The sequence below is a fragment of the Pseudomonas sp. GW821-FHT02H06 genome (assembly GCF_059421525.1).
Genome location: NZ_JBWKVD010000009.1, coordinates 1 through 57,671, shown reverse-complemented (window position 1 = coordinate 57,671; position 57,671 = coordinate 1). Strand labels below are relative to the sequence as shown.

The window sequence follows — 57,671 nt, the reverse complement described above, 5'->3', positions numbered from 1 at the left end:
GTTCATCAGATGCGGCTTTTCGAGACGGGACCGACCGAATGAGCGATCCTCGTTCAGTTCAGCTTGCCGCAGTTGTGGTTGATCTTCTTCTCAGGTATGCCCTGATGCTGGGCTATCGAGACAGGTCGATAACGTTTGTCTGATGCAGCCGGTAAGTATCAGGCATTGACTGACCCTCTACAGTATTGCGACCTTTGCTTTTAGCGAGATAGAGAAGTCGATCTGCTTCTGCCAGGGCGGCTGTATAGGAATCCTTTGCAGGTGAATTGATCGCCACCACGCCGCAACTGATCGTCAGGATGCCCAGCGAGCTGCCGGCGTGATCAATGAGTGCACTGGCGATGGACAACCTGACATTTTCGGCGACGCTCAAAGCGCCGGCCAGATTCGTCTCAGGCAGCAGGACCACAAATTCCTCCCCACCATACCGTGCGGCAAGATCACCCGGCCGATTGACGCAGGTCCCGATGATTCCTGCCACCTGCCTCAGGCAGTCGTCACCCTGCAGATGGCCATAGTGATCGTTGTATTGTTTGAACCAGTCAATGTCCAACAGGATAAGCGCTATGGTTGAGTTATTTCGCCTGGCCCGCCCCCACTCCTGCTGCAAGGTAGCATCGAAACGCCGTCTGTTGGCCAGATGCGTCAAGCTATCAGTTTGAGCGATGATCTCCAGTTCATTTCTGGCGACGTTCAGATCACCCTCCGCGGTGATTAGCTGCTGGATCTGCCGGTATAGCAGAATGCCCAGCAAGCACAGAGCCAACGTGATCATGCCGATCAAAGCCATGGATCTGTATGCATAAGCCCACCAGGGCGCGAAAACATATTGGTACGACACACCTGCAGCTGCAACGATGGGCAGGCCGGACACCCGTCGATAGGCATATATCCTTTCCACGCCATCCACCACAGACTTGATCACTGCAGTGCCATTGTCGCTGTATGGCAGATAGAGGGTGAATAAATCACCTCTAGCCACATTTGTGGTCATCAGTGCAGTCAATGTTGGCCGGCGAGCCAGCAGATCACCATTGTTCAGGGCAAGAAAGATAACGCCTTTGTCGTCTACATCCATTCGCTCGAAGAACGCTTGAAAATATGCGACCGGGACCGTCGCCAAGGCGACACCTGCAAACTCTCCATCAGGAGTATTGATACGCCGACTGATCGGGATAACCATATCTCCCGTACTGCGGCTTTTTACAATTGAGCCAACGTGAATGGATTCATCGGTATGGTCGCGGTGGTAGGCAAAATAGGCGCGGTCGCCGTTGTTTTTTTCCTGCACACTGTGCGCAAAGGAATTGGCGACCCACTGACCCTGGGCATCGTAGATAAACAGCCCTTGAAGTCCTTCCACGTTTATCACGTCCTGAGCCATCAGCTTCGTCAGTCGTGACAACTGTTCTCCCGCTACACCATCGTGTTCCACACGCTCAACAAGATCGCGCAGCGTATTGTCAGCCTGGCGTATTGTGTCCTGAGCTTGCTGTTCGGCAGCTAGAACAATGTTTGAAACTGCAATTTTGGCATTAGCGATGCGCTCAAGCCTGGATTGATTCATCTGCCACGCTGTAGCAAGCATCAACGATAAACATACAAGCGCGATGAAGCCAATCAGCGCCTTGGTGAGCGCCGAGGGTGAAAGCCTCGGTAAGGTAAAATATGGAGGCTTCATAGGTTGTCATCAAATTGGCGGTCAAATGACCTATGCAGTTTTTGTACCCGAGCTGAGTGGACTGGCGCCGAGCTAGCATCTTTAGGCCATCGCGGTGGACCGAGGTACTAGAACCAATTTCGCTTTGGCGTCGACTAAATCGAAGGACGGAGACATGCCGCGACCGGCCAAACATCGCCATCCGCCAGCGGCGAGCCGCCAAGGCTCAGCTGCTAAGGGCCTTGGCTAGGGTGAGAGGATCCAAACCTAAACCTGCCCGCCGAGCGCGCTGCTCTGAGGGAGATACTCAAGGTTTCCCTCGTCCCGTCGATAGCATTTCATGACAATGCGAGTGTCCGGGATGTCCATCTGCCGGTCACAAACGAGAATCCAGCAAGGACAAAACCCGATGAGGGCTCTTGAGCAAGTCAAGAGTGAATCGGGATCTTGGACCCATGGCGGTTACTTGGACGCAGCAGTGCCGATCAACCATTGTGTGGAAGCTGCGACGGGCGCTGTCTGATGCTTAATGAAGAGCGGGTCGGCTGGGTGGCCTGCCCACAAGGCGCAGTATCTCAGGGCAAACTACTGGGCCGTACGCTATTTTGGCGATAGCTCTACCTCCGTTGGCATGCCCATAAAGATGAAGCTCCCTAGAAAAAGCAATCTTTTCTATCGAATGAATAAACAGGTTCTATAACCGACGCCATGGCCTTATGGGAAGATGGCCATATGATATTACGTGCTGCTAGCTTGGCCTGTGAGGCTGCCCATGACCTATTTACGCTTACCCAGTCCATACCGTCTGATACAGCTACTTTTTCTCACCCTGCTTACTGTCATGGCCCTTTCCATTCTGTGGGAGTTCAAGCTGGAGGCATGGGTGATGCGGGGGCTTGGCCTTCACTATGACGGCATTTTTGAGGAAGGAGAAAGGTTACGTTTCGTACTGACATCTACGGGTTTTTCACTAATCGCCTTGATCGGGCCGGGCGTGATGCTCATGAAAATGATCAGTAATGCCAGACGCAATTACCTTCAACTCGAAGGGTTGCAGTCCCATACAGAGAAGCTGGCAAGGTACGACTCACTCAGCGGCCTGCTCAATCGGCGTGCCTTCATGGAGCTTGTAAACGAGCAACTCGCTCAGCTGGAACCTGTGATTGTGATGCTGATCGACCTTGACTATTTCAAGGCGGTTAACGATCAGCGCGGGCATGCAACGGGTGACGCGGTGCTCATTGAGGTAGCAAAACGGCTGGAGGAGATTGCAATCAAATACGGCGGCATCGCTTCGCGTCTAGGAGGCGATGAATTCTGCGTCGTATTTACCAGCCGTAGAGAGGAACGCGAGCTGGGCGTCATTGCCGCAGATGTGATTTCGCGAATAGGGGCCCCTATGCTCGAGAAGCTTCGACCCTTCCGACAGGGAGCTACAGTTGGCATCTCTCGTTCGTGGGTCGACGCTACCGAAACCTCAGCGCTATTGCACTGCGCAGATGTAGCAATGTACAGGGGTAAGGTTACGGGTCGTTCAACCTACCATTTTTACGAAACAGAGCATGGGCTCCAATATCAGGCTCAAATCGATGAAGACGCTGCGCTTAAACAGGCAGTGGAACTGAATGAGATCGTTCCATTCTATCAGCCTATTGTTGCACTGCCTTCTCAGGAAGTCGTCGGATTTGAGATCTTGGCCAGATGGCTCAAGCCAGATGGGAGCACTGGGATGCCTGCTGATTTTATTCCAGCGCTTGAACGCCTAGGGTTGATCCCCATGATGACTCAATCTCTCGTTAAGCAAGCTTGTAACGCTGCCAGGGATTGGGACGATCACCTTCATCTTTCGCTGAACGTCAGTGCAGCAATGATCACCGATGAGCTTTTTCCTGATCGGTTCCTGGAGCAGTTGCGCCATGAGCAGTTTCCATTTGACCGCTTTGAGGTCGAAATCACCGAAGAGGCCTTGGTCGGCAATATCGAAGCGGCCGAGCGCAACCTGAACAGACTTCACGCACATGGCATCACAGTGGCACTTGATGACTTCGGCACTGGCTACTCAGGTCTTTATCATTTGACACGTTTGTCCATTGATAAAATCAAGATAGACCGATCTTTTTTTGAGATCGGTAAGACTGATCATCGTCCAATGGTAGAAGCCATTTTAGGGATGGCACGTAGCCTGAATATGAAAGTGACCGCGGAAGGCATCGAGGATTTTCACTCACCCTCCCTTCCATCTTGGCTGGCCAGCAATGGGTGTAATTATGCTCAGGGGTATCACTACGGTCGGCCCCAGGCTCACGTTTCACGCTCCGTCGCTGGAGTTCCTGATTCAACAGTTCTATCGCGGGTGTAGTTGGTCAAGCAGCAAAACTGCTGACATTTCACCTTGACTCAGCTGCAAGCCATCTGCCACAAGCTGACCGCGCACTGATCAACTGGATTTGCCCGGAACTTGGGAGTTTCCTCCAGATACCGCGGCAGGTGAATGCAGACTGTCGTGGTCTCAACCACGTCCGAAAAGATGCGCACCTGACCGCCTGATTGCTAGACAAAGCCATCAAGCTCAAGATATCTCTCCGGTCAAAGACTACCAAAGGGCCCCGCTATCTACCCTTGCGGATGCTTGTGCAAGACAATTTCATTTGCATCTTTGCAACTCCAATCGTCGCTTCAGTAACCCTCTTTGACGTCTTTCCAGCTCCTCGGCAAGCGCTGCAAGCTTGGCCTCACCGAACGCAATGGCCCTGGCTTTCGTAAGAAAAAGTTCGTCAACTTGTTAATTGCGGCCCTTGTCAGTACGGTCATATGCGCTGTTACCAAATCCTTGGTCCACGAGTTCGACCTCCAGCAACTGAAAATTCCGTGTCAGCAGCCATGCGGTGTAGGGGTAGGTTCTGTCGCTCATCAAAGACTTGGTCACCACAATTGATCGCTATATAGATAAAAGCATAGCGAGATGTGTTGCTACAACAACCTCATGCACGTAGGGCAGGGCAGGCAGGCGACATGTCTGGATCTGTAGGCAAGAAACATCTAGGAAGGAGCCCGCCAGGGGAGGCAGGAAGGCCTGGCGGGCTAGGTCTCGTACTGCTAAGGCCCGATAACGCTATAGATCACTCTAGGGTAGTGAGGCGTTATGGCGGAGAGCTGCCCTCCCTTAGGTAGTTTCGGGTCGTGGTGAGCTCGCATCTCCAGGGCACACTACCAACACTGAAGCATTCCGTTTAGCTTACTCCGTTGGGAGCCTGCATGACTTGCGGGACTTTCCTGGCCAGATCTGTCGGAATGTTAGGCTTGGAGATGACGTCATAATCAATACCCCCAGCGTCAGTTGCAGACTCTTGCCTTCAATGAATGAATGCATTTTGAAATCGCATCCCGACAGGAACGACAGCATCATTGGTAGCGTCGTGTCAGTCTGCCTGCAGGCGATTGCAGCCGCTGTCCAGCACTGTCCCAAGGTTCCTATAGTTGACGCCAGGTCGCACTCTGGAATAGAGCCCCAAAAGGTCAATCTTTCTGAAGCCAGCGCCGCACTCGGTATGGGTCGGTCAGTGAAACGTTAGACTTGCCCGAAAAATGACCCATCAAAGGAGTCAAACGTGTTTGTGATCCCGCTGGACCTCGGCGCAAGTGAAGCGATGCAAGCCATGATGGTCTATTCCAATGTGCTGTACCCACAGCGTGTTCGGTACTTTTTCTACATCTGCAAAGAACAGCTTCAAGGTCGCTGCAGAAAGGATCTGGTCATGCGCCTCGACAAGGTCATGGACGTGGCCCTAGTGCAGAGCGGGGAATGGCACAGCCGATTGACGATGGTGTTGCGCGAAGCGCTCGAGCTGGGCGCCCTGCACAGGGCCGACCACGATTTCTTCTTGGCGCAATTGGGCCACTGCACCCCTAGGAGGCACGAAAAACCCCCGATTCGGGGGTTGCAGCGAACCGGCAATTGATCACCAGGCGTCTCATGACATCTGTCATGTGGGACGTACCTACTCTCGACTAAACATGAATCGCTCACGACGGTTACAGTAATAGCCAAACCGCGATGTTTGAGCTGGGCGCGCCCAGCGAGTACGTGCGTTCGGGTCACCGCACGAAACTCATCGGTCAAAGCCAGATCGACAAACTCTCAAAAGCCTTCCAGGTCATTTTGATAGGCACGGCTTGTCCGGGGATTGTCCAGCTCGAATTAGTCACGATCATTGGCGGTGTCTTCAGTCAGTTTCGCGAAATGTGCATCTGGACGGTCAGTTGATCGACGAGATCTCAACTAGGCTCGTTTTCACAGGAGATGAATCGGGAGATCACCGCCGGGCAGATTCCAGTGGCTCGACACCCGCAGCAAGGTAGAATGGTGGCTTATAGCCATGACAAGGCCTCATTAGTGCATGCTGTGGAATTTTCTATGTTAGACGCTAGCCAGATTGAACGAGAACTCGAGAAAACAACCAGCGCTGCACGCTTCTCTGAGCAATTGGAGCTACGTTATCAGAGCGATATCCATACTACCCGCCGGCACCACCTGATTCTGTGCTTGATCTTGGGAGGTTTCACATTCGGTAGTTTTTCACTATGGATGGTCATCATAAATCCGAAGGATTTGGTATCAGCAATTTTGCAGATGGTCGGAACATGTGTACCAAGCACTCTACTGGGTGTGTTGCTTCTAAAGAAGTTATCGGAGCACTGGAGAGAATACGTCTCCATGTTGCCCTCATACACCGGATTTATAGCCGCTTACAACGTAGTAATTAACGGTGAACAACCTGTTTCGGGTGAGCAGTCACTGTTCATGTTTTGTTGGCCGCTGATGCTTATTTATGTCAATACGTGCATGAAAAGCCCTTTTAATATTGCTTTGATATACAACATATTTTGCTTAACCATCACAGCTTGGGGTGTGCATACAGCCCCGATTTCCCTGAGTGCTGGCGGCTTGATAATGACCGCTATAGGATCCTCATCTTTTTTCTCATTGCTCGGCAACTACTGGTCCAACGCCGAAGCCAGACGAAGTTACCTGTATTGGCTACGTGAGGAAACCAGAGCCTCTAGTCTCACAGATGCCAATAGTGATTTGCAACGCCTTTCAGAGACCGACTCGCTGACCGGTCTGGCTAACCGTAGGCACATACAACCGCAACTGGATGCGCTTACGGCAAACCATTTGGATGGACAGTCCGAGGGCGCATTATTTTTGATCGATATAGACCATTTCAAACGCTTTAACGACCATTATGGACATCTTATAGGCGATGAGTGCTTGAGAGCTGTTGCCACGGCTCTGGGCAGTTGCTTCATTTCGCCTTGCGCCGTAGCACGATTCGGCGGTGAAGAGTTCATTGCCGTTTTGCCAGATACCTCTCATGATGAGGCCCGCAGGATCGCTCACCACGTATTGCAAACCATACGTGAACTAAACATCGCCCATCTGGGACGTACAGACGGCATCTCGGTCATCACTGTCAGCATCGGATTAGCGCACAGTGCGAGTAGTGCGCTAACCGATAGCACCTCACTTCTGGATCAGGCTGACAAAGCTCTGTATCGAGCTAAAAGAGGTGGCCGCAATCGTCTAGAGGATACGGGATTTATTTTTTCTCAAAACGATGAGTCGCTTCTAACCCCGGAGGATATCCGAGAGGCGTTAGCAACAGACCAATTCGACCTGCACTTCCAACCGCTGTATCAACTCGAACCTTATCAGCTCACTGGATACGAAAGCCTTATTCGCTGGCAGCATCCCAAGCTCGGAAATGTGCCACCTGATTTATTCATCGCAATGGCAGAACGCAGCGGGCTGATTAATGCTGTAGGTGACTGGGTTTTGGATAAATCCTGTGAGGCGGCCAGCCGCTGGCATGACGCTGTCAACATATCAGTGAACCTTTCACCTATACAGCTTGCCAACACAGATTTTCCGATGAAAGTGGCGGGTGCATTACTTAAACATGGTCTCGCGAGCCATCGGCTCATATTGGAAGTAACCGAAGGCGTGCCTCTGCGTATAAATGATCAACTATTGAGTACAGTTTCCGGTCTCTGCAACCTGGGCGTACGACTGGCTCTGGACGATTTCGGTCAAGGTCATGCCAACTTGGCTTATTTACTGAAGCTTCCATTCCATTGTTTGAAGGTTGACCGTCAGGTACTCAGAATTGAAAACAAAGCCCAACGCGAGGAGGTGTTGACGGCCCTTTTGAAACTGGGGCATGCATTTGATCTCAAAGTGTTAGCGGAAGGCGTTGAGACTGCTCAGGATCTCGAGTTGTTGCGTACTCTAGGCTATGACCATGCGCAAGGGTATTATCTTGGACGTCCTCAACCGAATACATTTTCTTGTGACTCGTTACCCCCCACGCAGTCGCTGGCGCCCCATTGTCATCTTCATATAGTGTTAGGTAACTGACTGAACTTACTGCTGAGATTATTAGTCGACGTTATCGATAATCTAAAGTCCGCTCCTTTTGCTACCCCACATACTGTTGTATCGGATGCCAAATAGAGAGTGCAACCGCCGGATCACTTAGGAAGTGGTTCTTGTGTTCAGCCGCCTCAGCCTGATCGCTAGGCACTTTGCCGTGGATTTGCGGTGTGCGAATGGACCACGTGGTAGCGTATCGGGCCTGATCTGAACGTTTGGCACTACGAGTACTCCGTTCATCAGGTAAAGCGTATGTTGAACTAAGATTGTGCCATGCAGATCAATAGGTTATTGATAACCTAGAGGGCATTTCCATGATCAAGGCACTTCCCTTACCTTTACTCTTCGCATTAGCGCTTGGCTTGCCTGGCTGTGAAAAATCGTCCGAAGACCACACGCAAGATGCCAACAAGCATCAACAAGCGTCTGAGCAGAAACAGGTTGAGGGTAATCCCGGGCAGGCCGCTGATGAGAAGGCTCAGGCTGATAAGGACTATGCTGAGGCTCATGAAGCCCGAGCTTCTGAAGATCGCCATCAGGCCCCATCCTTAGCTGTGCCTGGGTATATCAAAGCTCCAGAAAAAAACTGATCGCGAGGATAATGCTCACCTCCCACGCGCGGGCGTGAGATTAATTTTCCTTGCCGCCGACGCGCCCGATAATTTCTGGAACAGGTGCATCTCAGCGCTGCATCCCTGCGCAGGATGGCGGAGCTGAATGCAGCAAAGTCGCCGAGATGGCGGTGTGTTCGAGACGGTGTGCAGATAAAGCGCATCCCCTCGGGCAGACGCGATTGCCTTTAATGCTAGAGTTCGGTAGGTGTGTTCGCCATCCGCTTACGCCATGGCTGCACCTTGGCGATATCCGCCTCGTGTTCCAAGGCATTGGTGGCTGCCGTTGCGCGCAGCCCGTGTACGAGTCCCGCAACCTCTACCCCTGCAGCTCTGGCGTAGTGCCCTACCACCGCATAGAGGCCGTCGGCGCTGATCCCTGCACCCGTTGCGCGGCCGCGCAGCGGGTGGAAGAGGGGAGCCGTGCTGTCCTGCTGATCATGGCCGCAAACGCATACTGGATCTTGTTGCCATCTGAGCCACCTCGATTGCCTGCTTTCTGTACTGATTCATACGGCAGGAAGTGTCACAGCGGGCTTTAACAGACTGGCGAGCGTTATATGAATGCGGGCCTGCTGGAACCTACCGCAGCGTTCCAGCTCGGCGGCCATCTCCAGATGCCAGTCCCTCATTTATAGTGACCACAGGCTACGAAGCCGAAGTGAGTCATGATCTGCCTGCCGGAGTCGCGTTCCTGCAAAAGCCTTGGAGTTTGGACCAGCTGGTTCAGACAGCTAGGCACATGCTCAAAACGGCCACTGATCTCGGTTAGATATGTCGGGTACTATGTTTAGTTGGTCCCACATCAGGACCCGCCTAGGCGGTTTTTTTGCTGCTTGCTGGACGTAACAAACCTTGGGATTGACGTACCATAAGCCCGCCCTGTTGCTGCGCCCTGGTCCCTTTCCTCCTAGGAGCTGGTTATGCCACCTGCCGATCTCGATTTTCTGGACACCTCGGATCTGCCGCGTGGTTTGAGTGAGCAGGCCTATGCCACCTGGCGCGTGGCCCTGCGCGACCTGTATAGCAGCCAGACCGAGGTTCAGGTCGAATATGGCTATCAGTTCTGTCGCGGTTTTATCCAGGCCCTGCAGGACATGCAGGCAGTCGAACCCGATGTGTACCTATTTCTCGAGGCTCAGGTGCATGGCGTCTGGATCGAGCGCATTTCTGCCCTTAAGGCACGAGGTCACTGACGCGCTTTGGAGTTGGCATTGTAGATACTATGTTTATACAAAAACTTGCGGTTAGTGTTTTTGGTGTCTACAATGTGTATACATTTTAGGGGGCTGTTATGGAAGTCAAAGTGCAGCAGTGGGGCAATAGCGCGGCGATACGCTTGCCTGCAACCGTGCTTAAGCTGATGAATCTGGTTAGTGGCGATGTGTTGAAACTCGATGTATCCGCCGAGGTTATGACGCTCAAGCCTGCGAAGGCCAAGCCGCATTACGCGCTGGCCGAGCTCATGGCGCAGTGTGACTTGAGCGCGCCGGATCCTGCCGAAATGGCAGCGTGGAATGCGATGTCAGCCGTTGGGCGTGAAGCGTGAAGCGAGCCAAATTAAACCGTGGCGATATTGTGCGCTTGAACATGAATCCCACCGCTGGCCGTGAGCAGCAAGGCGATTTTCGTCCGGCGCTGATCATTTCGCCTGCGGCGTTCAACGTGTCGGGCTTGGTCCTGATCGCGCCCATCACCCAAGGCGGGGATTTTGCCCGATATGCCGGCTTTGCCGTGCCACTGAGCGGTTCCGGCACCGAGACGCAAGGTGTGGTGTTGTGTAATCAAATCCGCACCGTTGACCTTGAGGCCCGTGGGGGTAAGCGCGTAGAGGCGGTCCCCGAGGTGGTGATGGACGATGTACTGGCCCGCATTCAAGTGCTGATTGAGTAAAGAAAAAATGATCAAACGCCTGACCAGGCTGCCGGGAACATCGCCCGCCTGGGACTTCAGGCGCTTGCAGAAGGAATCCCCGCTCTTTAGGGCGGGGAGGAAGTCAACAAGACAAGCGAAATCTACGTGCACCATCTGGCACAAGGTCAGAACGCGGTCGAGCACATCAATCAGCTTCACCAAAGCATTCTCAGAGGCGAGCTAAGCTCGGTGGCTGAGCTTGAAGTCAGACAAATGTGTCCTTGGGTTTGCGGGCTGATGCCTTTTAGGGCGAAAAGGCACCTTGCCCACCACCAGCTCCGCGAACAATGGAAACATCTTGAATGCAATCAGACAGAGCTTGAGAGAGTGGCCGTCGCGTGCGGACCATTTCACATGCTGAGCTCAGGTCGCCGATACGTGGTATCGGCGGTTGGGTGAAAGCAGGTTAGAAGTTTGTTCGCAAACCAACTTCGACACTTCTTCCCTGAGCAGGCGCAATATCGCGAAGAATTGAGCTGGCGTACCTCACAGTCTGATTCGTCAAGTTTTCACCATTAACGAATGCCAGCCATTGGCTACCGCCCAGGTCAAATTTGTACCCTGCACTCGCGCCTAAAGTCGTGTAGCCGTCAGTGCCGGATTCATTATCCGGCACGTTGTGCTGCGAGCTCGCATGCTCGACGTCGACCCTGGCCTGCCATTTGTCCAGCTCCCACAGCAGCCCACTGTTCAGTCGCAGGGGGGCGATACGCGGCAAAGCCTCGCCAGTGTCCAGATTCTTAGCACGGGTATAGTCACCGGAAAGCTCCAGCGCAATGTTACCGTAGCGAGTCTCAGCCAGCTTCCAATGATCCTGTGCTTCGAAACCGGCAAATCGAGCACGTACGCCTGAGTAGGTGAATTCCGGGATGCCGTCGGCGTCCTCTTCACCCTCGTCGTTGAGCGATCGGCCGCTACTCAATAGTCCAATGTAATTCGAAAAATGGCTATAAAATACGCCGACGCTGCCCTTGTGGGCGCCATTGTCAAACCGTAGCGCCAAGTCGCTGGACACTGCTTTTTCCTTGGATAAGTCAACGTCACCTACCTCGTAAGTGCCTGTGGCAACGTGTGCACCGTTGGCGTACAGCTCGTAAAACGTTGGCGCACGTTCGGTATAGCCCAGAGTTGCTGCCAATGACCAGACCGGCGTAAGCGTATACACCACGCCTGACGACAAGCTACCAGTAGTAAAACTGCTAGAGCGATCAGCGCTATTAAACCGCATGTTGCCCTTAGCATCCGGATCGACTGTCGTGTGCTCCAGGCGACCGCCCAAGCTCAGCATGAGTCGGTCACTGGATTGCAGTTCTTCGAGAATGAACAGAGCTCCAGCATTGGTATCGGTCTGCGGCACAAATGCTTCGTCACCAAGCGCGGAAAACTCACCGCGCGTCACCTGCGCACCCACCACACCATTAAGCGGTCCTATCGGCTGATGGCGGGCCTCCACCCGAGTCTCATAACCCTTGTTTTTGAAGGTGGTGCCTATCTCGCCGTCTTCAATCTCCATGTGTTTGTAGTCTGTGTACCCTGCGTCTAATTTCACAGATGTGAAGGGACCGGACAGATTGCGGATCTCAGAAGCAAACGCGTAGTGATCTTGCTCCATGCGGATGCGTACGTCCTGCTCGGCAGGCGATCCGTAGTTAGAGTCGTAATTGCTGTAGGACACTCCGGCATAACCGTCATCCCATGTGTAGGAACCACCTACGGCACCACCGTCTTGGCGCCCGTCGCTGTTGCCGAGGCGATGTTTTTCATCGTCTCCCTCTTCGCGGGTCCGTTGATCAGAGGTGCGAGCGTAGCCCGGGATACGCAGGTCATTAAAATTACGAGCATTGGCATCGATGTGCAGCGCAAATTGACCGTTGCCGGCTTCCAGCTTTCCGGCGCTACTACGCGTAGTGTCGGCACCGCCATATCGCAATTCACCGGAACCGTGTATGCCTTCGATGGATTCAACAGGAATGCGGTTGTCCAATGTATTTACCACGCCGCCAATGGCACTGCCGCCATATAACAATGCGGCGGGGCCACGCACGATTTCGATACGATCAACATTGACAGGATCCAGCGGCACCGCATGGTCGTAAGAAAGCGACGACGCATCCAGTGCGCCAACGCCGTTACGCAAGATCCTGATCCGATCGCCGTCCAACCCGCGGATGATTGGCCGACTGGCGCCTGGTCCGAAATAAGACGACGACACGCCTGGTTGATTGTTCAAGGTTTCGCCCAAACTGCCCCTTTGCGCAAGGGTCAGTTTATCTCCGGTGAGGACAGTGCTCGGCGAAGCCAGCTGCTCGTTACCTAGGGGATTCGCGGTAATCACTTGTGGATCTATTTCAATGGCGTAGGCCGGCGATGCAATCAGTAAAGCTGTTGCAAGGGGCGGGAGGCGCCAAAATTGCAATTTGGAGCAGCGAGACATGCAGGTTTCCTTGAGGACAATGAAAAATAGTGGCGATGTTATAACATAACCTTTGAGGTGCAGTTGTTTGGATTGCCGACTAATTGAGGAAGTCATGACCGAGCGCGAGGCTGGCTTATCTCAGCCCACCTGAATCGGTCCGCAATCGGTGATCATTACTGGGCGTGCGGTATGCCCTGGTATGGAAAGCCTGGCATTGGAAGATTAGAAAACGGCAACTAGTGGCCGACCGCGTATTGGGAAAAGTCGGCCAGCAGCGTTGGATTTAGCTCCCTACCGCTGATCCGTATTAACGCTGTCTGCCTTGAACACTAGTTGTTTTCCTCGGACAAAGCGTAGGCGCGGCTTCTGCAGCGCCCGCCGCCACTTCGTGGCCATAGCTGCACCCATCGAGGATTCACCATGCGTTCTTCCCATCCAATACGTTGTGCCCTGGTTGCTGCAGTAACCGCCGTTAGCTTGGCAACCTTGGCCGGTTGCGCTCGCGATCCGGAAAAACCTACTTTGTCGGAATTAGCTGTCAGCTCGACCAAGAGCTTGTTCCGCACTGACAGCGACATGCAGAAAGTGCTCAACGCCCAAGCGGCCTTCGATCCTAAAGCCATTGAAAAAACCACGCCGGACGAAGCCCGTAAGCAGCCTACTGTGGCAGATGGTGTAAAGCAGGTACTGGCCGACCAGAAGCGTGACAGCAGCCCCACAGCACTGGTCCCGGGCGTGACAACCCGTGAGATCACCGTAGGCGGTGCTGCAGGGAACTTGCCAGCAACCGTCTATACCCCTGCTGGTAACGGACCATTCCCGGTAGTACTGTATTTCCACGGCGGCGGTTGGGTGATCGCGGACCGCACCGTGTATGACGGTGGCGCCCGCGGCCTGGCCAAGCAGGCCAATGCTATCGTGGTGTCAGTGGACTACCGTCGCGCGCCTGAATATAAATTCCCGGCAGCCCATCTAGACGCTGTTTCTGCCTACCGCTGGCTCACTACCAATGCGGCTAGCATTGGCGGAGACTCTAAGCGCCTAGCGTTGGCCGGCGAAAGCGCCGGGGGCAATCTGGCGCTCGCCACTGCTGTGGCTGCACGCGATCAGGGCTTGACCTCGCCCAAGAGTGTGATTGCTGTGTACCCAGTGGGACAGACCACGACCAACACTGAGTCGTACTTGAAGTACGCTGACGCCAAGCCACTCAATCGCCCCATGATGCTTTGGTTCGTGGCCAATGTGACCAAGAGCTCTGCCGATCTGAAGGATCCACGTTTGGATCTTGTGCACGCCAACCTTCACGGTCTGCCGCCAGTGACTCTGATCAACGCCGAGATCGACCCGCTGCGTGATGACGGTGCGCAACTGGAGCAGGCGTTGCGAAACCAGGGCGTAAGCGTGGAGCGCAAGCTGTATGACGGCGTGACCCACGAGTTTTTCGGTACCGCTGCGGTGGTGGAAAAGGCTCAGGAAGCACAGGCCTACGCCGGCGCTCGCCTGAAGGCAGCGTTCTAACAAGCCTCTGGCTGCTGCGATGTCAAACCGTAGCAGCCAGTACCTTGGCTTACAGCTGGGTCAAATCGTAGCTCACCCAAGAGCAGCGTCAGCAAGACGATGACCAGCAAGCCTAGATGACCAGTTGAATGAAGAGCGAGACATCTAAAAAAGCCGCCGCCTACTATGCCAAGGCGTGCGGCCGAAGTACGCGTTCATCAAGAAGCACTCAACTGATTACCCGGTACGGCGCCTTTGCCAAACTCTCAGGGTACACCCCAGCGGCTCCTACGCTTGGCTGGGCGAGCCTCAATCTGCCCGACAAAAACGTATCTCTTATGATCGTAAGCTTTTATGTCGCGTTCCATAACGGGGTTTACGTTAAATGCCTGCTTTTATCCGGCGGGTAACTTCGCTGGATCGCAGCAGGCTGTGGCTTCTTAGTGGCCGGTAACCCGAGCGCCTTTGAGCATCTATAGTCCACCGGTTGAATCCACAACCCATAGCGGCTTTTCAGCGCAGGCGAACTATCATTCCAAGGTCGGTCGACACCAAGATTTCTATAAGACCCGACACATGCATTCTTACGAATACGGTAAGCTGTTTCCCGCTATCCCACACAGTTAACGCTTCCTCTGAGGCTCATAAATTCCGTGAAACGAATAGCTTGATCTCTCTGACCCAAACTCCGATGCCTTCTACATCTAGATGAAAACGGAAAGCGAACCATCCATCATCGCCTTCTGGGCTGATCTGGTCGACGCTTATCACTTTACGCACGGCTTTAAGCGGCGTGGAGGGAGCGTTTATCCCCAGCTGTTCTGAGTACGGAATAGATGCCATACGTATAGTTTCGAGCTTTATCAGCTTTGGTAACCAAGGTGAACCGAGAAATTCCGTTGAGTATTCTCGGATCCGGGTTCCGTAAGTCGGAGCATAAAAAACCTCACCTCGGATTGTGGATAAGCAAGTTTTTATCTTTTGCGGAAGAGAGTCTATACCGCTCACTCGCGCCAGTTGGCCATTCAAAATGAAAAGATCATGCTCATCGCTTAAAGCCAAGTCCATCGGAAGGCGGTGCGCATCGATTCGAGGAAAGCTTCCCATGACGCCTACCTTGATCAATGTTCCCTTGTCAGATTTAGACCACGCAGGCGGACAAGATAGCTCACGCCCATCGCCGAGATCGTTGACCAGTACGAATTTGTCATATGCGTCTAGATCACCAAATCGGTCGATGTACTCAATTAGCTGCCATAAATCGCCGATTACGAAGTGATCCAACAAAAACGTCCAAGTTTTTTCCTCTACGGCAACGAGTTCCCCAACAAAGACAATGTAAGGACCTACTGCGATGAAATCAGTGGACTGCGGCGCGGACTTCATCCTTTCCATCTCTAACTTTATAGCATCCTCATGCTCCGTTTTCATTTGATGAAGCAGCGAAGTCGGATATGAAGCAGGATTAACATCGATCAAACGACTATGGGTTTGGCAAAGCCAAATTCCGTTTTCTATACTCGCGCGCTGTTCCTGCGTCATTTCACTATCGTATCGTTCTCCACCTGGCGCAGCTGCTGTTATGTGAGCGGCCACCCCTATACTCACATGCTTATCTGAGGCTTCGTCGCTTGGCCCGGCGGTTGCTATGCCACACTTAGAAAATGAGCATCGATAACCTGCCCTTAAAGCGAGGGCTGTCCTAGTTTTGGAAGCAAAGTCGTCTCGGTTAGGCCTGGTTTTTTTTGAGTCAGCGCCGGGGGAAGCTGCGGTCATTCTGTCCTTGTCCTGTTTGATCGTTCTGAGACATTCCGAAATTAGTCCGGATCGTTCCCAGAGAGCAAGAGGAAAGCGTTGACGGCGCAGAAAGCACGGCAGAAATTGGAATGGCGGCTGTCCGATAGTGAAGCGAACCGAAGTTTGGTGAGCCGCTCAGGAGGACACTTGCTTACCGCAAGCCAGTTGCCTTGCCGTCTGATGGGCGATGAACGAAGTGAGGGACCGCTTCTGGCCGTTAGCAGCCCTTTACGAAGACCACCTCACAATCAGGGCACCAAAGCAATTCAGTGTCCATACATGTTTATCGATCAATACTTGGATGTCGATGTGGGGACCAAGCGCCACTAGCCGCTATCCATTCATTTCCTTTCTTCGTTAGCGTTACTTCCCCGTTTGAACTAGCTAGGTAACCCCAGTCTAGAAGATCCAGTTCCATATCGTTCTTGTGTAGGGCCACCGTTAACCCACCAACTCGACGCAGCTGCTCCGCATGATCAAAATCCAAGCTTGGCGGCTCTGGATTTGGTTTTCTAGGAGTGACGATAGGGGCTGGTGGAACCGCCGCAGCCTGAGTTGGGACTGAATTTTTCCGTGGAAAAAATCTTTTAAAATATCGCAAAAAATCCATTGCTGGCACTCGCTGTTGTTGTCTGTAACTGTATATCGACCTTTCATAAGAAATATTTAATGCCTGATCTTGATGTGCGGGCGCAGGAACGCGTACTCCCCCACCAATCCGGAGCTGCCCCGAGGTGTCAGTGACAAAGTCGTCCTGAACACCTTGGAGTTCCGTTTGCAGCCCCTCGTAACAGGCTAACCGAGGCGGTGAATTGCCCTCTGGTTCTGTAGACGCGAATGAATGACAGCTATTGGCCGATTGCTACCCTTCGTCCTTAGCATCCAAGTCGCAGTGATCGTACTTTGGAAAATGTGCAGAGAAAGCCGCATGCGCTCTGTTGTTAAATTTCCTCTTCCAACACTTCGCTCTTTCTTGATGTGTCGTATACATATTGCGCTCTTTCCAGCGCGGAGCCGTTGGCGAGCGACCAGTTGTAAAGGGCGGCGAATGGTTCGCGAAGCGAGCAGCCTAGATCGGTAATGGTGTACTCGACGCCGATCGGTCGCGTGGGCAGGACTTTGCGACTGATAAGGCCATTGCGCTCCAAGCGCTTCAATGCGTCAGACAAAGCCTTGTGGGTAATGCCTTCAAGCCGGCGCTTGAGATCATTGAACCGCGCTGGCTGCGTGCAAAGCACACTCAGGATCAGCACCGTCCACTTATTAGCGATATGTTCGAGAATAGGCCGCGTCGCGGTCACATCAAGCGGCAGCTCAAGTACGTCTTTAGACATGGGTATACGCCTCGATATCTAAGCACCATCAGGTGCCTTCTTGTGATTAGATATAGGAATGATAGCTTGTTCTTCATCACTAATGATGGGAGGACGTATGAGCACTCTTTCAGGAAAAATTGCGGTTGTGGTCGGTGGCCATGGTGGTATTGGTGGTGCTATCGCAAAGCGGTTCGCGGCGGAAGGCGCCACCGTTTACGCCACAAGTCGTCGCGCCGAAGAGGGGGGCAGCGAGCTTGCGGCCGGCAGGCTGTACGCCCGCCGCGTTGATGCTTCAGATTTGACGGCGCTCGCTGCCTTCTTCGAGGCGGTGAGCAGCGAGGCCGGGCGGGTGGATGTGCTCGTCGTCAACGCCGGTATCTCCGAGTTCGCGACACTAGATGACATCAGCGAGGATCATTTCGACAGGACGTTCGACCTCAACGTGCGTGCGTTGCTTTTTGCCGCCAAGGCTGCAACGGCGATCATGCCGGATGGTGGCTCTATCGTGCTGGTGGGGTCGATCGCCGATACGATCGGCACTAAAGGCTATAGCGTCTATGGGGCGACCAAGGCCGCTGTACGCTCATTCGCGCGCACCTGGGCCAATGAACTGGCTACCCGCAACGTCCGCGTTAACGTCGTGGCACCGGGCCCAACCGACACCGCGATGATGGCGGCGGCGTCCGACGAGGTGCGCGAGACGCTGACGAAGCTGATCCCGCTCGGACGTATGGCGCGAGTAGAGGAAATAGCCTCGGCCGCGCTGTTTCTGGCAAGCGACCAAAGCAGTTACATCACTGGAGCCGAGCTGCCGGTCGACGGCGGCATGGCTCAGGTCTGACCTGAGCCGCCTTTCGAAAGATATGGCCCGGCGATTTCATCCAGATCTCCGACAGTGCGCTACGTCAATGCCGGCGTTCACTAGGGGATTTCAGCCAGCCAATGATGTTAAGGAGAGGTATTTGACGATTTCCTGGCTGTAATCTCCCTTGGTGAAAAAGGATCGCTTTCGACCCAAAGCAGCCGCTCCGACTGAGGGCCTTTGCCATCTGCTACCGCTACCTGCGTGGAACGGAATTTGTGGTAAATCGACGTGAAGTCAAAGCCTATGGCGGTTCATTGCCGCCACAGGGCAAATCCCTAACGCAGGGCATAAACGTAGGCATCAGCCTGGTCACCAGAAAAAAGCGTCACTTGCGTAAGGACACGCTGATACTCCTCACCCTCGAATTCATCCAAATCAGCCCAGTGGTTTTCGAAATTTTCCGAGATAAAGACGTGCCCTTGAATTTCTTTTCCTGTCTCGCTGATCACCAGTCCTGGAAAGCCCATACTGGCACCCCACCCTTCTTGGACGAGCTCTCCTCTGAGACTGGCCGCTTCCCATGTTCCACCAATGTTTTGCATTACATGTTCATTGGGACGGCCTGGGCCAAGAGAGCCATAGACGAAGAGTCGATTCATTTTTAGAGACCTGTGAAGTGAATCACGAACTTTGAAGGATTGATTAGGGCGAAGCAAGCCGAGACATTACCCATGCTTAAAGCCACAGCTGTCGCCGTATTCCTGAAATCTTCGACGGCTTTGGTCGACAGAGCGAGCAGCCATGGGTTGCGTTGCACCATATTCTCGACACCGCGCGAGGGTGAGCTCTTGCGTAGGCTTCAATCCCCTCTATTAATATTTCACCTTGTAGGTCGGTGAATCCTCAGGCCGGTTCTCCCGGCGATCATAAATCTTGGTCGTGCTGATGTTGGCATGACCCAGCCAGGCCTGAAATTTGGCGATGTCGGCTTCATGCTCCAAAGCGTTGGTGGCTGCGATTGTCCTGAGCCCATGGACCCCTAGGCCGTCGACCTTAATCCCGGCCTTTTTCGCGTAGGCCATGACCACGGTATAGATGCCGGTTGGCCGTGATGCCAGCGCCGCTCAGCTTGCCGCGCAACGGGGTGAAATTGGCACCTTCCTGTCGACCAGATGATGCCCCGAGCTTTCCAGGTAAAGATGGATGCGCCCGGCCGCCACCGGGTGCAACGGCAGGTAGCGCACCTTGCCGCCCTTGCCGTGCACTTCAGATGCTGGATCCCGCGGCGTTCCTGAATGTCGCTCACCTGCAGCAGCGCCGCTTCTTCACGGCGCAGCCCGTGATAGAGAAGAACAGCCAGTAGCGCCTGGTCGCGCTGCCCTTTAAGGGTCGTTTCATCCGGGGCTTCGAGCAGCGCCTTGGCCTGGTGATCGCCCAGTGCCGGTGTCTTGCCCTCGTTGCTTTCAATCTTCGGTGGTTTCACTCCATGCGCGGTATTGCCGCCGGCGATCGCATTGCTCTCCAGGAGGTGATCAAAGAGGCTTGCCTGCGCGGTCAACTTGCGGCGCATCGTGGCGCCCGCCAAGCCGCGACATCCATTTCTCTGCTAACGGCTGCTTTGGCTCCAAAGCAGCCGCTCAGGCTCTGGGCCTTTGCTACCTGTTACCTGCGTAGAAAGAAGGGTTTCAGCGATTTCTCGCGACAAATGCAGGTCGAACGCAGGGAGAAAACCTCTCTAGTACCTCCAGCCAAAACCCTGCATCCCATCATGAGCGTGACTAATATTTTTTTGAAATCAATTCGTTTTTGTTCATGTAGTGTCCGCTTTAAACTGCGCCCAGCTCTTCACCAAAGTCAGGCTTATGGCCATCGAGTGAGGAAACAGACTGCGGGCCGAAGCTGAACAAGCCAGAAGCTGATTCAGATTTGCCTGAAAAATTAGGGTGCCAGCTACGATGAACAACGAATTCACATTTGCGATCAAGAGCATTTGTTTTGACGAGAATTACTCCCCATCAAGCAATACGCGGATCACCACCAACTTTGCCAACCTGGCCAGGGGTGAAAGCCGTCAGGAGAATCTGCGCAACACGTTAAAGATGATCGATAACCGCTTCAACGCGCTGGCCCATTGGGACAATCCTACCGGTGATCGTTACACGGTCGAGCTGGACATCATTTCCGCCGAGATGAACATTGAAGCAGGCAGCAGTGAGCATGCCATCCCGCTGATTGAAATTCTTAAAACCACCATTGTTGATCGCCATACCGACGAGCGCATCAGTGGCATCGTGGGGAACAACTTCTCCTCGTACGTGCGGGACTATGATTTCAGCGTGCGTCTGTTGGAGCACAACAAGAACCAAGCCGGTTTCAGCACGCCAGAGGATTTTGGTGATCTGCACGGCAAGCTGTTCAAGTGCTTCGTCAATTCGTCGGCTTACAAGGAGCATTTCGACAAACCGCCGGTGATCTGCCTTAGCGTTTCAAGCACCCGCATATACCACCGCACCGAGGATCAGCACCCAGTATTGGGCTTTGAGTACCAACAGGATGCCTACTCTCTGACCGACGAATACTTCCGGAAAATGGGCATGACCGTGCGTTACTTCATGCCGCCGAACAGTGCTGCGCCGTTGGCGTTTTATTTCTCGGGTGACCTGCTGGCGGACTATTCCAACCTTGAGTTGATTGCCACCATCAGCACCATGGACACGTTCCAGAAGATTTACCGGCCCGAGATCTACAACGCGAACTCGATAGCAGGCAAATCCTATCAACCGAGCCTGAAGCATCAGGACTACTCCTTGACCCGCATCGTGTACGACCGGGAGGAGCGCTGTCGCCTGGCGGTTGAGCAGGGCAAATTTGCCGAAGAGCAGTTCATCAAGCCCTACCAGGCCGTGCTTGAGCAGTGGTCCATTAGTTGCGCCTTTTGATCAATTAAAAAACAAGGCTGTTGTTCATGAAAAAGCTGTTGCCCACTTCCACTGCCGGTAGTTTGCCCAAGCCTTCCTGGCTCGCTCAGCCCGAGACGCTCTGGTCGCCTTGGAAACTGCAAGATGAAGCATTGATCGAAGGCAAGCAGGATGCACTGCGTCTGTCGTTGCAGGAGCAGCAACATGCCGGTATCGATATCGTCAGTGACGGCGAACAAACCCGTCAGCACTTCGTGACGACGTTCATTGAGCACCTTGAAGGTGTCGATTTCGAAAAACGCGAGACCGTTCGAATTCGCGACCGCTATGACGCCAGCGTGCCTACAGTGGTCGGCGCTGTAGCGCGTAAAAAACCGGTGTTTGTCGAAGACGCCAAGTTCCTGCGTTCGCAAACCCAGCAGCCGATTAAATGGGCTCTGCCTGGTCCGATGACAATGATCGACACCCTTTACGACGCTCACTACAAGAGCCGTGAAAAACTGGCGTGGGAATTTGCCAAGATCCTCAACCAGGAGGCTAAGGAGCTGGAGGCTGCCGGGGTCGACATCATCCAATTCGACGAACCGGCCTTCAACGTGTTCTTCAATGAGGTGAACGAATGGGGCGTTGCCACGCTGGAGCGCGCCATCGAAGGCCTGAAGTGCGAAACCGCTGTGCACATTTGCTACGGCTATGGCATCAAGGCCAATACCGATTGGAAAAAGACACTGGGTTCAGAATGGCGCCAGTACGAAGAGGTCTTCCCTAAACTGCAAAAATCCAGCATCGATATCGTCTCGCTGGAATGTCACAACTCCCACGTGCCGATGGACCTGATCGAACTGATTCGCGGCAAGAAGGTGATGGTTGGGGCAATTGACGTGGCAAACCATGCTATCGAAACGCCGGAGGAAGTCGCCAACACACTGCGCAAATCGCTTCAGTTCGTCGATGCTGACAAGCTCTACCCATGCACGAACTGCGGTATGGCACCTTTGCCCCGCCATGTCGCCCGAGGCAAGCTGAACGCATTGAGTGATGGCGCAGAAATCGTTCGCAAAGAACTCCTGAACGCGCGTTAAGCCAGGCTGGAAATTGGCGCGCAGATTAAGGGGCGAACAGATCGCTTTGAGTCGAAGCACTTTGCCCAGCAAAGGAAAGGATTGGAGTTAGCCAACTGATCGGGCTCCTCCATTTCTGCTTAACAGTGTCAGCCGCATTTTCTATATAGGACCCGCTATGCCACTCCCTGAAATTGCCATCGAGCCACTGAGCTTTCGCGAAGCGCTCGGGCACTACGCATCGGGCATCACGGTGATCACTTCACAGGTGGACGGCGAGCCGGTTGGCTTCACCTGCCAGTCGTTCTACAGCGTGTCGATGAGCCCGCCATTGGTGTCATTCAGCGTCATGTGCAGCTCTGCCAGTTACCCAAAGATTCGCCAGGCTGGCCGCTTCGCGGTCAATATCTTGTCGGGTGAGCAAATTCATATTTCCAACCAGTTTGCTCGCCGAGGCACGGACAAGTGGCAAGGAGTCGAGTGGCATGCGTCGCCGCTGGGCAATCCGGTCATTGCCGGAAGCCTGCACTGGCTCGATTGTGAGATTCACGCCGAACACGCCGCTGGTGATCACCTGATTGTGATTGGTGAAGTGAAAGCGTTGAACCTGCAAGAGGTTGCTGCAACTCAGCCATTGCTGTACTTCAAAGGGCAGTACCGCAACTTCGCGGCGCATGCTCCGGCTTGAGCTTATGGAAGCCGTGGAGTTGAGACAGCATGGCTAATGGAGTGGCCTCAGTTCACTCCATTAGCCAGTTGATAGCTCCGCTTAAATGCCGGAAGCCTTGCGTGACGGGAACTGCGCCTGTTCGGCCACCTTGCCAAAGATCAGGTCCAGGCTGGGCTGGCCTAGGTGCCTTACCGCAGGATCTTTGTTAACTCGTAACTTCTGGCTCGCCACCGGCTGAGTACGTGGTGGTGCAATTTGCACCGCTGATTGCGGTTTACTTCAGCTTGGCAGCTACCGCGTTGCTGCATTTCACATGGCGCACGCCAGTAGATGACTGAGCGCGAGTGTCCGCTTCTGGCCGAAAGCGGTCAGGCGCGACCGGCAGCTGTGGTCCAGCACGCACACCGTAGCGGTTGCGTAAGCTAAAGTTGCGTGCTGATAGCCCGGTTGCTCAGGCAGCGTTAGCCCACGTGGTCAATGTCAATAGTGGTGTGGCCAATGAGGACCACCTCTGCCTTATCGGCAACCACCAAATCGGAATTGGTGATCAACTGCGTGTAGTCGAATCCGGCTAGCGTGACCTGGAAAGTGTGCTCATCGGCCCCCGCTTCGCTGCTGCGCAGGTAGGTACGATCAGTGTTTTCATCGTAGGTCATGCGCAAGGTACCGTCACGGCCGTCTCCCAAACCGGTCACGCCGAGCGCAGCGACGTCGAGCTTGTCCTGGCCCCAGATGAAGTCAGTGATCAGGTCGCTGCTGCCGGCATAGCTGTCGGCGCTGCTCGTGAACACGAACCGGTCGTTGCCTGTACCGCCAGTGAGCTTGTCCGCGCCTAACCCACCGGTCAGGACATCGTCGCCGGCGTTACCCTCCAGCGTGTCGTTTCCGGCGCCGCCGGCCAGCGTGTCGTTGCCCCAGTAGCCATACAGGATGTTCGCCTTGTCGTCGCCGGCCAGATTCACTGGTGTAATCGGCTGCGGGGTGGTCACGGCGGTCGCGTCACTGGGCGGGGCGAACAGCACGGTGCTGGCATTGAGCTCACTGACGTGGTTCCCGCTGAGCAGAATTTCGAAGCGGTTGCCGTTGGCATCGGGCTCCAGCGATTTAAGCGCGGTGGTATCGCCGGCCAAGTTGAGGACCACCTTCAGCGTACCATTGTAGCCGTTGCCCAGCCCGGTGAAGCTCAATGCGGACACGTCGATCATGTCATGGCCGCTGCCACTGAAGTCGGTGATTAGGTCGCGGCTGCTGTAGCTGCCACTGGCATCATTACGGTAGCTGTCGCTGAGCCGGGTATACACGAAATTGTCGGCACCTGCTCCGCCGCTCAGGGTATCGCCGCCGGCGCCGCCGAATAGCCGGTCATTGCCCGCACCTGCTTCGACGGTATCGCGGCCAGTGCCGGCCTTCAGGGATTCGCTGGCGTGTGTGCCTTCGAGCAGATCGTTGTGCGAAGTGCCGTTGATCAGCGGCTGGAAGTTGGCATCGGTAATAAGGCCGCTATTGGCCAGAAACTGCACGGCAAAATGTTTGCCATTACCGTCTCGCTCGTAGCTTTCCAAAATGTAAATGCCGCGCAGAGGCTCGCTACGGATGTGCAAGGTATCGCCATAACCATTGCCTAAATGCCTATAGCCCAGAGCCGACACGTCGAGGATATCGTGGGCGGGATCGAAATAGTTGATGGTGTCGGTATACTCGCCTCCGTCCTTGATATAGCTGTCGCCGAGGCGGTCGAAGCGGAATACATCATTACCGGCGCCGCCGTCCATACCGTCGTATCCGGCACTGGAGACCATCACATCGTTGCCCCCCCCGCTGACTAGCTGGTCGTTGCCGCCTCCACCCATCAGTAGTTCATTGGCCAGCCCACCACGTATGTAGTCGTTGCCAGGCGTACCCTGCACGATAAGTTCGATCGCGTTCTTGCTGACCTGGCTACTGGCACTTGTGACCTGTAAATCCGTATAGCTGGTGGCTTTCTTGATGCCTGAAATTTGGGTCATACCTGCTCCTTAGGTGCCGTTGGTTCACAGCGCGTGTGGTGTAACGCTATTAACGCCATTTCGTTGCAGGCCATGGGCCGGTATGGCCCCAAAGCAGCCGTCGGACTCGGACTCGTCTTACGGACTGTGCTACCGGCCAGCAGCGTACAACGGGGATTCTGTTAAACCGCTCGGCTACTTCATCGCTCGGCTACTTCATATAGTGGCTATGTGGCGAAGAATGATCAGATTTTTTTCAGGTTTGCACGGCGAAAAATAAACTTCAGAGGCGCAGGGTATAACCACTGCAGAGGTCCAGAACTTATGAGAGGAAAGTGCGGTGATTGACTCCAAAATTCGTATTGATCGTTATGCGCAAGGTGATGAGCAAGGCATCGTCGAGATGATCGTGCCCATTCAGAGGGAGGAGTTTGGCATCAACATCTCGGCTAAGGAGCAACCCGATCTGATGGCGATCCAGACGTTCTATCAGACCGGCGCGGGGGATTTCTGGGTGGCAAGATGTGAGGATGGAGTGATTGGCTCGATCGGCTTAAAGGACATCGGCAACGGCGAGGCGGCATTGCGCAAGATGTTCGTTGCCGCGCCTTGGCGCGGCCGCAAGTACGGTGTGGCACGACAGTTATTGGAATGCTTGCTTGAAGCTGCTCAGCGGCGAGGATTGCAGCGGATCTATCTTGGGACCACGGCGAATTTTCTGGCGGCCCATCGATTTTATGAAAAGCACGGATTCGAGCTCGTCGAGAAGAACGCGTTGCCAGCGAGCTTTCCGCTTATGGCGGTTGACACGCGATTTTACGTATTGCGTTGCCAGCGCTGAGCTTTCTGCTTTACCAGGTCTGGCCGCTATCATGTTTCGATGCAGTTGGCCGGATCGAAAAGCACCCATTCGTCTTCGTCCATGATCTGAATTGCTCGCAGCGAGCCGTTCGTAAACTCCAGTCGGTATTCTTCGACAGCATCGCGAATGTCGAGCCATCCGGTATAGCTCAAGTCGCCCACAGGCCGCTCGCAGACATCCTGGGTGCAGACACGGACCAGACGGCCTGAAGTCGTTACTTCGTATCGGTCTTGCGTGCATTCGAGGTCTGTCGTCTGGAAGTGGCCGCCTTCGTGTCCGTTTGGCAGGCGGTAGCTGAAAATGACCTCGTCGTACATTTCCATGGATTTCCCCTCAGTATTTGAATAACTCCAGACGGCATGCATATTTCTTTCGGACGCGGCGTTCAGGCGGATCAGCTGGTGCAGACAGCCAGGCACCTGCTCAAAAACGGCCACTAATCGTAGCTAGAGATTTAAAGACTTATGTTAACCCCCGCTAGGGATATTTAAGCACGGCAACGCGCGAGGTAATCTATTGCGCAGAACCGCTGAACACTTAAGCGTCGTTTCATCCGGCGCCTTGAGCAGTGTTTTTGCCTGGTGATCACCCAGTGCCGGTGTCTTGCCTTCGTTGTTTTCTATTCTGGGTCGTTTCACCCCGTGCACGGGATTGCCGCCGGCGATCGCGTTGCTTTCTAACAGGTGATCAAAGAGGCTGGCCAGCGCTGCTAATTTGCGGCGGATCGTGGCGCCCGCCAAACCGCGACCTCCATTGCCCAGCTAGCGGCTGCTTTGGCCCCAAAGCAGCCGTCGGCCTCGGACTCGGCTTACGGACTGTGCTACCGGCCAGCAGCATACAACGGGATTTACGTTAAATAAGCTCCGGACTTTCCGACAGTTCGGGGGCCTTTTCATGGTAAGTCAGTTGCAGCGGCATTTGCTCCACCGGCAACCTGGATATAGAGCTGACGTTGAGAGTTGGCCCCGTCCCGAGAGAAAGCTATGAGTGATGATCTAATGGTTGTTGAAACTGCTGTTTGGCTGGTTTTGATCTGCGCGACGATAGGTTTGGGTGCGCACTGGTACCGCAAACAGCAAGTGCCGCCAGACTGGCCGGAGGACGAATATAGGTAGGGGAGGTGGGTTTCATTTTTCGTGAACATTGCTAAATCACTGGCTGTAGGCTTTGCTTGAGGCCTGCTGCCAACTCACTGAGGATAGGCTGGTACTCCGTTACGCTGGTGATGACATAGTTGACGTGAGTGTCAACTGACGGTATCTTCAGCAGTAGATAGATGTGCGCGGGGATCACACAAGATGTGTGGGAATTCTATCAGCCGACCTCATAGCCGAGGGCTCCAGACACCACTGGTTTAAAGAGCACCCGAAATCCTGTTCACAAAAACGCCGCTTTTTGAGCGGCGTTTTTGTTTCTGTTGACTATCGCCTGCCACCCCGAGCCTTAGCGATTTTTGGCTGTTTCCCCGTATGAGCTACGGTTTTCGCCAGTGTGTTGAAGGGAATGCTGTTGTCACGGGTAGGCTCATGAGGCTTGCTGCGGTCGTAAGGATGTGTGGTTTTGATCCACAGCATTACTCCTAGTGCTAACGTCTCGTGCTTGTCGATGCTGAAAGCGACTTTTACCTTCACACCCAAATCATCCTCGATGATCAACCAGTTCTCTATACCGTGCTGATAGTGCTTGCCCTGGATGCATTTTTGATCGCACCAAGTAGCCATCCAGCCCCCAAGCTTCATGCTCAATTGGTGCCGTTCCGGGCAAAAATACCGTTCATTGCCGTTCTCGTCATCTATCCGGATCAGCCCCTTCTCTGACTCTCCAGCGTCCAGCTCACGCGTATAGCAGTGGCTTCTGAAGCGGCACTCACCAGCAATCTGAACGCCTCCCAAAAGGTTGAAGACGATATTGGTCGGATGCAGGTGAGTAAAATCATAATCTTGGCCGTCGTACGAAAGTGCTGACGGATGTCCATTAGAAAACAGCATGAATGCGCGACTTTTCAGGAGGTCAGTGTATAGCTTCTCACCTCTGAGGAATGGCACAAAGCGCTGCGCTCACAAAATGCTGCTCACGCGGCTGCGTGTGTGCCGGTATACGGTTATTCTCGCTCACTCGGAGCTATGACAAGTTAGCGTCTGACCTGAGGCTTTGCCTAAAAAGGAGCACACATGTACCAAGTGATAGGAATCAAGAACACAGCCATCGCTTTCCTGATTGTTACCCTTGCGATATTTGCCCTGATAAATCATGGCAACATCATCACGCTTCTAGACCAGCCGGCCAACCTACTGAAAGCGCTGTCCAGCGCTTCGAGCCTGGCTGGTTTTGTTTTTCTCATTTTGGGCGAGACATTCATTTTCCCTTGGATTTGCAAATTGCCTATTGTAAGGACGTACTTCCCGCCAATCGACGGCGCGTGGGATGTGACACTTCAATCGAACTGGGGCGCTATTGAGCGCTTGAGAGGAAACACTGAGGTCGAAGGCAAGATAACCAAGCAGGGCAAGGTCAAAATTTTCTCTCGTTTTATCCGCGTGCGCATGCAATTTGAGGCTAATGACCGCTATTCGAAATCCAGCACCGTTTGTGTAGCCGTTCAGCGTGACTGGCAGCACGGTACGATCGAACTGAATTACATCTATGAGAACCTGACCAGCAATCCGAAGATTTCCGACTGTAGCCATCACAACGGGGCGGCTCGCGTTCAGGTGCGTGATGAGGATGGAAAGGTCTCGATGGAGGGCGTGTATTTTACAGATCGCAACTGGAACCAAGGGCTCAATACAGCCGGCTACATCTCGTTCGAGCGCGCTGCGACAGGGAGTAACCAAATCGGTCAGAATCGCAACGATGGAACTGATGTCAATGCGCAATGATACTACATGTTGTGCTCAACTCTTCTTATTGCACTACATGTAGAGTAGTGGCATCATTGGATCCATGCTGCGACCGCTTCGCAGTACTGCATAAAGAATCGACGACCGCTGGGGATTAGGCGGGCCGTGGGGCGGGGTTTGTTTTTTGCTTGGCGTGACGTCAGCTGGACGCCGGGCGCCCTGTAAGCCTCCATGAGGCTTGACCATTGAAGGCCCTAAACGAGATAGGAGTGGCGTCAAATGCCAAACCTCAGCCCGCTGCTCTACAGCTCCAATGAACACACCACCTTCTTGAAAGAACTGGATCTCAGCAATTCCGAGAAACAGACCATTAATTCGGCCAGGGCAGATGTGCGCGATGCGTTGCGCAGTAAGCTCCCAAGAGCCCTTCGAGACAGGGGCTATCAAGGCAAGGATTGCAATCCAAAATTCTTTATTCAAGGCTCTTGGGCCTATAAAACCCTCAACCGCCCCTGCCAAACCCCTCCACAACAGTCCGATGTCGATGACGGTGTTTACTTGCCGATGAGCATTGTGACGGAGGAGAACCGGCCTACCATGGCCATCAAAGATTTCCGTGCTGCGGTATGTGATGTCCTGAAATCACTATGCGATGAAAAAGGCTGGGATCTTTCGTCCAGAGACACCTGCCTACGCGTAGAAATCTCGACTTTTGCCCATATTGATCTCCCGCTATACGCCATCCCGGATGATCAATATCTGAAGATCGTAGACAGCATGGAGGCCCGTAATTACAAGGTGATCAAAGCTCTTGCGATGGACTCGGAACAAGACTGCTGGAAGAAACTGCCTTCGGACAAAATCCTTCTTGCCTGCGAGGACAAATGGATCATTTCTGACCCGTTGAAAATGAAGGAATGGTTCGAGCTGGAAGTCTCCGACAAAGAGGAGCAATTACGTCGAGTGATTCGCTACATCAAGGCGTTTCGTGACAAGCAGTGGGACAAAGGTGGCCCGAGTTCCATCTTGCTGATGGCCGCAGCCTGCCCGCTCTTCCAGTTCCACTACAAGAGAGACGACCTAGCGCTGCTCCACGTTGTAAAAGGTCTGCCGGAAGCCTTGCGCAACGGCGTAAAGAGCCCGGTCGATTCCAAGGTCTACCTGACTGATGCACTTGGCGAGGAAGGTGTCGCCGAGGCTGCAGAGAAATTTGAAACCTTCAGGAAATACCTGGAGGCGTCGACTGCAGACAACGCCAAAAAAGATATGGCGTGCCAGTGGATGTGCGCCATGCTGGGTGATCGCTTCCCGAACCGTCCAGATCTTATCTCTGATCAGCCCGCGCAGCCGATGCCGGCGGTGATGGTCGCGACCCCACCTGAGCGTGGCCCTTCTGAAATCGTCAAGCGTACAAAAGCAGGGTAACGCGATGAGCGTGATACCTGAACTGCTCGCATCGCTGAAACCTCTCGGGTTTGAACGATGCGTGGACCAGCTAGGCTCGTCCACATTGCTGGTTGAAGGCGTACTCCCTACGCGTTTCGGCGACGTGCCGTGTCTGGCGTTGATCGACCGGTCTTTTCAGACATTCCCCCTAGTGCAGTTGAGCCCGGTACCTGAGCGCTTGCGGCCGATCGCCCCACATGTGGGGGCAGACGGCTTCTTGTGTTACATCGCAGAAGCGACAGCTGTGGTGGATATTTTTGACCCCATTGGTCAGACGCTGGCGGCCTTTGAACAGGCAGCGCGTGTGCTCGATCAGATAATGGCGGGTGAGCGGGTGGACGATCTGGCTGAAGAGTTTTTCGCTTTTTGGCCCGGCGAAGCTTTATATATGGATGTGAGCGCGCGTCAAACCGGCGAAGGATCTCTTCTGAAAATAGGGAAAGCCTACGCGATCAGTGATGATCCAAAACGCACTTTAGCCAAGCTTAAGCATCGACCGGGTGACCAGCGCGAACTGGATTTCGTTGTTAATTGGGTGACGACGAAAGCAGCACCCAGGCCCACGCCTGATGCTTGGCCACCGAACACCGTCAGGCAATTGCTACATTGGCAAGGGCAGCTTGATGACGCATGCCGGCGCAAAATTGAAGCACGTATTGTCAAGGCCTACCGCAAAGGAGCGGATTTCGCGATTGTCGTGATTGATTCACCTTCGATGCCCTACGGATTTGCGGTATTCGACCTACAGAAATTTCCTCGCGGATCGTATCGTGATCAGCGCCTGCCTATCTATGACCTAAGCATTCATCGGCTTCACATGATTCGCATTGACGACGCCTATGTGATTCAGCGCAATATTCCAGGCCAAACCACGCTCGCCGGCAAACGCATCGCCATGGTGGGCTGCGGAACGATAGGCGGGTATCTTGCGGAGATGCTGGCCAAGGCCGGGGCAGGTTCGCTAGGTGGGGAGCTCATGCTGGTCGATAACCAATGGCTCGAACCGGGAAATCTGGGTCGACACCGGTTGGGCGTCGACAAGAGCTTCCAGCCCAAGGCTACCTCGATGGCAGATGAGATCAAGCGTGCTATGCCGGCATCGAACGTGCGGGCTATCACCCACGATGCCAAGGAGGTGAACCTTGAGGGGTTCGATCTCCTGATCGATGCCACCGGCGAGCAATCATTGGGTCAGTGGCTTGCTGCTTGTCACTCACAAACATGTCCGCTGCTACATATATGGATCGAAGGCGCAGGTATCGCCGTTCGATCGTACATCGGTATCCATGCGTCTGAAGGCTGCTATCGCTGTCTTTGTGATTACGAGAGTTGGGGAGACTTCCACGCGGTTGAAGGTGGGGTCGAACCGCTCTTTGCTGGGCAAGGTTGCGAGGGGCCTTACGTTCCGTTCTCCGCATCAGTATCCATGCAAGCTGCTGCCCTAGGCTTCGATGCTGCCATGGCGTGGGTCGGTAATTACCATTGGCCCGGCCTGTCCACCCGGGTATTGAGCAGAGCCCACGAGCCTTTGACAGCAGACTGCACTATTCTCAAGCGTCCGGGGTGTCCAGCATGCGGTTCATGACTACCTGGCAAAGGCTATTAGATGAGCAATTCGTATACCTCAGCCAAAACGTCTTAGAGATTTTCGAGCGCCATGTCCAGAGCGATGAAGGGACGGAGGCCGGAGGCATTCTGCTGGGGCATGTACGCGGAAAACATCTCGAAGTGCTCGAGGCCAGCGAGCCGACTCGTCAAGATCGCCGTCTGCGCTATTTCTTCGAGCGGATGATCCATGGTCACAAGAGCCTGGCGGACAGGCGCTGGCAGGAGACCAATGGCTTGGTGAGGTACATCGGAGAGTGGCATACCCATCCGCAAGAGGTGCCGAGCCCTTCACACATCGATCTGGATGAATGGAGAACTCTGGCCAAGACCCGCGCGGATCGGCGCCCTCTGCTGGCTGTGGTGGTCGGACGACAGAATCTTCATGTTGAGTTGATGCATGCAGATGGCACGCGTAAGGAGTTTACTCAGCGATGATATTCCAATCTCGCTTCAGGGTCTTTCAGCGCTCCCTCTATTAGTACTTCACCTTGTAAGTTGGTGAATCCTCTGGCCGGTTCTCTCTCCGGTCATAGATCTTGGTCGTGCTGATATTGGCATGTCCGAGCCAGGCCTGGACCTTGGCGATATCCGCTTCATGCTCCAGGGCATTGGTGGCCGCGGTGGCCCTGAGTCCGTGCACCCCCAGACCGTCTACCTCGATTCCGGCCTTTTTCGCGTAGGCCGTGACGACGGCATAGATGCCGTTGGCCGTGATCCCGGCGCCGGTCAATTTACCTCGCAGCGGCATGAACAGTGGCACCTTCCGCTCGGCCAGATGATGCCCTGAGCTTTCCAGGTACTGATGAATGCGCCCAGCTGCCACAGGGTGCAACGGCAGGTAGCGCACCTTGCCGCCCTTGCCATGCACCTTCAGGTGCCGGATCCCGCGGCGTTCCTGGATGTCGCTCACCTGCAGCAGCGCCGCTTCTTCACGGCGCAGCCCGTGATAGAGAAGAACAGCCAGTAGCGCCCGGTCGCGCAGCCCTTTGAGGGTTGTTTCATCGGGCGCCTCGAGCAGCGCTTTGGCCTGGTGATCGCCCAGTGCCGGTGTCTTGCCTTCGTTGCTTTCTATCCTCGGTCGTTTCACCCCATGCACGGGATTGCCGCCGGCGATCGCATTGCTTTCCAGAAGATGATCAAACAGGCTGGCCAGCGCGGCCAATTTGCGCCGGATCGTGGCTCCGGCTAAACCGCGATGCTCGAGCTGGGCGCGCCAGGCCAAAACATGCGATCGGGTCACCACGCGAAACTCATCGGCCGACGCCAAACCGACAAACCCACAGAAGTCTTCCAGGTCATTCTGGTAGGCACGACGAGTGCGCGGGTTGTCGAGGTTGGCAAACCACTCGACCGCGGCCGGAACCCGGGCCAGCGTCTGAAATTCGACCGACGTGAGCCGACGCTGATCATTCTGATGGGTTTTCGTCAGTTCCTGCATAGCATTCCAACCATTGGCTCTTTCTCGATCATTGCTCACCTTTACAGTCACGAAAGCAACGTCACGCATTGCCTTCGCCTACAAAACCGACAAGCGGTAAAAACTGGTGATAACGTATTTTATCGCCAGTTATAGTCAGCAACCCAGGCGCACTTGGGCGCCCTCCGCCACTGTCATTGAAGTGAGCTTTGGGCCGATTGGCGCCCGTCACGAACGGCGGCAACTGGCCGAAAGCTGACTATCTGATTGAAAAGGCCGAGCTTGAAGGGTTGATAGGCAGTTGGTACGTTTGGGAACCTCTACTGGTGGGAGCCAGACATGGGAACTGATTCCTCGCTACAGATCGAACGCGCTGCTTGTGAGGAGTTTATCCGGCTCTGGGGCCAAGGGAGCTTCGAGCATCAGCGACTGGGTCAAGCGTTCTACAACCACTTCAATCTACACAAACTCACCGATCAGGCCCGATTGCACGGTCTATACGAGGCCGACGGTGAGAAAGCTTCGGGCTTGATCTTGAGGCTTTTCCACCTTCACTGAGTGGCAGCTATCGGCCCATAGGCGACATTAGCGCCACGAGCATCACATCGGGCGAAGACGCTCGTCTGCTTAGCACGTGTATGCTGGCTCCCCGAGTACACAAGGGTGGGGCAAGGCTATGAAGATAACTGAGCGAGTCGAAACAGAGGTCGTGACCGACGTAAGTTGTGACATTTGTACAGGCTCGACCCGTGTAGACGCCGGCGGGCTTCAGTTCGCAACCTCCATAAGTCTTTTCTAGGTATAAGTTTCTGAACACCGGATCACGTCTTTTTTCGAAGCTGTGAAACCGGCTGTTCCAACATCGATCGCGTTAGTCCGTGCATATCCGCATTGGCTTGCCAGATCAAAAACCGGCTGTGCATCTCTCGAACAGCAGCTAACAGCTTCTGATTGTTCGCTGTCAGTTTCTCAATGTGCTCGTTGGCGGCCTGAATATCGCTAACCCAGCCCGGTTTCAGCTTCTGAGCCTTCAATGCCGCCTTGCAATTCCTCATCGCTAAATCCACGGCAGGTAGATTCATCAGGGACTGGCGAGCACGACTGATACCCAGTTTTTCTTTGCAGGCCTCAACGAGCAACGGCCAAGTCAGCTTCGGCTCTGACCATTCCTCAATCAGCTTGATGATGCTTTTCTCATCCTTTGGCGTTAAATGCCCCATCGTTAACCCTCGATCTCATCAAGCAAAGCTAAGACGTCATCCAACGATGACAACGCCTCTTGCGCCTCGTTCTCTTCAATGGCTTTGACCTCGATCAGCCCCGACATTGCGGCGGCATTCTTAGTCAGCGTCCACCCGTTATCGGCGTTCCACACAATGTCACCGTTTTCGAGTTCGGAGTTTTCCAGCATTTGGATTAGCGCCTCGCACCTAAAGAGCTTCTCACCCAGTTCTTTGGCCGACCCCGATGCCCCAAACACGCCACGAGACTGTGCATCCATAGCCTTATCAAGGCGGCGTTTAAGGTCGTCGCGTTCTTCCATGAGGTTGCCCAGCTTCACGTCATCTCCTTTTACGCAACCGAGCCGCCCGCAGTCCAAGCAGGCACCCATCTTCGGGCAGGGCTCAGACGCGAAGTTGTGCACACAAACGCCGAGATGGGTTTGATGAATAATGCGGTCCCGCTCACCCTCGCGCAGTTCCCTCACCTCAACCAAGTTCAGCGGCTGATTGGTTTTAATCTTGTCCAGGCGCTGAGCAGCGGTGCTGTGCTTCGTTTTGGGGTGGTAAGCTGCAACCCTTTGGGTGCGATTCTCGATGGTCTCATGGTTGTAAACTGACCCCATCGTCGTGCGTCCAGAGAAGGTGTCAATTAGGAGCTGCGACAGACCGGCCTGGTGCATTGCGGTGTTCAATTCGTGCCGAAACGCGTGCGTGTTGACCTTGACACCGGGGTAGCCCCAGCGCTCGAACAGGCTTTTCACTTTAGGGTGGTTGCCTAATTGCGCATTCATTCGGCTAGTGGTTGCTGCGATCTCCACGCCAAACCCGTGTGTCGCAACGCTGTTACCTGAGTCTTCAGCCATTGCTCCAGTGCGCACGGTAAACAGGGCATCACGGTACTTCACCCGAGCTTTGCCCTCCGTGTACGGCGTGGTGTATGGAAAATTCTTTGGAAGATACTTCTCCCGCAACAGCACATTGAGCTTGCGCATCGTGATCACACTCTGATCGTCAAACTCATAACCCCAGACTCCCTGCTTGCCTTTAAGATATTTGCGCTTTCCTGCGCTGTAATCCCACCCGCCACGGATCTCCGCCAATAGAATTCGGGCGGCGGGGCTGAGCGCTTTTTGCTTCTCCATGCTTTTCAGGAAGTTGGCATTGAAGACGCTTCGCGGGCTGTAGCCCTCATGAACGGTGAGTTTCAGCGTGGCACAGGTTTCGGCGTAGGTGAGCGGTTCATCAGGTCCCTTGGATGGCAGTCCTTCATGGGGCGGAAACTCATCGGGGTGGTCTTCCAGCCAGGCGGCGTAAGCCCGCGCCTCATCGGTGATCGGTTTCAATAACATGATGACCCGCTCGACGACCGGCTCCATCTCAGGTTTAACGACGGGCTTCAGCGCCACCTGGTTTATCTTTTCCGCGTACCAGCGCAGGAACATGCGCCGATTGCCTTGGCTACCCTCTTTGAATACTAAGCACTTCAATTCAACATCGGCCAATTCACCCACGCGACTGGGTGCACTCAGCAATAGCGCACAGGCGGATGTCACAACGATATCAAGGGGCCTGGTCAAATCGTTATTGAACACTTCCCCGAGGGCTTTGATCGCTTCAGGGGCGGGCAGCTTCTCTTCTCGATCCGTTTTTTGCTGCTTGAGCGTGCCACGCTGCCTCCGCGTAAGCGGAGAGGTCCATCGGAAATCTGACCTGAGGAGTTTTTTGTCACGCATCAGGGTGATGATGGCTTCAAGTGACTTACTATGGATGTATGCGTTATTGCCTTTTGTCCAGTGAAGGTCCATGTGGCAACACGCCTTATTACAGACAGCGGCGGAAACCCGCGTCACATCCCGCGTGCTTTTCACCTCGTAGAGCGCGACTTCCAGCGCCCTCAGAGCGTTCACCCAGTCATTCAGCGTCTTTTTCTGCAGATACACCCTTCGGTACACCAGTATGGCCTTGGCGAACTCAGTGAAGGGCGCCTGCATCGCCTTTGGGAAATCTATGCTCGATCCTAACGCTGTGAAGCTACAGCTTGTGAGGCCATGCTGGTGCCAACTGCTGTCTTCCCAGCGGATACTCTCGTTCACTCGATTGGGAATGCCTTTGGGCAGGGTATCTTTTGCCCATTCGATAAACGCCGCGAGGTGAGCCTCTGCAGCCAGTTGGCTCCTGGGCTTAAAATCAACAATGTTATTGGTCGGTCCAGAATCAAGCGCATCGGTCATTCCTCTTTTCCCCTTGAGTCCGATGGTCGGCGCATACCCTCACAATCCAAAATGACCTTCCGACAAGCCAGGATGGCCCGATCCCAGAGCACACCGGTCGTTTTATCCGTGTCAATAGTTTGCATCCGACGACGTTCCAATCGCTCAAGGACCTCATGGTGATTGGCGTACAGAAGGGGTTGGAATTTTGCGCATGCGTAACAGGTAAACGGCGCATCTAGATAGCAGGCGGCAGTGGCACCGCATACTGCCACATCCTCGATTTGTCGATCCGCTCGATCTCCGTTTTTCGCTGAGGCGCGATCCGTGACGATGATTCCGGTGAACGCATTCACAACCAAGGCCAGATGGTCGCTCATCTTCACGTCGACCAGCGCCATTAACTCCGCCGATACCTGCCGGTACTTGCGCACCGTCTGAGTATCGCTGTGCATAAATGCGCGGGCCATAGTCCACTCATCCAGCCCTGCATTAGAAAGGTCCGTGCCGAGGGTGTGCCTGAACCGGTGCCCCCGCGTCATTTTCAGCGGCTGATGGGTGCGAGGCGAAATCGGAAAGCCCTCCATCCGCTCGATGCGAGCAAGCCATGGCCTGACCGTGCCTGGTCCGACATGAAAGATCGGCTGCGGCGCGTCTTCGAGGCTTTTTTGAAGGGGGCTATCAAGCAAAACAGGTGGATTCATCCGCTCCCTAGGCTCTGCTTTATCTTCCAGCTTCCGGCGAAAGAGGGGCACATTCTCAATGGCTACATTCCAGTTGGCACCGTCTGGATACGTTTGCCAGAGTTGCGCCAGAATCATTGCCTTGTAAGCCTGCACGGTGTTGAAGAGATCCTCATCCAGACTGAATGTTTCGGACTTTCCTCGCCAACCCGCCTCGTCGCCTTTTTGCTTTGCCCAATGAAACCTGACCTTGCAGCCATGATCGTCTTTGGTGAAATCACCAAAAACCATCATTCTCACCTGAACGCCACGTTGCCCATAAATCATCAACAAACGGAGGTAAAGGTACTGCTCGGGATCTAACTGACCGTGACAAAATTGCTCATGTATCCATTGATGCAGCGCGTCCTGCTCTACCTGCGTGAATGGGCCTTGTTTGGGGTCCAGGCTAAGGATCACATCGTTACTGGAACGCTTTTTCCTTGGCAGTGCTCGGTAGGCACCGATCAGACGTTGCGAAGGGCGCTGTTCGAGAGATTCGCAGTCGTGCCAAAACGCCACCAAAGTGGCAATGGTACTAAACTCACTTTCGCTCAAGCGCTCTCGTAGAGCGATCAGGTGATCCTCGTTGAGCGGGTCAATCCCGGCCTGAGCAGCACGCGACAACCCACTGGCGGCGTTAGCAACCGTGTCTGCTGCCATATCGGCCATTCGGTACGCAAGGATGGCGTGCAACCAGGGCTGCCAATCCGGCGAGACGCAGGCAATGGCCGCTTCCCAGTTGACTGATTGTCTAGCCGATTTATCCGGTTTCCACATCGGTTCGGCGGGTGTGAACACCTGCCCACATTTCGCTAGGCGAGGCGTGTTCAGCCACGCATCTAGAGTGAACTTCGTGGGTGCCTGAAGTGCTTCGACGGCAATGTTCAGTCTGAAACTCCTTGTGTCTTACCGGCTCTCTGACGGATGGCCTTAAACCGCTCTGCCCGTTTCTGTATCGCTTTGTCTGCCTCTTCCTTCCAGAATTTCGAGCCGTAGCGGCCTGGCATGTCCGATCCGGGACTCCAGCCGAACATCCATGTGAGGGTCTTTTGAACTTGCGTGGTGCGATCCTCTGGCGTGAGCGCTGCCAGTTCCTCACGCATGCTTTCCAGCATCGTGTAGACGGCGTCATGTCTCAGAATATGTGGGTGCACATGAGCCAGTTCCGGCGCCATTTCTCGGACCCTGGATAGAACCCCATCGATTGCTTTGATGGTCAGGGGGCCACCCTCATTTCGCTTGTGCGCCACCAGCAAAAACGGATGCTTTCTCGCTTGCGATGTGCCGCTACGGGGTTTTCTGTGGCGATAATTCAATTCGTACTCATTGATCGCGTGATACAGGTCATCGGTCATCACCAGCATGCGCTCGTGGGTTTTGAATTGCGGGGCCATGGTTCGGGGATCGAGGCTCTCATCCTCTAGGTTGACCACTGCTAGTTGACGACTGTGCCAGTGAATATCGCTGGTCTTGATCAGCAGCATCTCGGAGCGTCGCAGCCCCATGTCGAGACCCAACAGCAAAATGATGTAGTTGCGCAGCTTGTTGGCTTTATCTGGAAAGGGGTTCTCGGCGCTATCCGGATGCATGATCTCCAGCAGTCGAGTTCGCTCCTGGCTTGTCAGCCCCTTTATTTCATCGACTCGCGTACTTTTCCACGCAGGGCTGGCCGCTTTCATCTTGCGGTTGATGCGCTTCTTCAGATCGTCAACTGCCGCATATCGCGTTGAGTGATCACCCAATTTGTCATAGAGGAAGGCGACATAGTCGCGTACCGCCTCGATTCGCTGCTGCGCATGGACCTTGCCAACGGATTTGTAGGCAGTCGCATGCAAGCGCATCCCTGCATACTTCGTGGCCAAGGTTTCCTTGCGAAACCCCGCGTCCGATACAAATCTAGAAAGCTCACTGTCTGTCAGGTATTGGCTGGGAGGGGGCTGTTCGAGGCGAGAAATAAGATCAATGGAGGAAAAGTGCAGAAACTGCTCAAGCACAATCAGATGCTCAAGGTACTTCTTTGTTGTTTCCAGTGCTCTGCCAGAGTGCTCCATGGTGATGTAAAGATTGGGGTAGTAGACCGGGATGCAGTCTTGCACCAGCAGCTTTCTACGAGCACCATTCACAATCTGCTCTATGACCTGGAAATCCATGTCGCTCCCTCATGAAAAATAACTTTTATCAGTATAGTCAGGAACAGGGTACGGTCAATGCGAAACCTAACGTTTTGCTTTCCAGAATTTAAGCGTTTTCGCTACCATTAAAGCACCGCAAACACAGGATTAAAGGCGAATCAAACCATGTCAAAAAGTGACAAATCAGGCAAAACGGGCTCTTACGTTTTTACCATGCATCGGCTGAGCAAAGTTGTTCCTCCGAAGCGGGAAATCCTGAAAAACATCTCCCTCTCGTTTTTCCCCGGCGCCAAGATCGGCGTCCTCGGCCTCAACGGTTCGGGTAAATCCACACTGCTGAAAATCATGGCCGGCGTCGACACCGAGTTTGACGGCGAAGCGCGCCCGATGCCTGAGCTGAACATCGGCTACTTGCCGCAAGAGCCGCAGCTCGACCCGACCAAGACCGTACGTGAAGTGGTCGAAGAAGCGGTCAGCGTCATCAAGGACGCTCAAGCGCGTCTGGACGAAGTCTATGCCGCTTACGCCGAGCCGGACGCTGATTTCGACAAGCTGGCGGCCGAACAGGCCAAGCTCGAGTCGATCCTGCAGGCCAGCGATGGCCACAACCTTGAGCGCCAGCTGGAAGTCGCCGCCGATGCGCTGCGTCTGCCAGCCTGGGATGCCAAGGTCGAACACCTGTCCGGTGGTGAGAAACGCCGCGTGGCTCTGTGCCGCCTGTTGCTGTCCGCCCCCGACATGCTGCTGCTCGACGAACCGACCAACCACCTGGACGCCGATTCCGTCGCCTGGCTCGAGCATTTCCTGCACGATTTCCCGGGCACCGTGGTTGCGATCACGCACGACCGGTACTTCCTCGACAACGTCGCCGGCTGGATTCTGGAACTCGACCGCGGCGCCGGCATTCCGTACGAAGGCAACTATTCCGGCTGGCTTGAAGCCAAGTCCGACCGTCTGGCGGCCGAATCCAAGCAGCAGTCGGCCCATGAAAAGGCCATGAAAGAAGAGCTCGAGTGGGTCCGTAAAGGTGCCAAGGCGCGGCAGTCTAAATCCAAGGCCCGTCTGCAACGCTTCGAAGAGCTTCAGTCTCAGGAATTCCAGAAGCGCAGCGAAACCAACGAGATCTACATCCCGGCCGGTCCGCGTCTGGGCGACAAGGTCATCGAATTCAAAAACGTCACCAAGGGCTACGGCGATCGCGTGCTGATCGACAACCTGTCGTTCTCCATGCCCAAAGGCGCCATCGTGGGTGTGATCGGCGGTAACGGCGCCGGTAAGTCGACACTGTTCCGCATGCTGATGGGTAAGGAGCAACCCGACTCTGGCTCCATCGAAGTCGGCGAGACCGTGCAACTGGCGTGCGTCGATCAGAGCCGCGACGATCTGGACGGCAGCAAGACCGTGTTCGCGCAGATTTCCGACGGCTCCGATCAGATCAAGATCGGCAACTACGAAATCCCTTCGCGCACCTATGTCGGCCGTTTCAACTTCAAGGGCGGCGATCAGCAGAAGTTCGTGAAGGACCTGTCTGGCGGTGAGCGCGGTCGTCTGCACCTGGCGCTGACGTTGAAGGAGGGTGGCAACGTCCTGCTGCTCGACGAACCGTCAAACGACCTCGACGTTGAAACCCTGCGTTCCCTCGAAGAAGCCCTGTTGGACTTCCCGGGCGCCGCCATTGTGATCTCTCACGATCGGTGGTTCCTTGACCGCGTGGCGACTCACATCCTCGCGTACGAAGACGATTCCCAAGCCGTGTTCTTCGAAGGCAACTACACCGAATACGAAGCCGATCGCAAGAAACGCCTCGGCGATGCAGCCGCTCAGCCGCACCGCGTGCGTCACAAGAAACTGGCCTGATTCGGGTTGGTGGCATAAAAAAACGGAGCCTTCGGGCTCCGTTTTTTGTGTCTGGCCGATTGTCAGTCGAGTAAGTCAGTCCCCGGCCTCAATGCGTATGACCTCAATGACTGCATCGCCGACCGGCCGCTGCCAGGTGACTTCGTCTCCGACCTTGGCGCCCAGCAATGCCTTGCCCAGCGGCGACGCCCAGTTGATCAATTGACTGCCCGCATCGGCCTGATCCTCGCCGACCAACTGCACGCGTTGTTCGACATTGTCCTCGTCGGCAAAAGTTACCCAGCTGCCAATCTGAACCTTGTCATCTGACGCGCTGCTGACCACTTGGGCGCTCTGCAGGCGCTGGTTGAAATAACGCAGGTCGCGCTCGATTTCGGCCATGCGCTGCTTGTCTGCCTCATCACCCCGGGCGTTCTGTTCGCTGTATTGCGCTTGCAGTTGCTCAACCTGATCATGCAATTGATGGAGGCCGCGCTGGGTGACGTAATTGGTCTGGACGCTGATCTGCCGTTCAACCGGCGGGTCGATTTGCGCGGCGGCGTTGTCTTCGTTGACGAAGGCGCGACTCATGGCGGGGCTCCTGTTCATGGCTTAGTCACATTGGGCCATGGTGGGTGCCCGATAGTTTCACCCGTTATGCAGACGCAACTGGCGTTCAATGAGAGCGGTAGGCTTTGGCGGCGTCCTGGGTCCTTTGATGGTCCCAGTCGCGGTCGCGGTCATTCCAGATGCTGTCGCGGCCCTGATCCTGAACATTGCTGTTGGCAAGTTGGGCCTGGCACTGACGAAACCCGTCTGACCAGCCTTGCGCGTACAAGGTGTCACGCAGATAGCGAGGCACGTCCTTTTTGAATTGCCCTTTGATCACGTCGATGGACTGCCGCCCGCTTCCGCACCCATCCTGAAAACCGTCAGCGAATGCCGGTGGGTAACCTTCGGCCAATAGCTGGTCGTGGGTAGACTGACATCCGGCGACAACGACAACGCACCACAGCACAACCCATCGCGCATTCATTTTGATTTCCTCACTGCTTGAGAAAAGTTTAGAAGCGCTTCTGTGAGTTATTGGTAAAAACGCTGTAGGAAATCCATTAACCGATGCTCGGTCACGTGTAATAAGTTCCCCCTTTTTCACCCCGCGACGACGTATTGAAAAAACTTCCGGTAATTTATCTGTGAGCGGGCCGCGCTGATTCAAGGTTGTTAAACTGTCGCGCTGCGCAAAACCGTTTAGGAAGATTGATGAACCTCAGAACGATTCTGATCCTCGGCGCACTCAGCGCCTTTGGCCCGTTGGCCATCGACTTTTACCTGCCAGGTTTCCCGGCTATCGCTTTGGCATTCGGCACGGACGAGAAACACGTTCAGCTGACCCTGGCCTCTTATTTCCTCGGCCTGAGCATCGGCCAGCTCGCCTACGGCCCGATTGCCGATCGCTTCGGCCGTCGGATCCCGCTGTTGTTTGGCGTCGGCTTGTTCACCCTCGCATCGCTGGCGTGCGCCCTGGCGCCTTCTCTTGAATGGCTGATTGCTGCCCGCTTTGTACAGGCGTTGGGGGGATGTGCCGGTATGGTGCTGTCGCGGGCGATCGTCAGCGACAAATGCTCACCGGTTGACTCGGCCAAGGTGTTCTCGCAATTGATGCTGGTCATGGGCCTGGCGCCGATTCTGGCCCCGATGCTCGGCGGGCTGTTGGTCAACGTCGTGGGTTGGCAGGCCATCTTCCTGACCTTGACGGTGTTCAGCGCACTCACTGCAGTGGCGGTTTTCAGGGGCTTGCCGGAAAGCATGCCGGCCGGCCATCCGCGACTGCCCCTCTCGGGCGCGCTCGGGTCGTACTGGAACCTGCTGGGCGACCGGATCTTTCTGGGCCACGCGCTCACTGGCGGCATCGCGATGGCCGGGATGTTTTCCTACATCGCAGGTTCTCCCTTCGTTTTCATCAAGCTCTACGGCGTCCCGGCGGAACACTACGGTTGGTTGTTCGGCATCAACGCTGCCGGCTTCATCCTCATCGCCCAGGTGAACGCTCGACTCGTCGGGCGCTATGGTCCGGCATGGTTGCTGTCGCGGACTGTCTGGATCTATCTCGCTGCCGCGCTTGTGCTGCTGACCATCGCCTCCCTGCACACCGAAAAGCTGTGGCCGCTGCTGATTCCGCTGTTCATCTATATCGCCAGCCTCGGCTGCATCATTCCCAACGCTTCGGCGTGCGCGATGAGTGGGCAGGGCAAACGTGCGGGCAGCGCGTCGGCCTTGTTGGGGTGCTTGCAGTTCAGTGTCGCTGCGGGCGCGGCAGCGCTGGTGGGCGTACTGCATGACGGAACGGCCGTGCCAATGGCGACCGTTATTACGCTGTGCGGCGTTCTGGCTGTGACGCTTTCGGTTGTTACACGCCGGGCGCAGCAGAAGCGAGATGCGCTGACTCCCCACGCGGATGTGCGGATCTAATCGACGTCGGCAACGTTAACGCGTTGCCGATATTCACCGGGTTTAAGGCGTACCTGTACAAGCATGTTCAGCCTGTTGAAAAGAGCGTGTTATATACAGCCGTTTACTACTTCGGAATTGGAAACTTCTTACAGCGGTTAAAAACTCTTAACTTGGTCTCGTGCTGGATCGAGAGAACTTCACTTCTGGCACGTCCCTTGAGCAGCTTATTTTCTTGAAGTCCTCAGGAGTTTTCAGTGTAGGCAATCGCCCTGGCGCCGAATTCACGAACGGCTACTGTCCGCGCAAATGCCCGTCCTTCAAGGGGCTACGGCTATCCGGCTGAGTCTGCGTAGCATGGGGTCTGCCGGATTGTGCTGAACATTTGCCAATACGGCCCACAAACAAAGGGCTAAGCAATGGACAAGTTGATCCGCCGATCGGCCGCAGGTCTTATACTAAGCGCCGTCATGGATCCGATTTAATTCTTGTCATCTATCTGTATTGCTCGGGCGAAACTATCTGTATGACCTGCAAGTTCCAGTAATCAGAGTTTGTATGACGTGATTTAAATCAATGTCTGCTTTCGCCGTAAACACCGATGATGGTTCACCACAGCAATGGCCCGGCGCTTTCAATTGATTACGCCCGTGATTACGCGCCAAGCCACACCAGGCCAAGCCAACGCTTCGACCTGCGCACCGGTGCCGGGCCGCTTAGATAATGTTCAACAGGGAGTGAAGACATGGAATATGTACCTTGCATCAGCCAGATCGCTGCATTGCTCGCCGACCCTAAACGCAGCGCGATCGTGTGGGCACTGATGGACGGAACATCGCGGGCGGCCAATGAGGTAGCCTCGCTAGTGGGTCTTTCCACTTCTTCTGCCGGTGCACACCTGGCGCGCCTTGCCGCTGGCGGATTGCTGCGCCATGAAGTCCGCGCCCGCAAACGGTATTTCAGGCTGGCCGCTCCGGAAGTCCGGACTGCGGTCCAGGCGCTGGTCAGTGCGTCCATGGTCAGCGCGGATCTGATCAGCCGCAGCATGGCGCAACCGTTGCCGCCCCTTCCGTTGTGCCGCGCCAGTGTCTGCGCGGATCATCTTGGCGGCGAAATGGGTGCGGAGCTGTATTTGAGGATGCTGGGCGCGGGCTGGATCGAACAATCCGAACACCGGCTGGAAGTCACCAGCGTCGGCATCTCGCGCTTTGCCGAACGGGGGATTTTCATTCCCGCGCTGGCCCACAGACGACGCGAAGCCGTGTGCGCCTGTGTTGACTGTCATGAAAGCAGCCCACACCTCGGTGGCGCATTGGGGGCCGGGCTTTTGCAGTTGTTTATGCAGCTGGGTTGGCTGCGGACGACCGAGGAGGCCTCCACGTTGCAGGTCTCATCCAATGGTCAGCGAGAAATCAGCAAAATCGCCTCGGCGGCGTGATGCTCCCAGAGGGGGCTGGGCGTGTGGAGCAGAGCATCCACACGCGGTTGCTGATGAAGGGGCGTGTTTGATCAGGGCTTGATCAGACGGGCATCGAGGCTGTTTTGCGCCAGACGTCTGGCCTGATCCTGGGTCATGCCCAGATGGGTGTGCAGCGCGTGGAAGTTCTCGGTCACGTAGCCACCGAAGTACGCCGGGTCATCGGAGTTGACGGTCACTTTCACGCCGCGCTCAAGCATGTCGAGAATGTTGTGCTGACCCATGTGCTCGAAAACGCAGAGCTTGGTGTTGGACAGCGGGCAGACCGTTAGCGGGATTTGCTCATCGATGATGCGCTGCATCAGGCGCTCGTCCTCGATGGCGCGCACGCCGTGATCGATACGCTGGATCTTCAGCAAATCCAGTGCTTCCCAGATGTACTCCGGCGGACCTTCTTCACCTGCGTGGGCAACGGTCAGGAAGCCCTCACCGCGAGCACGGTCGAAGACGCGCTTGAACTTGCTCGGCGGATGGCCCATTTCCGAGCTGTCCAGGCCGACGGCGACGAAGGTGTCGCGGTAGGGCAGGGCCATGTCGAGGGTCTTCTGCGCTTCGTCTTCGCTCAAATGGCGCAGGAAGCTCAGGATCAGGCCACTGCCGATGCCGAGTTTTTCCTTGCCGTCTTTCAAGGCGCCTGCGATGCCGTTTAGCACAACTTCAAAGGGTATGCCGCGGTCGGTGTGGGTCTGAGGATCGAAGAACGGTTCGGTGTGAATGACGTTCTGCGCCTTGCAGCGCTCCAGGTAAGCCCAGGTCAGGTCGTAAAAGTCCTGCTCGGTACGCAGCACGTCGGCGCCGCGGTAATACAGGTCGAGAAACTCCTGCAGATTATTGAACGCGTAGGCCTTGCGCAGGGTTTCGACGTCCGCCCAGGGCAGGGCGATCTTGTTGCGCTCAGCCAGAGCGAACAACAGTTCCGGCTCTAGCGAGCCCTCCAGATGCAGGTGCAGTTCTGCCTTGGGCAGGGCGTTCAACCAGTCGTACATGGGCTTTGTCTCGTAAGGTGCAATGGCGGGCATTCTACAGAGTCAGGCGCGCGGGCTGAATAAAACCTGACCGGACGGTTCACACGCTGCTTTGGCTTGCATTGCCACCGGTCCTGGCAGCGAGGCCCAGCAGTGGCAGGCGTTTTCGGCGTCTGAATATCCGGAACACAGACCGGTAAATGGCAATTTGTCGCGGTGGCGCGACGATGTGTCGCGACCCGCTGCTACCCTGTCTTGAAACCTTTGTTTACATCGATACTCTCAAGCGCTTCAGTAAATTTCACTTCATGGATGTGCGGCCAGGGTCGCAAGGGGCTAAAAGGCAGCGATGGGCACGATTCTCAAGCAGGAAAAGTTTCTACTACTGGCGGTCATTGCGACCTTTTTCGCGTACTTCTACGAACACCAATTGCTCAGCAACGGAAACACCGTCGCGCTGATAGCGGGTATCGCCCTGGTGGGCTTCATCATCTGCGCCTCTCTGCGGGTGGCTCACCACGCCGAACTGTTGGCGGAGAAGGTCGGTGATCCCTACGGCACGATGATTCTGACGCTGTCAGCGGTGCTGGTCGAGGTCGTGATTCTGGCGATCATGATGAGCAACGAACCTTCACCCACGCTGGTACGGGACACCATCTACTCGGCTGTGATGCTCGACATCAACGGGATTCTGGGTCTCGCCGCATTGATGGGCGGCCTCAAGCACGGTGAACAGTCCTACAACGATGACTCCGCGCGGTCTTACAGCGTGATGATTCTGACTGCCATGGCGGTGTCGATGGTGGTGCCTGAATTCATTCCGGAAGGGAAGTGGAAGCTGTATTCGGCTTTCACCATCGGCGCGATGATTCTGCTTTATGCACTGTTCCTGCGTATGCAGGTCGGGCCGCACAGCTACTTCTTCAGCTACAGCTACCCGGACAAGAAGCGCCGCAAGGGTGAGGCCGAGGAAACGCACGAGCCAGTCAACCTGACGCGCTCGATCGCGACGCTGGTCTTCGGTGTGGTGGTTATTGGCGCGTTGGCCGAGGTCATGTCGAAAACCGTTGATCTGGGTCTTGAAGGCAGCGGCGCGCCGCCTGTCATGACGGCGATTCTGGTGGCGGCCATTTCGGCAGCGCCGGAGATCCTGACCGCACTGCGAGCCGCGCTGGCCAACCGCATGCAGTCGGTGGTCAACATCGCCCTCGGTGCCTCGTTGTCGACGGTGATCCTGACCGTGCCAGTCATGGAAGGCATGGCGCTTTACAGCGGCCAGGCGTTCCAGATGGCGATGACGCCAGTGCAGACCGTGATGATTTTCGTCACCCTGCTGGTCTGCGCCATCAACCTCAACGACGGCGAGACCAACGCCATCGAAGGCATGACGCATTTCGTGCTGTTTGCCACCTTCATCATGCTTTCTCTGATGGGGCTATAACCTGGGTTCGCTTTAACCCGGCAGCGGGGGAGTCGGCAGTTTTACTTCCCCACTGCTGTAATGGCCCATCAGCCCCTGATCAATTCCGCAGCCGCTTGGCGATGATCTGCAATCAGCCCCTTCAGATCGAGCCCTTCGACCTGACCGTCAATCACCCGCCATTTGCCGCCGATCATCACCTGATCTGCGCGATCAGCGCCGCACAGCAGCAACGCTGAAATCGGATCGTGACTGCCGGAGAAGCGCAACTCGTCCAGCTTGAACAGCGCCAGATCAGCCTGTTTACCCACGGCCAACTCGCCGATGTCATGCCGGCCCAGCAATTGCGCCGAGCCCTTGGTCGCCCAGCCTAACGCCAGCTCCGGCGTGATTTTTTCCGCCCCGTAGCGCAACCGCTGCAGGTACAACGCCTGCTTGGCTTCAAGCATCATGTTCGAGGCGTCATTTGACGCAGAACCGTCGACCCCCAGACCGATCGGCGCGCCTGCGGCAAGCAGGTCCAGCGTGGGGCAGATGCCTGACGCGAGGCGCATGTTCGAACTCGGACAATGACAGACTCCGGCGCCCGCCCGGCCGAGGCGCGTGATCTCTTCGCTGTTGAAATGAATGCCGTGGGCCAGCCAGGTACGAGGGCCGAGCCAGCCGACGCTGTCCAGATAATCCACCGTGCGCAGGCCGAAGCGCTGCAGGCAGAAGTCCTCTTCGTCGAGAGTCTCAGCCAGATGCGTGTGCAGACGCACGTCGTGTTTTTCGGCAAGGGCCGCGCTTTCGGCCATGATCTCGGTCGTCACCGAAAACGGCGAGCACGGCGCCAGCGCGATCTGAATCTGGGCGCCGTCACCCCGCTCATGATAGGTCTCGATCAGCCGCACGCTGTCATCGAGAATCACCTGGCCCTGCTGGACGGTTTGCTGGGGTGGCAGGCCGCCGTCTGCCTCGCCCAGGGTCATCGAACCCCGCGTCAGCATTGCGCGCATGCCCAGCTCGCGAACACTTTCCACCTGCACATCGATGGCGTCTTCCAGACCCTGCGGGAACAAATAATGATGGTCGGCGGCGGTGGTGCAGCCCGACAGCAGCAACTCGGTCAGGGCGACCTTACTGGCCAGTGCGAGTTTTTCCGGCGTTAGCCGCGCCCACACCGGGTACAGGGTTTTCAGCCAGGGGAACAACGGCTGATTGACCACCGGGCCCCAGGCGCGGGTCAGGGTTTGATAGAAGTGGTGGTGCGTGTTGATCAGGCCGGGGAGCAGGACATGCTCGCGTGCATCGAATACGTGATCGCAGTTCTGCGCAGGCCGTTGCCCCAGCGGGAGCATCTCAACGATAACCCCGCCTTCGACCACCAGGCCGCCGCGAGCATCGAGATCATTGGCCGTGAAAACGGCAAGGGGATTTTTCAACCAGGTACGGATCGCGGGCATTGGCCGGCTCCTCTGAAAGTGGGTTCAGGTCGCCAGCTCAGTGTTGCCCTGTCTGCTGATCCAGGGTCGCCGCAGCATCGAGTGCGCTGCGAGGCGAGGGCGGATTCTAGAGTGTTGCGGCGGGTGTGGGCAAGTCACGACAGCTCATACTGCCGCGACTTGCATCGCGATCACCAGGGAATCGTCTCACCCTTGTAGTTCACAAAGTGGTGACCACCTTTCCCTGCAAATCGCTCAAGCTGCTCGACAATCCCGCGCACGCTGGTTTCGACGTCGATGTCAGCGCCTTCACCGCCCATCGCCGTACGGACCCAACCCGGATGCATCGACAGCACGGTGGGTTTGTTTTCGCCCAGCTGCGTCACGAAAGTATTGGTCATTGAGTTCAGCGCGGCTTTGCTGGCTTTGTACAACGCCATCTCCGGCGCGTCCGGCATGGTGACGCTGCCGAGCACCGAGCTCATGAACGCGATCACGCCAGTCTCGGAACGGATCTGGTCGACGAAGCGTTTGGCCAGGCGGATCGGCGCGACGGCATTGGTGAGAAACAGCTGACCCAGTTCGCCAGCGGTGGCGTCGGTGGGGTTGGGATGCATCGGGCCCATCACGCCGGCGTTGACGAACAACAGGTCATACATCTGGCCCTTGAGGTTGTGGGTGAGCACTTCGAGGGACGATTGCTCATCGATGTCCAGTGTCTGCAACTGGACATTCGGCAGTGCTTTCAGCTCGTCGGCCTTCTGGGCATCGCGGACAGTGGCGGTGACTTCCCAGCCGAGTTCCGCGAGACGTTTCACCAGTCCAAGGCCAAGGCCGCGCGAAGCTCCGATGATCAGGGCTGTTTTAGGGGTGGACATTGAAATGACTCCTGTACAGACAAACGAAAAATTTCACTCAATGGGTGGACATCGCCACGTGTCGAGAATTTTGTTTCTCGAAGCGCTGTGTTGCCGCGAGGCGCATAAGTTAGCGGCAGAGGATGACAGAGGCTGACGACATATGTGAGGGGACGTTTCCGATATGAATGTCAGGCGAATAGGATGGCGCACGCTCAATCCTGCCACGATGTGTGTCTGTATAAAAAACATCCAGCTCACCCAACACTCCGTGGACTCAGCAGCCCGCGAAGGCTTGCACGGGTTATCCACAGATTGCTCCACAGCTAATGTGGGTAGTTGTGGATTGGCAATGGAAGCCGCTCGAAAGGAGTGCCACGTTGGCATAAATGGCGCTAACGTCCTGTTTTATCGCTGGATTTACCCACAGCACAGCGTTTTGGCTAAAAAGTGATCAACCTTCGCAAAGCCATATGGATCAAGGCCTGCGACGGGGTATGCTCAGCTTGTCCACAGGCGGATGCACAGTAGATGTGGGCAAACGCCACTGCCGGTTACTGCCGTCGCCTTTCCTCGCAGGACCGGCTTTAGCGGGGAAGGCGTCGATATGTCCGTGGGTTGATTACTGCGGCGGCTGCAACACGATTCGTCCGCGACTGATGTCGGACAGCTGGCGCTGAAGGGTTTCAATCTGCTCGGGAGCCAGGGCAATCGAGAGCGTGACACCGTTGGCGTTGAAGCGCTCTTCCTCCACAAGACCGTTTAGCTCGGCCACTCGCAGCTTTATCAGCACGAGCTCGCTGAAGCTGCAGTCGAATTGCAGCGACACGCGATTGATCAACGGCACTCGATCGGCCTGCTGCAGGCATTTGTTGGCGCCTCCGCCATAGGCCCTCGCCAGCCCGCCGGTGCCCAGTTGAATCCCGCCATACCAGCGAATGACCAGCACGACGACCCGATCAAAATCCTGGGCATCAATGGCCGCGAGTATCGGTCGTCCGGCGGTGCCGCCTGGTTCGCCGTCGTCGTTGCTGCGGTACTGCGCGCCCAGCTTCCAGGCCCAGCAATTGTGCGTGGCGTCGAGATCACTGTGTTGCTCGATAAACGCTTGAGCATCGGCAGGCGTGTCGATGGGCGCTGCGAGAGTTATAAAGCGGCTCTTGCGAATTTCTTCTCGAAACTCGCAGGGGCCGGTGAGCGTAGAAGGCATTGAAGTTCCAGACTGCGTTTGGCTTTCAGGGAGTTATAACGTGGGGGTGAGTCCGCACCCTTTGAGAATGATCCGGACCAGGTTATCCCCAGCGACTTCCATGTCTTGCTTGGTCAGCCGCGAACGGCCGGTCACTTGGCAGATTTGCGTGGCGAAATCAGCGTAATGCTGAGTGCTGCCCCACAGCAGAAAGATAAGATGCACCGGATCGACCGGGTCCATCTTTCCTGCATCGATCCAGGCCTGGAAGACCGCGGCACGCCCCTGAAACCATTCGCGATAGTCCTGACTGAAGTACTGGTTCAGGCATTCGCCGCCACTGATGATCTCCATGGCAAAGATGCGCGAGGCTTGTGGCTGGCGCCGCGAGAATTCCATCTTCGCGCGGATGTAGTGCGTCAGCGCCTGTGCCGGGTCGTCCTCTGCGCTCAGGTTGTTAAACGTGCTGTCCCACAACTCGATAATGTTGCTCAGCACCGCGATGTACAGACCCAGCTTGTTGGTGAAGTAATAGTGCAAGTTGGCTTTAGGCAGCCCGGCATTCTGCGCGATCGTGTTCATGCTGGTGCCTTTGAAGCCATGGCGAGCGAACTCGTCTTCGGCCGCCTTCAAGATCGCTTCTTCGTTTTTCTGACGAATACGGCTGGCCGGTTTGGTGGCGCTGGGGCTGTGAGCGGGGACTTCGAGGGTCATGTGCGGTTCCAGACGGATCATTGGGTGCGACGCGGTGAACAGATAGCGCACCCGCGAGGATCCGACAAGCGTTGCCCTCGTAAATCAGTGCTCAAATGATTCCGTTGTCTGTTCTTTGGCTTCGTTCGTCTCGCTTGTTTGCTTGCCTTCCGGGAGTAGCAGGCACATTACGATGGCCGTCAGTCCGCCGCTGGTGATTGCCGAGTCAAACAGGCTCTGTACCAATTGAGGCAAATGATGCAGCAGCGTCGGTTGCGCCGCGATACCCAGCCCTACTCCGAAAGAGGTAGCGATGATCAACATGCTGCGGCGGTCCAGCGGCGCTTGGGCAAGAATCCGCACCCCCGCCGCCGCCACGCTGCCGAACATCACCAATGTCGCACCGCCAAGCACAGGTTTCGGAATCTGCTGAAGAATCGCACCGATCACCGGGAACAGTCCGAGCAGAAACAGGATTGCTCCGATGTAGAGACCGACATAACGGCTGGCCACGCCAGTGAGCTGAATCACACCGTTATTCTGCGCGAATGTGGTGTTCGGGAATGCGCTGAACGTCGCCGCGATCATGCAACTGACGCCGTCGCCCAACACACCGCCCTTCAGCCGGGCAATATAGCTAGGGCCTTTGATGGGTTCGCGGGAGAGCATGCAGTTGGCGGTAAGGTCGCCGACGGTTTCGATGCTGCTGATCAGATAAATCAGCGCGACTGGTAGGAAAGCGGCCCAGTCGAAACTGAATCCGAACCGGAAGGGCACAGGGATGCTGACCAGCGCAACGTCGGCGATGGAGTGAGGTACGAGTTTTCCACTGAACCACGCTGCGATGCTGCCGACCGCGAGCCCGATGATGATGGCCGAGAGGCGCAACCAGGGCGCGCTCGAACGGTTGAGCACAATGATCACTGCCAACACGAATACGCCGAGGGCCAGATTGACCGGCTCGCCGAAGTCCGGGGCGTTGAAGCCGCCACCTAGATCCGTCACCCCCACCTTGATCAAGCTGACGCCGATCAGCGTGATGACGATGCCGGTTACCAGTGGCGTGATCACTCGACGCAACTGGCCGATGAAACGGCTGAGCACAATCTGCACGACGGCGCCGAAGAAACACACACCGAACACCATGGCCATGATGTCCTCCGGGCTGCCACCGCGCTGCTTGACCATGAAGCCTGCCGACAGCACTGCCCCGAGAAACGCGAAACTTGTGCCTTGCAGGCAAATCATGCCGGCGCCGATACCGAACGGTCGTCGCGCCTGAATGAACGTACCTACCCCCGACACCATCAACGCCATGCTGATCAAATAAGGCATGTACGCGCCGAGCCCGAGCGCCGATCCGATAATCAGTGGCGGCGTGATAATGCCGACGAATGCGGCGAGGACATGCTGGATTGCAGCCAGGACCGCGGGTCCGGGGCGCGGCCGGTCATTGAGGCCGTAGATGAGGTCGTTATTGTCTGGCGCTTCAGGCTGCATGCTGGCTCTCGATTTTTGTGTGGGCTTCGACATCCAGCCTTACTGCAAAAACCTGTCCAACTGATCAGATACCTGTTTACCGATTCGCTGTACATGCCCGCTTATCAAGGGGCTGGACGAATATGGCGGCCGTTTGACTGCGTGTTAGTGAGGTGCCGACGTACTCGGCCGGCCTCATCGTGTGGCAGCCAGGCTCTCCAGAAAACTTTCCAGCACCAAATGGGGGCGGCGCCCTTTGCGCGTGACGGTTACAAGGCTCACGTCGTAAAACCGCGTCTTGGGTTTCAGCGCGCTCAGCCGACCCTGTTGCACCCAGAGGCTGGCGTAATGGTCGGGCAGATAGCCGATGTAACGCCCCGTCAGAATCAGAAACGCCATACCCTCCCGGTCCGAAGCGCTCGCGGTGCATTTCAGCGCCTGATAGTGGGCCTGGATTTCACTCGGCAGACGAAACGTCGGCGCGATGGTCTCCTGCGCGGACAGTCGATCGTCATCCAGCTGCGCATCTTCGACGTAAAACAACGGATGGCCGACGGCGCAGTACAGCAGGGAACGTTCGCTATACAGCGGCTGATATTCCAGTCCCGACAAGGCGCTGGCCTGGGGTACGACGCCGACGTGCAAGCTGCCGTCGAGCACGCCCTGCTCGACTTCGTTTGGGGCAATCATGCGGATATTGATGTGCACGTCCGGGCCACGTTCTTTCAGTTGGGAAAGCGCGTGGGTGATCCGCATGTGGGGGAGGGTGACCAGATTGTCCGTCAGCCCTATGTTCAGCTCGCCGCGCAGGTGTCGGTGAAGACCATTTACTTCCGTACGAAAACTCTCGAGGGCGCTCAATAATTGCAGCGAGGACTGGTAGACCTCGCGACCTTCCTCTGTAAGCGAAAACCCCGCACGACCCCGTTGGCAAAGACGCAGTCCAAGGCGCTGCTCCAGATCGCTCATCTGCTGGCTGATGGCGGAGCGACCAATACCCAGCGCGCTTTCTGCTGCCGAAAAGCCCCCGGACTCGACGACGCTGCGAAAAATGCGCAACAGACGGATATCAAAATCGCTGACTTGCGCCAGAGGATCATTACGGCGGGTGCTCATAGTTTAGTAACCAATCAACTGAAGATCGTAAAAGCAGGGTTTTTCGGACTTTATGCCCGTGGCACTTTAGCTGCAACCGGCCCTGCTCCTGCTCGTACATTCGCCAGGAAATCAGGCCACCCAAGCCCAGTGAGGTTAATTCCGATGAATATGCCCGAATCGTCCGACATGTCTCTGGCGAGCCAGCTCAAACTAGACGCCCACTGGATGCCTTACACGGCGAACCGAAACTTCCATCGTGATCCACGGCTGATCGTCGCTGCGGAAGGCAGCTATCTCACGGACGACAAGGGCCGCAAGATATATGACGGTCTGTCGGGGCTTTGGACCTGTGGCGCGGGGCATACGCGCAAGGAGATCCAGGAAGCGGTTTCCCGGCAGTTGGGTACGCTGGACTACTCGCCCGGGTTCCAGTTCGGACACCCGCTTTCCTTTCAGTTGGCTGAAAAGATCACCGATCTGACCCCAGGCAAGCTGAATCACGTCTTCTATACCGACTCTGGATCGGAGTGTGCTGACACTGCGGTCAAGATGGTGCGGGCTTACTGGCGTTTGAAAGGTCAGGCCACCAAAACCAAGATGATCGGCCGCGCCCGTGGTTATCACGGCGTCAACATCGCGGGCACCAGCCTGGGTGGCGTCAACGGCAACCGCAAGATGTTCGGGCAACTGATGGACGTCGATCATCTCCCTCATACCTTGCTTGCCAGCAACGCCTATTCACGGGGCATGCCGGAGCAGGGCGGCATTGCGCTGGCCGACGAGATGCTCAAGCTGATCGAATTGCACGACGCTTCGAACATTGCAGCAGTCATCGTCGAGCCCATGGCAGGCTCTGCTGGCGTGATTGTTCCGCCGCAGGGGTATCTCAAGCGTCTTCGCGAAATCTGTGATCAGCACAATATTCTGCTGATCTTCGATGAGGTCATCACCGGCTTCGGCCGTACCGGCTCAATGTTCGGCGCCGACAGCTTCGGCGTGACGCCGGACCTGATGTGCATCGCTAAGCAAATCACCAACGGCGCGATCCCGATGGGGGCCGTGATAGCCAGCACCGAGATTTATCAGACGTTCATGAATCAGCCGACGCCCGAGTACGCTGTGGAGTTTCCCCACGGCTACACCTATTCAGCACATCCCGTTGCCTGCGCCGCCGGCCTTGCCGCGCTGGAAATCATTCAGCGCGAGAACCTGGTGCAGCAGGTCGCCGAAACCGCGCCCCATTTCGAAGGCTATTTGCACGCGTTGAAGGGCAGCAAGAATGTCGTCGATATTCGCAATTACGGTCTTGCCGGCGCCATTCAGATTGCGCCGCGCGACGGCGACGCCATCGTGCGTCCCTTTGAAACGGCCATGAAGCTGTGGAAGGCCGGTTTCTACGTGCGCTTCGGCGGCGACACTCTGCAATTCGGACCGACCTTCAATAGCAAGGCCGAGGACCTTGATCGCATGTTTGATGCAGTGGGTCAGGCCCTCAATCAAATCGACTGATCATCTTTTATTTGCTCACAGGCGCAGTCCGGCTGCGCCTGCGGGCTAACGTTTTCCGGAGTTATGCATGAGCAACATTCAGCACCTGATTCATGGCGAGCTGGTCAGTGAAAATGGCCGCACTGCCGATGTGTTCAATCCGTCAACCGGCCAAGTGATTCGTAAAGTACCCCTCGCCAGTCGCGAAACTGTTCAACAAGCGATTGACTCTGCCAAGACCGCTTTCCCCGCATGGCGCAGTACACCGCCTGCCAAACGCGCGCAGGTCATGTTCCGCTTCAAGCAGTTGCTGGAACAGAACGAAGGACGTATTGCTCGGCTGATCAGCGAAGAGCACGGCAAAACCCTTGAAGATGCGGCGGGAGAACTCAAGCGCGGTATCGAAAACGTCGAATATGCCTGTGCGGCGCCGGAAATTCTCAAGGGCGAGTACAGCCGCAACGTCGGACCGAACATCGATGCGTGGTCTGACTTTCAGCCGCTCGGCGTAGTGGCGGGCATCACCCCGTTCAACTTCCCCGCCATGGTTCCGCTGTGGATGTATCCGTTGGCCATCGCCTGTGGCAACTGTTTCATACTCAAACCTTCCGAGCGCGATCCAAGCTCAACGCTGTTGATAGCAGAGTTGCTCCATGAAGCCGGATTGCCGAAGGGTGTACTTAATGTCGTGCACGGCGACAAGGTAGCGGTTGATGCGCTGATCGAAGCCCCTGACGTCAAAGCGTTGAGTTTCGTCGGCTCAACCCCGATCGCTGAGTACATCTATAAGGAAGCCACCGCACGGGGTAAGCGGGTACAGGCATTGGGCGGCGCGAAGAATCACGCAGTGCTGATGCCCGACGCGGACCTGGATAACGCCGTAAGCGCCCTGATGGGGGCGGCCTATGGTTCGTGCGGCGAGCGCTGCATGGCGATTTCGGTTGCGGTGTGCGTGGGTGACCAGGTCGCCGATGCGCTGGTGGCGAGGCTGGTGCCGCAAATCAACGGATTGAAGATCGGCGCCGGGACTTCCAGCGGTCTCGATATGGGACCTCTGGTCACCGGGCAGCATCGTGACAAAGTCAGCAGCTATATAGAAGACGGTGTAGGTGCGGGGGCGAAGCTGGTGGTGGACGGTCGTGGGCTCACGGTTCCCGGACACGAAGAGGGGTTCTTCCTGGGTGGATGCCTGTTCGACCACGTCACGGCCGAGATGCGTATCTATAAAGAAGAGATATTCGGTCCGGTGCTGTGCATCGTTCGTGTGGATAGCCTCGAGCACGCAATGCAGTTGATCAACGATCATGAATACGGCAATGGCACCTGCATCTTCACCCGCGATGGCGAGGCAGCCCGGCTGTTCTGCGACGAAATCGAGGTGGGTATGGTTGGGGTAAACGTTCCACTGCCTGTACCTGTGGCTTATCACAGCTTTGGCGGCTGGAAGCGGTCGCTGTTTGGCGACCTGCACGCTTACGGCCCGGATGGTGTTCGCTTCTATACCCGTCGCAAAGCCATTACACAGCGGTGGCCGCAACGTGCCAGCCATGAAGCTTCGCAGTTCGCGTTCCCAAGTCTTTAAAGCTCAGGGCGGGCAAGTCCCCAAAGTTGCCCACCCCGTCAGCTATTTTTGACCGATATGACAGTTTCATTAAATTAGGGGTTGACGCTCCTCTGGATCTGTCTATAATTCGCCCCACTTCCGGCGCAGACGAAACGGAAAACTCCTTGATAATCAAAGAGTTGGA

45 protein-coding genes and 5 pseudogenes are annotated in these 57,671 nt (G+C 55.6%); 24 read left to right on the top strand and 26 right to left on the bottom strand.

Annotation, left to right across the window (positions count from 1 at the left end):
- Positions 1 to 112: 112 nt before the first annotated feature.
- Positions 113 to 1,681, bottom strand: coding sequence for a sensor domain-containing diguanylate cyclase (locus AC07VF_RS16000; protein WP_346627952.1), 1,569 nt, complete (start codon positions 1,679 to 1,681; stop codon positions 113 to 115).
- Between the two features lie 751 nt (positions 1,682 to 2,432).
- Between AC07VF_RS16000 and AC07VF_RS15995 the strand changes: the two genes are divergently transcribed.
- Positions 2,433 to 4,019, top strand: coding sequence for a putative bifunctional diguanylate cyclase/phosphodiesterase (locus AC07VF_RS15995; protein WP_346627953.1), 1,587 nt, complete (start codon positions 2,433 to 2,435; stop codon positions 4,017 to 4,019).
- Positions 4,020 to 5,268: 1,249 nt separating this feature from the next.
- Positions 5,269 to 5,619, top strand: coding sequence for a hypothetical protein (locus tag AC07VF_RS15990; protein WP_065986122.1), 351 nt, complete (start codon positions 5,269 to 5,271; stop codon positions 5,617 to 5,619).
- Between the two features lie 83 nt (positions 5,620 to 5,702).
- Here the strand turns inward: AC07VF_RS15990 and AC07VF_RS15985 are convergent.
- A pseudogene (locus tag AC07VF_RS15985) lies at positions 5,703 to 5,852 on the bottom strand (tyrosine-type recombinase/integrase); the annotation flags it as partial.
- Between the two features lie 108 nt (positions 5,853 to 5,960).
- On the opposite strand from AC07VF_RS15985, the gene AC07VF_RS15980 reads away from it, so the two are divergent.
- Together AC07VF_RS15980 and AC07VF_RS15975 are read left to right on the top strand one after the other, a co-directional pair.
- Positions 5,961 to 8,078 (top strand): putative bifunctional diguanylate cyclase/phosphodiesterase, encoded by a 2,118-nt coding sequence (locus AC07VF_RS15980; protein WP_282372380.1) that lies wholly within the window; start codon positions 5,961 to 5,963, stop codon positions 8,076 to 8,078.
- Between the two features lie 329 nt (positions 8,079 to 8,407).
- Positions 8,408 to 8,683, top strand: coding sequence for a hypothetical protein (locus AC07VF_RS15975; protein WP_282372379.1), 276 nt, complete (start codon positions 8,408 to 8,410; stop codon positions 8,681 to 8,683).
- Between the two features lie 251 nt (positions 8,684 to 8,934).
- On the opposite strand, the pseudogene AC07VF_RS15970 reads toward AC07VF_RS15975, so the two are convergent.
- A pseudogene (locus tag AC07VF_RS15970) lies at positions 8,935 to 9,150 on the bottom strand (tyrosine-type recombinase/integrase); the annotation flags it as partial.
- A gap of 477 nt (positions 9,151 to 9,627) precedes the next feature.
- Between AC07VF_RS15970 and AC07VF_RS15965 the strand changes: the two are divergent.
- From AC07VF_RS15965 to AC07VF_RS15955, 3 genes are all read left to right on the top strand, one after another.
- Positions 9,628 to 9,900 (top strand): hypothetical protein, encoded by a 273-nt coding sequence (locus AC07VF_RS15965; RefSeq protein WP_192175071.1) that lies wholly within the window; start codon positions 9,628 to 9,630, stop codon positions 9,898 to 9,900.
- 98 nt (positions 9,901 to 9,998) lie between these two features.
- Entirely contained in the window at positions 9,999 to 10,253 is a 255-nt protein-coding gene (locus AC07VF_RS15960) for an AbrB/MazE/SpoVT family DNA-binding domain-containing protein (protein ID WP_192175070.1), read from the top strand.
- Entirely contained in the window at positions 10,250 to 10,597 is a 348-nt protein-coding gene (locus AC07VF_RS15955; protein ID WP_083232973.1) for a type II toxin-antitoxin system ChpB family toxin, read from the top strand. Before AC07VF_RS15960 ends, AC07VF_RS15955 begins: the two co-directional genes overlap by 4 nt.
- Positions 10,598 to 11,024: 427 nt before the next feature.
- Here the strand turns inward: AC07VF_RS15955 and AC07VF_RS15950 are convergent, their stop codons facing one another.
- On the bottom strand, positions 11,025 to 13,052 hold the full coding sequence (locus AC07VF_RS15950) for a TonB-dependent receptor (protein WP_346627954.1): 2,028 nt from the start codon (positions 13,050 to 13,052) through the stop codon (positions 11,025 to 11,027).
- A gap of 402 nt (positions 13,053 to 13,454) precedes the next feature.
- On the opposite strand from AC07VF_RS15950, the gene AC07VF_RS15945 reads away from it, so the two are divergent.
- A complete protein-coding gene (locus AC07VF_RS15945; RefSeq protein WP_346627955.1) occupies positions 13,455 to 14,552 on the top strand; it encodes an alpha/beta hydrolase in 1,098 nt (365 codons plus the stop codon).
- Between the two features lie 77 nt (positions 14,553 to 14,629).
- Positions 14,630 to 14,886, top strand: a pseudogene (locus tag AC07VF_RS15940) (IS3 family transposase); the annotation flags it as partial.
- Between the two features lie 287 nt (positions 14,887 to 15,173).
- On the opposite strand, the gene AC07VF_RS15935 reads toward AC07VF_RS15940, so the two are convergent.
- Both AC07VF_RS15935 and AC07VF_RS15930 read right to left on the bottom strand, forming a co-directional pair.
- Positions 15,174 to 16,307, bottom strand: coding sequence for a hypothetical protein (locus tag AC07VF_RS15935; RefSeq protein ID WP_346627956.1), 1,134 nt, complete (start codon positions 16,305 to 16,307; stop codon positions 15,174 to 15,176).
- A 962-nt stretch (positions 16,308 to 17,269) separates the two neighbouring features.
- Positions 17,270 to 17,662, bottom strand: coding sequence for a winged helix-turn-helix transcriptional regulator (locus AC07VF_RS15930; protein ID WP_346627957.1), 393 nt, complete (start codon positions 17,660 to 17,662; stop codon positions 17,270 to 17,272).
- 97 nt (positions 17,663 to 17,759) lie between these two features.
- Here AC07VF_RS15930 and AC07VF_RS15925 point away from each other — a divergent pair, with 97 nt between their 5' ends.
- Positions 17,760 to 18,485, top strand: a complete 726-nt coding sequence (locus tag AC07VF_RS15925) for an SDR family NAD(P)-dependent oxidoreductase (protein WP_346627958.1) — start codon at positions 17,760 to 17,762, stop codon at positions 18,483 to 18,485.
- Positions 18,486 to 18,784: 299 nt separating this feature from the next.
- Here AC07VF_RS15925 and AC07VF_RS15920 read toward each other — a convergent pair whose 3' ends face one another.
- Entirely contained in the window at positions 18,785 to 19,108 is a 324-nt protein-coding gene (locus AC07VF_RS15920) for a gamma-glutamylcyclotransferase family protein (RefSeq protein ID WP_346627959.1), read from the bottom strand.
- 213 nt (positions 19,109 to 19,321) lie between these two features.
- A pseudogene (locus AC07VF_RS15915) lies at positions 19,322 to 20,040 on the bottom strand (tyrosine-type recombinase/integrase); the annotation flags it as partial.
- Positions 20,041 to 20,404: 364 nt separating this feature from the next.
- On the opposite strand from AC07VF_RS15915, the gene AC07VF_RS15910 reads away from it, so the two are divergent.
- The 3 genes from AC07VF_RS15910 to AC07VF_RS15900 all read left to right on the top strand — a co-directional run bounded on the left by AC07VF_RS15910 (position 20,405) and on the right by AC07VF_RS15900 (position 23,116).
- Positions 20,405 to 21,388 carry a DUF1852 domain-containing protein gene (locus tag AC07VF_RS15910; protein ID WP_346627960.1) on the top strand — a complete coding sequence of 328 codons (984 nt, stop codon included), beginning with the start codon at positions 20,405 to 20,407 and terminating at the stop codon, positions 21,386 to 21,388.
- A 26-nt stretch (positions 21,389 to 21,414) separates the two neighbouring features.
- Positions 21,415 to 22,449, top strand: a complete 1,035-nt coding sequence (locus AC07VF_RS15905; protein WP_346627961.1) for a methionine synthase — start codon at positions 21,415 to 21,417, stop codon at positions 22,447 to 22,449.
- Between the two features lie 157 nt (positions 22,450 to 22,606).
- The gene (locus AC07VF_RS15900) at positions 22,607 to 23,116 is read left to right on the top strand and encodes a flavin reductase family protein (protein ID WP_346627962.1); all 510 of its coding nucleotides are present in this window, start codon (positions 22,607 to 22,609) and stop codon (positions 23,114 to 23,116) included.
- A gap of 443 nt (positions 23,117 to 23,559) precedes the next feature.
- Here AC07VF_RS15900 and AC07VF_RS15895 read toward each other — a convergent pair whose 3' ends face one another.
- Positions 23,560 to 25,104 carry a M10 family metallopeptidase C-terminal domain-containing protein gene (locus AC07VF_RS15895; RefSeq protein WP_346627963.1) on the bottom strand — a complete coding sequence of 515 codons (1,545 nt, stop codon included), beginning with the start codon at positions 25,102 to 25,104 and terminating at the stop codon, positions 23,560 to 23,562.
- A 319-nt stretch (positions 25,105 to 25,423) separates the two neighbouring features.
- Between AC07VF_RS15895 and AC07VF_RS15890 the strand changes: the two genes are divergently transcribed.
- Positions 25,424 to 25,924, top strand: a complete 501-nt coding sequence (locus AC07VF_RS15890; protein ID WP_346627964.1) for a GNAT family N-acetyltransferase — start codon at positions 25,424 to 25,426, stop codon at positions 25,922 to 25,924.
- A 29-nt stretch (positions 25,925 to 25,953) separates the two neighbouring features.
- On the opposite strand, the gene AC07VF_RS15885 is transcribed toward AC07VF_RS15890, so the two are convergent.
- The 3 genes and pseudogenes from AC07VF_RS15885 to AC07VF_RS15875 form a co-directional block, all read right to left on the bottom strand.
- Positions 25,954 to 26,268: a hypothetical protein gene (locus AC07VF_RS15885; RefSeq protein ID WP_346631523.1), complete on the bottom strand. Its 315-nt coding sequence runs from the start codon at positions 26,266 to 26,268 to the stop codon at positions 25,954 to 25,956.
- A gap of 213 nt (positions 26,269 to 26,481) precedes the next feature.
- Positions 26,482 to 26,691 (bottom strand): annotated as a pseudogene (locus tag AC07VF_RS15880) (tyrosine-type recombinase/integrase); the annotation flags it as partial.
- A 675-nt stretch (positions 26,692 to 27,366) separates the two neighbouring features.
- A complete protein-coding gene (locus tag AC07VF_RS15875; RefSeq protein WP_346627966.1) occupies positions 27,367 to 27,933 on the bottom strand; it encodes a YjaZ family protein in 567 nt (188 codons plus the stop codon).
- A gap of 183 nt (positions 27,934 to 28,116) precedes the next feature.
- Between AC07VF_RS15875 and AC07VF_RS15870 the strand changes: the two genes are divergently transcribed.
- The 4 genes from AC07VF_RS15870 (at position 28,117) to AC07VF_RS15855 (ending at position 32,274) form a co-directional block, all read left to right on the top strand.
- Positions 28,117 to 28,824: a Cap15 family cyclic dinucleotide receptor domain-containing protein gene (locus AC07VF_RS15870; protein WP_346627967.1), complete on the top strand. Its 708-nt coding sequence runs from the start codon at positions 28,117 to 28,119 to the stop codon at positions 28,822 to 28,824.
- A 240-nt stretch (positions 28,825 to 29,064) separates the two neighbouring features.
- Complete coding sequence (locus tag AC07VF_RS15865; RefSeq protein WP_346627968.1) at positions 29,065 to 30,210, top strand: CBASS cGAMP synthase; 1,146 nt, start codon at positions 29,065 to 29,067, stop codon at positions 30,208 to 30,210.
- A gap of 4 nt (positions 30,211 to 30,214) precedes the next feature.
- Positions 30,215 to 31,816, top strand: a complete 1,602-nt coding sequence (locus tag AC07VF_RS15860; RefSeq protein ID WP_346627969.1) for a ThiF family adenylyltransferase — start codon at positions 30,215 to 30,217, stop codon at positions 31,814 to 31,816.
- Positions 31,813 to 32,274 (top strand): Mov34/MPN/PAD-1 family protein, encoded by a 462-nt coding sequence (locus AC07VF_RS15855; RefSeq protein ID WP_346627970.1) that lies wholly within the window; start codon positions 31,813 to 31,815, stop codon positions 32,272 to 32,274. Before AC07VF_RS15860 ends, AC07VF_RS15855 begins: the two co-directional genes overlap by 4 nt.
- A 40-nt stretch (positions 32,275 to 32,314) precedes the next feature.
- On the opposite strand, the gene AC07VF_RS15850 is transcribed toward AC07VF_RS15855, so the two are convergent.
- The 5 genes from AC07VF_RS15850 to AC07VF_RS15830 all read right to left on the bottom strand — a co-directional run bounded on the left by AC07VF_RS15850 (position 32,315) and on the right by AC07VF_RS15830 (position 39,564).
- The gene (locus AC07VF_RS15850; RefSeq protein ID WP_346631526.1) at positions 32,315 to 33,277 is read right to left on the bottom strand and encodes a tyrosine-type recombinase/integrase; all 963 of its coding nucleotides are present in this window, start codon (positions 33,275 to 33,277) and stop codon (positions 32,315 to 32,317) included.
- Between the two features lie 800 nt (positions 33,278 to 34,077).
- Complete coding sequence (locus AC07VF_RS15845) at positions 34,078 to 34,476, bottom strand: hypothetical protein (RefSeq protein WP_346627971.1); 399 nt, start codon at positions 34,474 to 34,476, stop codon at positions 34,078 to 34,080.
- A 2-nt stretch (positions 34,477 to 34,478) separates the two neighbouring features.
- On the bottom strand, positions 34,479 to 36,710 hold the full coding sequence (locus AC07VF_RS15840; RefSeq protein ID WP_346627972.1) for a hypothetical protein: 2,232 nt from the start codon (positions 36,708 to 36,710) through the stop codon (positions 34,479 to 34,481).
- The gene (locus AC07VF_RS15835) at positions 36,707 to 38,302 is read right to left on the bottom strand and encodes a tyrosine-type recombinase/integrase (protein ID WP_346631525.1); all 1,596 of its coding nucleotides are present in this window, start codon (positions 38,300 to 38,302) and stop codon (positions 36,707 to 36,709) included. Before AC07VF_RS15835 ends, AC07VF_RS15840 begins: the two co-directional genes overlap by 4 nt.
- On the bottom strand, positions 38,299 to 39,564 hold the full coding sequence (locus AC07VF_RS15830; RefSeq protein WP_346627973.1) for a site-specific integrase: 1,266 nt from the start codon (positions 39,562 to 39,564) through the stop codon (positions 38,299 to 38,301). Before AC07VF_RS15830 ends, AC07VF_RS15835 begins: the two co-directional genes overlap by 4 nt.
- Before the next feature lie 147 nt (positions 39,565 to 39,711).
- Here AC07VF_RS15830 and ettA point away from each other — a divergent pair, with 147 nt between their 5' ends.
- Positions 39,712 to 41,403, top strand: coding sequence for an energy-dependent translational throttle protein EttA (ettA, locus tag AC07VF_RS15825; protein WP_495009277.1), 1,692 nt, complete (start codon positions 39,712 to 39,714; stop codon positions 41,401 to 41,403).
- A 75-nt stretch (positions 41,404 to 41,478) separates the two neighbouring features.
- Here ettA and AC07VF_RS15820 read toward each other — a convergent pair whose 3' ends face one another.
- Positions 41,479 to 41,973 carry a GreA/GreB family elongation factor gene (locus AC07VF_RS15820; RefSeq protein ID WP_495009278.1) on the bottom strand — a complete coding sequence of 165 codons (495 nt, stop codon included), beginning with the start codon at positions 41,971 to 41,973 and terminating at the stop codon, positions 41,479 to 41,481.
- Between the two features lie 85 nt (positions 41,974 to 42,058).
- Positions 42,059 to 42,418, bottom strand: coding sequence for a hypothetical protein (locus tag AC07VF_RS15815; RefSeq protein ID WP_282369669.1), 360 nt, complete (start codon positions 42,416 to 42,418; stop codon positions 42,059 to 42,061).
- Between the two features lie 227 nt (positions 42,419 to 42,645).
- Between AC07VF_RS15815 and AC07VF_RS15810 the strand changes: the two genes are divergently transcribed.
- Positions 42,646 to 43,854, top strand: a complete 1,209-nt coding sequence (locus tag AC07VF_RS15810; RefSeq protein ID WP_282369668.1) for a Bcr/CflA family multidrug efflux MFS transporter — start codon at positions 42,646 to 42,648, stop codon at positions 43,852 to 43,854.
- Positions 43,855 to 44,578: 724 nt separating this feature from the next.
- Complete coding sequence (locus AC07VF_RS15805; RefSeq protein WP_192173246.1) at positions 44,579 to 45,271, top strand: ArsR/SmtB family transcription factor; 693 nt, start codon at positions 44,579 to 44,581, stop codon at positions 45,269 to 45,271.
- Positions 45,272 to 45,342: 71 nt separating this feature from the next.
- Here the strand turns inward: AC07VF_RS15805 and AC07VF_RS15800 are convergent, their stop codons facing one another.
- A complete protein-coding gene (locus AC07VF_RS15800) occupies positions 45,343 to 46,296 on the bottom strand; it encodes an adenosine deaminase (RefSeq protein ID WP_192173245.1) in 954 nt (317 codons plus the stop codon).
- Between the two features lie 328 nt (positions 46,297 to 46,624).
- On the opposite strand from AC07VF_RS15800, the gene AC07VF_RS15795 reads away from it, so the two are divergent.
- Entirely contained in the window at positions 46,625 to 47,716 is a 1,092-nt protein-coding gene (locus AC07VF_RS15795; protein ID WP_192173244.1) for a calcium:cation antiporter, read from the top strand.
- Between the two features lie 68 nt (positions 47,717 to 47,784).
- Here the strand turns inward: AC07VF_RS15795 and AC07VF_RS15790 are convergent, their stop codons facing one another.
- The 6 genes from AC07VF_RS15790 to AC07VF_RS15765 form a co-directional block, all read right to left on the bottom strand.
- Positions 47,785 to 49,140, bottom strand: coding sequence for an 8-oxoguanine deaminase (locus tag AC07VF_RS15790; protein WP_423573262.1), 1,356 nt, complete (start codon positions 49,138 to 49,140; stop codon positions 47,785 to 47,787).
- Between the two features lie 170 nt (positions 49,141 to 49,310).
- A complete protein-coding gene (locus AC07VF_RS15785) occupies positions 49,311 to 49,997 on the bottom strand; it encodes an SDR family oxidoreductase (protein ID WP_495009279.1) in 687 nt (228 codons plus the stop codon).
- A gap of 601 nt (positions 49,998 to 50,598) precedes the next feature.
- Positions 50,599 to 51,186, bottom strand: coding sequence for an IMPACT family protein (locus AC07VF_RS15780; RefSeq protein WP_192173241.1), 588 nt, complete (start codon positions 51,184 to 51,186; stop codon positions 50,599 to 50,601).
- Between the two features lie 33 nt (positions 51,187 to 51,219).
- Positions 51,220 to 51,879, bottom strand: coding sequence for a TetR/AcrR family transcriptional regulator (locus tag AC07VF_RS15775; RefSeq protein WP_192173240.1), 660 nt, complete (start codon positions 51,877 to 51,879; stop codon positions 51,220 to 51,222).
- A gap of 84 nt (positions 51,880 to 51,963) precedes the next feature.
- Entirely contained in the window at positions 51,964 to 53,358 is a 1,395-nt protein-coding gene (locus tag AC07VF_RS15770) for a uracil-xanthine permease family protein (protein ID WP_346627977.1), read from the bottom strand.
- 174 nt (positions 53,359 to 53,532) lie between these two features.
- A complete protein-coding gene (locus AC07VF_RS15765; RefSeq protein WP_495009280.1) occupies positions 53,533 to 54,453 on the bottom strand; it encodes a LysR family transcriptional regulator in 921 nt (306 codons plus the stop codon).
- Between the two features lie 144 nt (positions 54,454 to 54,597).
- On the opposite strand from AC07VF_RS15765, the gene aptA reads away from it, so the two are divergent.
- A complete protein-coding gene (aptA, locus tag AC07VF_RS15760) occupies positions 54,598 to 55,944 on the top strand; it encodes an omega-aminotransferase AptA (RefSeq protein WP_282369652.1) in 1,347 nt (448 codons plus the stop codon).
- A gap of 67 nt (positions 55,945 to 56,011) precedes the next feature.
- On the top strand, positions 56,012 to 57,505 hold the full coding sequence (locus AC07VF_RS15755) for a CoA-acylating methylmalonate-semialdehyde dehydrogenase (RefSeq protein ID WP_495009281.1): 1,494 nt from the start codon (positions 56,012 to 56,014) through the stop codon (positions 57,503 to 57,505).
- The last annotated feature ends 166 nt before the right edge of the window (positions 57,506 to 57,671 follow it).

Bases quoted from the DNA above. Each gene is read 5' to 3' on its own strand.
- AC07VF_RS15765 (WP_495009280.1), bottom strand. From the start codon at position 54,453: ATGAGCACCCGCCGTAATGATCCTCTGGCGCAAGTCAGCGATTTTGAT.
- AC07VF_RS16000 (WP_346627952.1), bottom strand. From the start codon at position 1,681: ATGAAGCCTCCATATTTTACCTTACCGAGGCTTTCACCCTCGGCGCTC.
- AC07VF_RS15810 (WP_282369668.1), top strand. From the start codon at position 42,646: ATGAACCTCAGAACGATTCTGATCCTCGGCGCACTCAGCGCCTTTGGC.
- AC07VF_RS15875 (WP_346627966.1), bottom strand. From the start codon at position 27,933: ATGCTGTTTTCTAATGGACATCCGTCAGCACTTTCGTACGACGGCCAA.
- AC07VF_RS15795 (WP_192173244.1), top strand. From the start codon at position 46,625: ATGGGCACGATTCTCAAGCAGGAAAAGTTTCTACTACTGGCGGTCATT.
- AC07VF_RS15860 (WP_346627969.1), top strand. From the start codon at position 30,215: ATGAGCGTGATACCTGAACTGCTCGCATCGCTGAAACCTCTCGGGTTT.
- AC07VF_RS15775 (WP_192173240.1), bottom strand. From the start codon at position 51,879: ATGACCCTCGAAGTCCCCGCTCACAGCCCCAGCGCCACCAAACCGGCC.
- AC07VF_RS15975 (WP_282372379.1), top strand. From the start codon at position 8,408: ATGATCAAGGCACTTCCCTTACCTTTACTCTTCGCATTAGCGCTTGGC.
- AC07VF_RS15830 (WP_346627973.1), bottom strand. From the start codon at position 39,564: ATGGATTTCCAGGTCATAGAGCAGATTGTGAATGGTGCTCGTAGAAAG.
- AC07VF_RS15865 (WP_346627968.1), top strand. From the start codon at position 29,065: ATGCCAAACCTCAGCCCGCTGCTCTACAGCTCCAATGAACACACCACC.
- AC07VF_RS15905 (WP_346627961.1), top strand. From the start codon at position 21,415: ATGAAAAAGCTGTTGCCCACTTCCACTGCCGGTAGTTTGCCCAAGCCT.
- AC07VF_RS15995 (WP_346627953.1), top strand. From the start codon at position 2,433: ATGACCTATTTACGCTTACCCAGTCCATACCGTCTGATACAGCTACTT.
- AC07VF_RS15945 (WP_346627955.1), top strand. From the start codon at position 13,455: ATGCGTTCTTCCCATCCAATACGTTGTGCCCTGGTTGCTGCAGTAACC.
- AC07VF_RS15895 (WP_346627963.1), bottom strand. From the start codon at position 25,104: ATGACCCAAATTTCAGGCATCAAGAAAGCCACCAGCTATACGGATTTA.
- AC07VF_RS15820 (WP_495009278.1), bottom strand. From the start codon at position 41,973: ATGAGTCGCGCCTTCGTCAACGAAGACAACGCCGCCGCGCAAATCGAC.
- AC07VF_RS15780 (WP_192173241.1), bottom strand. From the start codon at position 51,186: ATGCCTTCTACGCTCACCGGCCCCTGCGAGTTTCGAGAAGAAATTCGC.
- AC07VF_RS15900 (WP_346627962.1), top strand. From the start codon at position 22,607: ATGCCACTCCCTGAAATTGCCATCGAGCCACTGAGCTTTCGCGAAGCG.
- AC07VF_RS15960 (WP_192175070.1), top strand. From the start codon at position 9,999: ATGGAAGTCAAAGTGCAGCAGTGGGGCAATAGCGCGGCGATACGCTTG.
- AC07VF_RS15910 (WP_346627960.1), top strand. From the start codon at position 20,405: ATGAACAACGAATTCACATTTGCGATCAAGAGCATTTGTTTTGACGAG.
- AC07VF_RS15885 (WP_346631523.1), bottom strand. From the start codon at position 26,268: ATGGAAATGTACGACGAGGTCATTTTCAGCTACCGCCTGCCAAACGGA.
- AC07VF_RS15925 (WP_346627958.1), top strand. From the start codon at position 17,760: ATGAGCACTCTTTCAGGAAAAATTGCGGTTGTGGTCGGTGGCCATGGT.
- AC07VF_RS15815 (WP_282369669.1), bottom strand. From the start codon at position 42,418: ATGAATGCGCGATGGGTTGTGCTGTGGTGCGTTGTCGTTGTCGCCGGA.
- AC07VF_RS15855 (WP_346627970.1), top strand. From the start codon at position 31,813: ATGACTACCTGGCAAAGGCTATTAGATGAGCAATTCGTATACCTCAGC.
- AC07VF_RS15950 (WP_346627954.1), bottom strand. From the start codon at position 13,052: ATGTCTCGCTGCTCCAAATTGCAATTTTGGCGCCTCCCGCCCCTTGCA.
- AC07VF_RS15920 (WP_346627959.1), bottom strand. From the start codon at position 19,108: ATGAATCGACTCTTCGTCTATGGCTCTCTTGGCCCAGGCCGTCCCAAT.
- AC07VF_RS15755 (WP_495009281.1), top strand. From the start codon at position 56,012: ATGAGCAACATTCAGCACCTGATTCATGGCGAGCTGGTCAGTGAAAAT.
- AC07VF_RS15935 (WP_346627956.1), bottom strand. From the start codon at position 16,307: ATGACCGCAGCTTCCCCCGGCGCTGACTCAAAAAAAACCAGGCCTAAC.
- AC07VF_RS15805 (WP_192173246.1), top strand. From the start codon at position 44,579: ATGGAATATGTACCTTGCATCAGCCAGATCGCTGCATTGCTCGCCGAC.
- AC07VF_RS15965 (WP_192175071.1), top strand. From the start codon at position 9,628: ATGCCACCTGCCGATCTCGATTTTCTGGACACCTCGGATCTGCCGCGT.
- AC07VF_RS15845 (WP_346627971.1), bottom strand. From the start codon at position 34,476: ATGGGGCATTTAACGCCAAAGGATGAGAAAAGCATCATCAAGCTGATT.
- aptA (WP_282369652.1), top strand. From the start codon at position 54,598: ATGAATATGCCCGAATCGTCCGACATGTCTCTGGCGAGCCAGCTCAAA.
- AC07VF_RS15770 (WP_346627977.1), bottom strand. From the start codon at position 53,358: ATGCAGCCTGAAGCGCCAGACAATAACGACCTCATCTACGGCCTCAAT.
- AC07VF_RS15800 (WP_192173245.1), bottom strand. From the start codon at position 46,296: ATGTACGACTGGTTGAACGCCCTGCCCAAGGCAGAACTGCACCTGCAT.
- AC07VF_RS15930 (WP_346627957.1), bottom strand. From the start codon at position 17,662: ATGTCTAAAGACGTACTTGAGCTGCCGCTTGATGTGACCGCGACGCGG.
- AC07VF_RS15850 (WP_346631526.1), bottom strand. From the start codon at position 33,277: ATGCAGGAACTGACGAAAACCCATCAGAATGATCAGCGTCGGCTCACG.
- AC07VF_RS15785 (WP_495009279.1), bottom strand. From the start codon at position 49,997: ATGTCCACCCCTAAAACAGCCCTGATCATCGGAGCTTCGCGCGGCCTT.
- ettA (WP_495009277.1), top strand. From the start codon at position 39,712: ATGTCAAAAAGTGACAAATCAGGCAAAACGGGCTCTTACGTTTTTACC.
- AC07VF_RS15840 (WP_346627972.1), bottom strand. From the start codon at position 36,710: ATGACCGATGCGCTTGATTCTGGACCGACCAATAACATTGTTGATTTT.
- AC07VF_RS15870 (WP_346627967.1), top strand. From the start codon at position 28,117: ATGTACCAAGTGATAGGAATCAAGAACACAGCCATCGCTTTCCTGATT.
- AC07VF_RS15980 (WP_282372380.1), top strand. From the start codon at position 5,961: ATGAATCGGGAGATCACCGCCGGGCAGATTCCAGTGGCTCGACACCCG.
- AC07VF_RS15790 (WP_423573262.1), bottom strand. From the start codon at position 49,140: ATGCCCGCGATCCGTACCTGGTTGAAAAATCCCCTTGCCGTTTTCACG.